The 57,671-nt window shown below is 46.0% G+C and carries 38 protein-coding genes (1 of these 38 running past the window's edge); 17 read left to right on the top strand and 21 right to left on the bottom strand.

The window, feature by feature from the left end; translation table 11 throughout:
* From STSP1_RS00190 to STSP1_RS00160, 7 genes are all read right to left on the bottom strand, one after another.
* Nucleotides 1-373, bottom strand: partial view of a TdeIII family type II restriction endonuclease gene (locus STSP1_RS00190; RefSeq protein ID WP_085754410.1) — the beginning only. The gene continues 410 nt to the left of window position 1, outside the view; only the first 373 of its 783 coding nucleotides appear in the window; the start codon lies at nucleotides 371-373; its stop codon lies off the left edge, out of view.
* Between the two features lie 3 nt (nucleotides 374-376).
* On the bottom strand, nucleotides 377-1,954 hold the full coding sequence (locus STSP1_RS00185) for a DNA methyltransferase (protein ID WP_085754409.1): 1,578 nt from the start codon (nucleotides 1,952-1,954) through the stop codon (nucleotides 377-379).
* A gap of 40 nt (nucleotides 1,955-1,994) precedes the next feature.
* The gene (gene lpxA, locus STSP1_RS00180) at nucleotides 1,995-2,810 is read right to left on the bottom strand and encodes an acyl-ACP--UDP-N-acetylglucosamine O-acyltransferase (RefSeq protein WP_085754408.1); all 816 of its coding nucleotides are present in this window, start codon (nucleotides 2,808-2,810) and stop codon (nucleotides 1,995-1,997) included.
* Between the two features lie 15 nt (nucleotides 2,811-2,825).
* Complete coding sequence (lpxC, locus tag STSP1_RS00175) at nucleotides 2,826-4,130, bottom strand: UDP-3-O-acyl-N-acetylglucosamine deacetylase (RefSeq protein ID WP_085754407.1); 1,305 nt, start codon at nucleotides 4,128-4,130, stop codon at nucleotides 2,826-2,828.
* Nucleotides 4,111-5,142 carry a UDP-3-O-(3-hydroxymyristoyl)glucosamine N-acyltransferase gene (gene lpxD, locus STSP1_RS00170; RefSeq protein ID WP_085754406.1) on the bottom strand — a complete coding sequence of 344 codons (1,032 nt, stop codon included), beginning with the start codon at nucleotides 5,140-5,142 and terminating at the stop codon, nucleotides 4,111-4,113. Before lpxD ends, lpxC begins: the two co-directional genes overlap by 20 nt.
* Nucleotides 5,139-5,726, bottom strand: a complete 588-nt coding sequence (locus STSP1_RS00165; RefSeq protein WP_085754405.1) for an OmpH/Skp family outer membrane protein — start codon at nucleotides 5,724-5,726, stop codon at nucleotides 5,139-5,141. The genes lpxD and STSP1_RS00165 overlap by 4 nt, the downstream gene beginning before the upstream one ends.
* Nucleotides 5,727-5,880: 154 nt before the next feature.
* Nucleotides 5,881-9,345: a mechanosensitive ion channel domain-containing protein gene (locus STSP1_RS00160; protein ID WP_085754404.1), complete on the bottom strand. Its 3,465-nt coding sequence runs from the start codon at nucleotides 9,343-9,345 to the stop codon at nucleotides 5,881-5,883.
* A 358-nt stretch (nucleotides 9,346-9,703) separates the two neighbouring features.
* On the opposite strand from STSP1_RS00160, the gene STSP1_RS00155 reads away from it, so the two are divergent.
* On the top strand, nucleotides 9,704-10,660 hold the full coding sequence (locus STSP1_RS00155) for an AEC family transporter (RefSeq protein ID WP_085754403.1): 957 nt from the start codon (nucleotides 9,704-9,706) through the stop codon (nucleotides 10,658-10,660).
* A gap of 10 nt (nucleotides 10,661-10,670) precedes the next feature.
* Here the strand turns inward: STSP1_RS00155 and STSP1_RS00150 are convergent, their stop codons facing one another.
* Together STSP1_RS00150 and STSP1_RS00145 are read right to left on the bottom strand one after the other, a co-directional pair.
* On the bottom strand, nucleotides 10,671-13,841 hold the full coding sequence (locus tag STSP1_RS00150; RefSeq protein ID WP_085754402.1) for a sacsin N-terminal ATP-binding-like domain-containing protein: 3,171 nt from the start codon (nucleotides 13,839-13,841) through the stop codon (nucleotides 10,671-10,673).
* A 1-nt stretch (nucleotide 13,842) separates the two neighbouring features.
* Nucleotides 13,843-17,391, bottom strand: coding sequence for a helicase-related protein (locus STSP1_RS00145; protein WP_226997488.1), 3,549 nt, complete (start codon nucleotides 17,389-17,391; stop codon nucleotides 13,843-13,845).
* A 184-nt stretch (nucleotides 17,392-17,575) separates the two neighbouring features.
* Here STSP1_RS00145 and tsaA point away from each other — a divergent pair, with 184 nt between their 5' ends.
* The gene (tsaA, locus tag STSP1_RS00140; protein ID WP_085754401.1) at nucleotides 17,576-18,052 is read left to right on the top strand and encodes a tRNA (N6-threonylcarbamoyladenosine(37)-N6)-methyltransferase TrmO; all 477 of its coding nucleotides are present in this window, start codon (nucleotides 17,576-17,578) and stop codon (nucleotides 18,050-18,052) included.
* Nucleotides 18,053-18,155: 103 nt separating this feature from the next.
* Here the strand turns inward: tsaA and STSP1_RS00135 are convergent, their stop codons facing one another.
* The 8 genes from STSP1_RS00135 to STSP1_RS00100 form a co-directional block, all read right to left on the bottom strand.
* Nucleotides 18,156-20,345: a right-handed parallel beta-helix repeat-containing protein gene (locus STSP1_RS00135; RefSeq protein ID WP_161491538.1), complete on the bottom strand. Its 2,190-nt coding sequence runs from the start codon at nucleotides 20,343-20,345 to the stop codon at nucleotides 18,156-18,158.
* Nucleotides 20,346-20,586: 241 nt separating this feature from the next.
* A complete protein-coding gene (locus tag STSP1_RS00130; protein ID WP_085754399.1) occupies nucleotides 20,587-22,611 on the bottom strand; it encodes a hypothetical protein in 2,025 nt (674 codons plus the stop codon).
* A 48-nt stretch (nucleotides 22,612-22,659) separates the two neighbouring features.
* On the bottom strand, nucleotides 22,660-24,714 hold the full coding sequence (locus tag STSP1_RS00125; protein WP_085754398.1) for a hypothetical protein: 2,055 nt from the start codon (nucleotides 24,712-24,714) through the stop codon (nucleotides 22,660-22,662).
* A 342-nt stretch (nucleotides 24,715-25,056) separates the two neighbouring features.
* Complete coding sequence (locus STSP1_RS00120) at nucleotides 25,057-26,142, bottom strand: endo-1,3-alpha-glucanase family glycosylhydrolase (RefSeq protein ID WP_085754397.1); 1,086 nt, start codon at nucleotides 26,140-26,142, stop codon at nucleotides 25,057-25,059.
* Nucleotides 26,143-26,287: 145 nt separating this feature from the next.
* Nucleotides 26,288-28,660 carry a sodium-translocating pyrophosphatase gene (locus tag STSP1_RS00115; protein ID WP_226997487.1) on the bottom strand — a complete coding sequence of 791 codons (2,373 nt, stop codon included), beginning with the start codon at nucleotides 28,658-28,660 and terminating at the stop codon, nucleotides 26,288-26,290.
* 142 nt (nucleotides 28,661-28,802) lie between these two features.
* Complete coding sequence (locus tag STSP1_RS00110; protein ID WP_161491537.1) at nucleotides 28,803-30,692, bottom strand: LamG domain-containing protein; 1,890 nt, start codon at nucleotides 30,690-30,692, stop codon at nucleotides 28,803-28,805.
* Between the two features lie 10 nt (nucleotides 30,693-30,702).
* Nucleotides 30,703-32,280, bottom strand: coding sequence for a sulfatase family protein (locus STSP1_RS00105; protein WP_085754395.1), 1,578 nt, complete (start codon nucleotides 32,278-32,280; stop codon nucleotides 30,703-30,705).
* 337 nt (nucleotides 32,281-32,617) lie between these two features.
* Nucleotides 32,618-34,153 carry a sulfatase-like hydrolase/transferase gene (locus STSP1_RS00100; RefSeq protein ID WP_085754394.1) on the bottom strand — a complete coding sequence of 512 codons (1,536 nt, stop codon included), beginning with the start codon at nucleotides 34,151-34,153 and terminating at the stop codon, nucleotides 32,618-32,620.
* Between the two features lie 234 nt (nucleotides 34,154-34,387).
* Here STSP1_RS00100 and STSP1_RS00095 point away from each other — a divergent pair, with 234 nt between their 5' ends.
* Together STSP1_RS00095 and STSP1_RS00090 are read left to right on the top strand one after the other, a co-directional pair.
* Nucleotides 34,388-35,662, top strand: a complete 1,275-nt coding sequence (locus STSP1_RS00095; protein ID WP_085754393.1) for a uroporphyrinogen decarboxylase family protein — start codon at nucleotides 34,388-34,390, stop codon at nucleotides 35,660-35,662.
* A gap of 35 nt (nucleotides 35,663-35,697) precedes the next feature.
* Nucleotides 35,698-37,230, top strand: a complete 1,533-nt coding sequence (locus STSP1_RS00090) for an SLC5 family protein (protein ID WP_085754392.1) — start codon at nucleotides 35,698-35,700, stop codon at nucleotides 37,228-37,230.
* 207 nt (nucleotides 37,231-37,437) lie between these two features.
* Here STSP1_RS00090 and hemW read toward each other — a convergent pair whose 3' ends face one another.
* Nucleotides 37,438-38,559, bottom strand: a complete 1,122-nt coding sequence (hemW, locus tag STSP1_RS00085) for a radical SAM family heme chaperone HemW (protein ID WP_085754391.1) — start codon at nucleotides 38,557-38,559, stop codon at nucleotides 37,438-37,440.
* 9 nt (nucleotides 38,560-38,568) lie between these two features.
* Nucleotides 38,569-39,903: an exodeoxyribonuclease VII large subunit gene (xseA, locus tag STSP1_RS00080; RefSeq protein WP_085754390.1), complete on the bottom strand. Its 1,335-nt coding sequence runs from the start codon at nucleotides 39,901-39,903 to the stop codon at nucleotides 38,569-38,571.
* 110 nt (nucleotides 39,904-40,013) lie between these two features.
* On the opposite strand from xseA, the gene pdxA reads away from it, so the two are divergent.
* From pdxA to STSP1_RS00015, 13 genes are all read left to right on the top strand, one after another.
* Nucleotides 40,014-41,027, top strand: coding sequence for a 4-hydroxythreonine-4-phosphate dehydrogenase PdxA (pdxA, locus tag STSP1_RS00075; RefSeq protein WP_085754389.1), 1,014 nt, complete (start codon nucleotides 40,014-40,016; stop codon nucleotides 41,025-41,027).
* Between the two features lie 6 nt (nucleotides 41,028-41,033).
* Complete coding sequence (rsmA, locus tag STSP1_RS00070) at nucleotides 41,034-41,924, top strand: 16S rRNA (adenine(1518)-N(6)/adenine(1519)-N(6))-dimethyltransferase RsmA (protein WP_085754388.1); 891 nt, start codon at nucleotides 41,034-41,036, stop codon at nucleotides 41,922-41,924.
* An 11-nt stretch (nucleotides 41,925-41,935) separates the two neighbouring features.
* Nucleotides 41,936-43,558, top strand: a complete 1,623-nt coding sequence (locus tag STSP1_RS00065) for an arylsulfatase (RefSeq protein WP_161491536.1) — start codon at nucleotides 41,936-41,938, stop codon at nucleotides 43,556-43,558.
* A gap of 171 nt (nucleotides 43,559-43,729) precedes the next feature.
* Nucleotides 43,730-44,488, top strand: coding sequence for a 5'/3'-nucleotidase SurE (gene surE / locus STSP1_RS00060; protein WP_085754386.1), 759 nt, complete (start codon nucleotides 43,730-43,732; stop codon nucleotides 44,486-44,488).
* A gap of 169 nt (nucleotides 44,489-44,657) precedes the next feature.
* The gene (locus tag STSP1_RS00055) at nucleotides 44,658-45,305 is read left to right on the top strand and encodes a redox-sensing transcriptional repressor Rex (RefSeq protein ID WP_085754385.1); all 648 of its coding nucleotides are present in this window, start codon (nucleotides 44,658-44,660) and stop codon (nucleotides 45,303-45,305) included.
* Between the two features lie 105 nt (nucleotides 45,306-45,410).
* Nucleotides 45,411-47,267 carry an NADH-ubiquinone oxidoreductase-F iron-sulfur binding region domain-containing protein gene (locus STSP1_RS00050; RefSeq protein WP_085754384.1) on the top strand — a complete coding sequence of 619 codons (1,857 nt, stop codon included), beginning with the start codon at nucleotides 45,411-45,413 and terminating at the stop codon, nucleotides 47,265-47,267.
* Between the two features lie 5 nt (nucleotides 47,268-47,272).
* Nucleotides 47,273-49,048: an NADH-dependent [FeFe] hydrogenase, group A6 gene (locus STSP1_RS00045; RefSeq protein WP_085754383.1), complete on the top strand. Its 1,776-nt coding sequence runs from the start codon at nucleotides 47,273-47,275 to the stop codon at nucleotides 49,046-49,048.
* A gap of 59 nt (nucleotides 49,049-49,107) precedes the next feature.
* Nucleotides 49,108-50,601 (top strand): [FeFe] hydrogenase H-cluster radical SAM maturase HydG, encoded by a 1,494-nt coding sequence (gene hydG / locus STSP1_RS00040; protein ID WP_085754382.1) that lies wholly within the window; start codon nucleotides 49,108-49,110, stop codon nucleotides 50,599-50,601.
* A 42-nt stretch (nucleotides 50,602-50,643) separates the two neighbouring features.
* Nucleotides 50,644-51,129 (top strand): NADH-quinone oxidoreductase subunit NuoE family protein, encoded by a 486-nt coding sequence (locus tag STSP1_RS00035; RefSeq protein ID WP_085754381.1) that lies wholly within the window; start codon nucleotides 50,644-50,646, stop codon nucleotides 51,127-51,129.
* Nucleotides 51,130-51,366: 237 nt separating this feature from the next.
* The gene (gene ilvE, locus STSP1_RS00030) at nucleotides 51,367-52,224 is read left to right on the top strand and encodes a branched-chain-amino-acid transaminase (protein WP_085754380.1); all 858 of its coding nucleotides are present in this window, start codon (nucleotides 51,367-51,369) and stop codon (nucleotides 52,222-52,224) included.
* A gap of 73 nt (nucleotides 52,225-52,297) precedes the next feature.
* Nucleotides 52,298-52,873 (top strand): helix-turn-helix domain-containing protein, encoded by a 576-nt coding sequence (locus STSP1_RS00025; RefSeq protein ID WP_085754379.1) that lies wholly within the window; start codon nucleotides 52,298-52,300, stop codon nucleotides 52,871-52,873.
* 11 nt (nucleotides 52,874-52,884) lie between these two features.
* The gene (locus STSP1_RS00020; protein ID WP_085754378.1) at nucleotides 52,885-54,531 is read left to right on the top strand and encodes an AMP-binding protein; all 1,647 of its coding nucleotides are present in this window, start codon (nucleotides 52,885-52,887) and stop codon (nucleotides 54,529-54,531) included.
* 241 nt (nucleotides 54,532-54,772) lie between these two features.
* Nucleotides 54,773-55,414 carry a hypothetical protein gene (locus STSP1_RS00015; RefSeq protein WP_085754377.1) on the top strand — a complete coding sequence of 214 codons (642 nt, stop codon included), beginning with the start codon at nucleotides 54,773-54,775 and terminating at the stop codon, nucleotides 55,412-55,414.
* 4 nt (nucleotides 55,415-55,418) lie between these two features.
* Here the strand turns inward: STSP1_RS00015 and STSP1_RS00010 are convergent, their stop codons facing one another.
* The gene (locus STSP1_RS00010) at nucleotides 55,419-56,141 is read right to left on the bottom strand and encodes a CatA-like O-acetyltransferase (protein WP_123806937.1); all 723 of its coding nucleotides are present in this window, start codon (nucleotides 56,139-56,141) and stop codon (nucleotides 55,419-55,421) included.
* 15 nt (nucleotides 56,142-56,156) lie between these two features.
* The gene (gene dnaA / locus STSP1_RS00005) at nucleotides 56,157-57,560 is read right to left on the bottom strand and encodes a chromosomal replication initiator protein DnaA (protein WP_161491535.1); all 1,404 of its coding nucleotides are present in this window, start codon (nucleotides 57,558-57,560) and stop codon (nucleotides 56,157-56,159) included.
* Between the last annotated feature and the right edge of the window lie 111 nt (nucleotides 57,561-57,671).

Here is a 57,671-nt window from a genome sequence, read left to right as displayed (position 1 = left end):
CTGAGGCGGATAATACTTCCGAAATTTCATTTTCAATATTTGCGTCTCTGCTGCCGTTTCTTAGTTCATTTACTATAGAAGAAATCCTGTCTTTCTGCTCAGAAGCCAAAACCCCGCCAACTCCATATTTCTTGTAGGCCTCTTGCGATCTCTCAGAAGCAATTATAACAGAAACATCTTCGTAGATACTCATACCTAAAGTTGTGGCGATTGAGTGGATAAACGAATACGCTGCAATCTTCTCATTATCCTGAATAAGCCTTGCAAGAAAGGGCATTGAAACGGTTTCTCTGCCGTATCTGGAAAGTTTATTCTCTATTTTTTCCGAAAGCAGCTGTTTAATCTGCTCAACTTGATTATAAGAAAGCGCCAAACCCTATTTCTCCTTCATATGAAATATCGTTTCAGAATAAGCTGACCTGTCTTTTTCAACCCTGCTTAAAACTGGTCTTTTGAATTCTCTAACAATCCTCATCCCCGCCCTTTCGGCAATAGATCTGTACAGCCCATCCTTATCATTGGCTACTAAAAAAATATTGTAGTCTTCTTTAAGCACAGGCTTGGAATTCAGCAGAACTTCAGAAATCCCTTCTATATAAGAATCTCTGGCTTCTTTGCCACGCCCCTTGTATAAAGGGCCGATCTCCAAATCATCATTTCTTTCAAAACCGAAAAGATCGTATGCGTAGGCGTGCTGCTCATGATAATCAATCAGGCCTACGTACGGTGGACTTGAAAAAATTCCTGCAACGCCTTCTTCCTGAATGGATGCGGCTAATTTCGGAGCTTTGTCTTTCAAGTTTGAAACTATATCTATATTTCGGCTGTCGCCCACTAAACATCTCTGATAGGTGTCAGTTCTAAGGTTGGAAAATTTTTCCAGCCTGTCTATTGTGTCCTGCACGTATCTCTGCCACCAGCCCAGTATAGAAAACAGGGGCTTGCAAATCTTCCCGTGCTTCCTGCAGTAGTAAGTTTGAGTTATCGGGTCTTTGAGCGTGGCGAGGTCTGCGTGGGTTGTGGCCCTGCAGGAACGCATTGTTCTGCTGAGCACAAGCCCCAAAACTTTCTTGGTTTTGATATTTTCAATTCCCTTAACCTGCTCGAATACAAAATCCAACTCATTTCTTACAGGCTGGAGAAACCATTTTTCAAGGAAGGTATCTTCTTTAGGCTGCCTGAGCTGCAGATTATATTCATCAACAAGCTTGCTGTAAGTTTTCAGGAATTCTTCAGCCTTCTGCTTAGAATATTGTTTTTCATTTATTTCCCCTTTTCTGACTTTGAAACGAAACTGAGGGGACGGGAAATACTTATTATTAAACTCTTTGAGCTTTTCTAAAAGGTGCTGTTCGAAGGCTGCATTATTATTCTGCCTCTGAAACTCACTCAAATTTTTAGAGATTTTGGCCGCTTCAGCTTTTATATCCTCTAAATCAAAATGGCTGACCTTAACGTTGCTTATATAGGCATTGAACGCAGAAACATCAATCCCTATTGCGTTGATTCCAAGCTCATTTGCCTGCACAAGTGTTGTACCGCTCCCGCAGAACGGGTCTAAAACTATATCTCCGGGCTTGAAGTATGCCTCTTTCTTGAATTCATCAGTATGCTCATCCAAGAAATACTCCACTAACTGAGGTATAAACTTGCCCTTATACGGATGAAGCCGGTGTACATGCTTTGTTCTTTCAGATTCTTTGCAGTCTGAGAAAGAAAGATGCCAGTTTAAGTCCTGTCCGAGTTTCTGTTTCCAGCGATCTTCAGTTGTTGAAAAATGCTTTCTATAATAGGCCTGAAGCTCCAATTTATCAACAAGCACTCTGCCGTTATCGCCTCTCTTGGGTATCCTGCCGTACTGCACCAGATAAGAGATATTGGAAGGCGTAACATCTCTGCCCAAATGTTTTGACGCCCAAACACTTGCCTGTTTTATAGTTAATAGATTATCCATTGCCCCAGCGTTCCAATTCGCCTCTTTAATGCTGTTATTCTCAGTCTTGTCTTTTTGTTTCGAGGTATCTTCCGAAGCGGTGTTCGCTTGCGCGGCTGATGAATTCGATTATTTCTCTTTGCACGTCTTTAAGCGACTCATCGCCCACCATCTCGCGCACCTTTTCGAGAATCGGGCCGCCCTCTCTGTAAACCTTTTTGAAGATATCGGTTACAGATTTCTGCTCTTCCTGGCTGAGGCCTGCCCTTGCCATTCCGCGTCGATTCACAGTACGCACAACGCACGGATAATGTCCGCTTGCGGTCATAAACGGCGGGATATCGTGATTGATTCCTGTAAGTCCTGTGGCATATGCCCAGCGGCCTATCGTGCAGAACTGATGCACAGTTACGATACCGCTGAACCAGACGCCCCGCTGGAGCCAGCAGTGGCCTGAAATCTGCGAGTAGTTGCTCGTAACGATATCATCTTCAATAACGCAATCGTGGCCGATATGAACGCCAATCATAAGGAAATTCCGGCTGCCCACCTCAGTGCTAGAGCCTTCAAACATACCCGGGTGAATCGTAACCTGCTCTCTGATTATGTTGGAGTCTCCAATAACCAGCCGGCCGTATTTGTAATCGCTTGGCTTTCCGAAAATCTGCGGCCCGCAGCCTATGACCGCCTGCGGATAAACCACATTATCCTTGCCCATCACCACATTCTTTTCAACTATAACATTAGCTGAAAGCTTTGTATTGTCTCCAATTTCTGCGCCGCTTCCCACGAAACAGTTTGGCCCAATCACCACACCATCACCTATTTTGGCACCATCTTGAACTATTGCTGTTGGATGAATATTCGCATTATCCATAAACTCTGGTCCCCATTAAACATCGTCATCAATCAGCATAAATTTCAGCACGGCTTCAGCGGCAACTTTCCCATCCACCTTTGCCTGACATCTACACTGAGCGCTTCTTCTACGTACCTTCTCTGTTTCCGCAAGCAGCACGAGCTGGTCTCCCGGCACAACAGAACGCCTAATTTTTACATCATTCATTGTCATAAGCACTGCGAGCTTACCTGTATTTTCAAGTTTCTGAGCAAACAGAAGACCTGACACCTGAGCGAGAGCCTCCACAATGAGCACCCCTGGCATTATCGGGTTTGAGGGGAAATGCCCCTGGAAGAACAACTCGTTGAATGTTACGTTTTTAACCCCCACAATCTTTGAATCGTGCTCAATATCGACAATCTTGTCAACCAGCAGGAACGGGTATCTGTGGGGCAGGATCCGCTGGATGTTCCTGATATCGAGCAATGCATCTGTTCCGCGTTTTTTCTTTCTCTGCTGCTTTCGGGAGAGCTCGGAAATCTTGGCAGCGAGCTTTCTGTTGAGTTCGTGCCCGCTTCTCGAAGCCACAATCTTGCCCTTTATCCGAACGCCGGCAAGGACAAGGTCTCCGATAATATCCAGCACCTTATGCCTTACACACTCATCTTCGAAACGGAATTCATTGCTGATAGGGCCGTCCTCGCCGATCACAAGCACATCTTCAGGGGAGAGATGGCTGCCTATCCCATTTTTCTGAAATTCAACAGCCTCTTTCTCGAGCAGGAATGTTCTTGCAGGAGCTATTTCTCTCTGAAAGCTTTCCGGAGTAACCTCGAATGAAAACAGCTGCTTGCCTATAGCATCCACCTGATTGTAGTTCAAATCGAAGCTTACGGTATATTTCCCCTCCGCTCCAGGGAGTGCATAGATTGAGGCATCGTCTTCAACTATACCTATAGGCTCAGTTACCACGAATTCGTTCACATCTTTAGCAAGCTGCTTTATCCCTGCATTCTTCAGTGCCTCCATATAGCATGCAGCGCTGCCGTCGAGCCCGGGCAGTTCAGGCCCTGCAACCTCTATCACAAGATTATCGATTCCGAGTGCATAAACGGCCGCAAGGCAGTGCTCTGTTGTGCTGATTGTAACCTCGCCTTTGCCCAGAGCTGTTCTTCTGCTTGTTTCAATCAGAGAGCTGACGTGGGCTGGTATTTTCGTTGGCGAGGGGTTGTCTGTACGCACGAACACAATTCCCGTATCCGCCTCTGCCGGGATAAATTTCACTTCAACTGCGCTTCCGCTGAAGAGGCCTTTGCCGGAAAGTGAAGCCTCGTTTTTAATCGTTTTCTGTTTCATTGTTCAACCTTTTTTCCAGTGCTTTCAGCCTCTGCACAATCTCAGGAAGCTTGCCCACTAAAACCTGACTTTTAAGATACTTCGCTCTATCTATACCGTTAGGACCTGCAATTACCCTGCCTGATTCTAAGTTCTTAAGGGCAGTAGAAGTAGCACAGATTGTAACTTTATCGCCTAATTCAATGTTGTCTATTGCTCCGGAATTGCCTGCTAAAATGCAGCCGTCCCCCGTAACAGTGCTTCCGCCTATTCCAGACTGCCCCGCTATAAGGCAGCATTTGCCGACTTTTACATTATGCGCAATCTGGCAGAGGTTGTCTATCTTCGTGCCTGCTCCGATAACTGTATCTCCGAATTTCGCCCTGTCCACGCAGGAATTTGCCCCGATATCAACGAAATCTTCTATTACCACTCCGCCGTTATGGGGGATGAGCTTTGGCATCTGGTTTACCGGACGATACCCGTATCCTGTCGCTCCAATTACAGTTCCAGCGTGAATCAAGCAATTTCTGCCGATTCTTGTTCGGGGATACAAAACGCAGTTGGAATCAATAACGGTATTTTCGCCAATCTCACATGGCCCCTGAATCTTAACGCCGGCTTTAACTACCGCACCATCAGCGATCTTAACATCGCCCCGCACCAGCACAAAATCCCCTATATACGCCTTAGAGCTGATTTTGGCATTCTCATCAACCGCTGCGGTGGGCTCTATTTTCGGCTCAAAGGCCGGCTCTAAAGCAAACATCTCGAGAACCTTTATCAAGGCTTCGTTGACATCTTTGACTGCAAACTGGAGCTTGTCCGGAATATCTTTCCGCATTTCAGGAACAATAACACCGCCTGCAGAACTGCCTGCAAGGCGCTTAAGGTGTTTGCCGTCGGCGAAAGTAAGCTTGTTTTCGTCAGCTAGGTCTATGCTGGTAATGCCGGTGAATTCCTTGTCAGGGCTGCCTGAAAACTGGGCGTCTAAGGCCTGGGCTATTCGGCCGGCTGTAAATTTTTTACTCATTTGCTGCGTTGATCAAGCCTTTCAATTATCTCATCTGTAATATCTATGTGAGGCGCATAATAAATCACTTTATGGGTTTTTATTATGCCCGAAAGCTCCTGAGAATCTCTTGAGGGTAGTTTGAGCTGGTCGCGGTCTATGAGGATTTCAATATTTTTCTCTTTGCACACCTCTTTTGAAACGGCCACTATCTCAAGATAGAGCTGTTCCATAATCTCGCGGTTTTCTTTCACAAGCGATTCCTGAAGGTGCTTTTTTCTTGCCTCTGCAACGGCTGTTTTCTCCATAACCTTCTGCTTGAGGTCTTCGTATTCTTCCGAATCGGGCTTGCGGGTTTTCATATCCGCCCTGAGAGAATCTATCTCAGCCTTGTACTGCTCAAGCTCAGAAAGGGCATTTTCCTTTTCCTTCTGGAGGCCTGAATCGAGCTGATTGGCATATTCGCTGCTGTCTATCACCTCCGGAATGCTTACTACAGCCGTTCCTGATGGAGCTGAATTGTCTAGACCGTCAACTCTGCTCGCAGAGAGAGAAATAACTGCTGCTGATACCGCTAAAATGCTCAAAAATAATCTTTTACTCATTTGTAATAATCTCCATTTTAATCTAAATTCGCATATTCGGGCTTAGTATAATGATTAAGGGCAAAAAAGCAAAACCGAACAATTAAACCAATCCGCTTTTTACCTCGCAGATCTAACGCATACATCAAGATTTTATTCTCTAATAAGCTTAGTCTCAATCAGCTTCGCTGCTCTTTCTTTCACTGCCTTTGATATCAAGCGGAATAGGTAAATCTGATGAACGGAAATGCAAATCTGTCTGGGGGAACGCTATTTCAATCTTTTCTTCTCTGAATCTCTTGTCAATCCTGCTGTTTATCTGATGCCATACATCAAGATACTGGGCTATTGAGCTGATATATACCCTGAGCTCAAGGTCTAGACTGCTGGAGCCAAAGCCCTTGAATATCACCCTCGGAGCAGGTTTAGTATCTATAACATCCGGATGGCGTTTTGCAATATCGAGAAGGGTTTTCTCGGCCTTCTGAACATCGGAGCCGTATGCCACACCCACGGGGAACTCTATCCGCAGTGTGGTGTCAGAAAGACTCCAGTTTACCAGTCTTCCAGTGATGAATTCCTTATTGGGCACAACGAGCTCTTTCTCATCCCACTTTCGGATTGTAGTAGCGCGTATCTTAATCTTCGAAACTCGCCCACTAACATCTCCAATTGTTATAGTATCACCAACCCTGATAGGCTGTTCGAAAAGTATTATTAGGCCTGATATGAAGTTTGCGAATATCTCCTGCAGGCCGAAACCGAGACCTACCATCACAGCAGCCACAAGCCACTGCACCGTTGACCAGCGAATCCCCAGCACAAAGCACGTATATACAATGCCTATGATAAAGAGCAGATACCTGCAGAGCGTTGTTATCGCAAAGCTTGCAGCGGAATTTATAGGCAGCTTTTGGAGCACCATAATCTCCAAGAGCCCGGGTACGTTCCTCGTTAGAACGAGTGTTATTATGAAAATTACAATCGCTTTGAATAAGCTTCCCAAGCTGATTATGATAATCTCGCCCTGAGCATCTGTAGTTTGAGAGAGCTGGATATTTTCGAGAGCCTCAAGGGCCGGAAGCGTGCTTTTCCATATCCACCATACACCGAGAACTACCAAAAGCGTGGATACAAATTTGATTACACTCCTTGCCTGATCGGAGATGGTGGAGATAGTATTGCCGGCCTGCTGCGCCATATTTACAGACTGAGTCTGCTCTGTATCACTTTGAGCCTCCTCGATTGTCTGCTCCTTGAGCCTGTCTAACTGCTGGATTGCAAGGCGTCTTCTGGTTACAAGCAGGCTTCTTTTCAGAAGAGCCGTGAGGAAGAAAACAGTAACAAGAAGTGCAAAGGTGTACATAAGCTCCTGATGGAGATGCATTGCTGCATAGCCGTAGCCGATGATGGAGAGTATGCAGAATGAAAAAGGAACGAGTATTGCAATCGTGAATAAGAGATATTTGAGCTTATCAAGCCAGCTTCCTTCGTGTTTTTCAAGCCAGCTTCGAATAATCGTACCCTTCGGGTTCAAAACTGTTATTAGAAATACAATTACCGACGCCTGCTGGATAAGAAATATAATCCGCCGGCAGGCATCCTGACCAGCCTTTGTATCCTCACCGAGCTGGAAAGAATAATACAGGAAGGCAGCGGGAATCAGTATAGAAAAGAACCACACTAAATTAGCGCTGAAAGTCTGCAGAGCTTCTTCATTCATCCCGAAATGTGAACCGAGGCCGCAGGGTTTTGTGAAAAACCGCATTATTCCAAAGGCAAATGCCAAATACGAAGCATGGAAAAGCCCTTCAGCAAAATATGCGAAATACTCATAGTTTGCAGAATTCTCAAGCAGACGCCAGCCGAGGAAAACCATTGCCAAAGGAATCGCTGATGCGCAAAAAAGCATAACTGCAACCTCACGGAGCGTATAAACAAAGCGGTCTTCCGTGATTTTCTGCACCTTCTGCGAATCGGCCTTCGCTGTTTTTATAAGCTTAGGCCTTGAGAATATCAGCAAGAGGAAAGCAATGCCGGCGATTATGTAGTAATGGGGACGTTTCATAAAATCGCTGACAATAACACCGAGCATCCTTGCAGGATTGTTGTTTTGAGCGAATGCCTTTACACCTGAAATAATCTTGGCTATTTCGCTTTTCTGCACAGGCGAGGAGCTCTTCACCCACAAAATGCTTTTATTGATATAGCTGCGGTATTTTTCTACCGTTTTGACCAGCGAGCGTTCGCTCATATCAAGCTGGGCAAGGGCAGTGATGTGATCCATATAGTAATCTGCGATTTTTCGAACGATTTTCCGTCTGTCTCTGAGCAGGTTTTCGGCCTCCTCCTTTACCGAAGCGTAGTTGGGCATATCCTCGCTTACGCTGTTTTCTTCGAGCAGTCTTTCTGCATGGGCCTCAGTTTCCGCAAGATCTGCCCACCTCCTGTCGTACTGACTCCATTTGAGCTGAATAGTGGAGGTTTTGGCCACCCTCTCGCTTATCTGCCTCTTATGCTGGCGAACATCCTTGAGGTTGTTCTTCTTGGCCATGAGCAAAACGCCCATTGCGCTTGTGATTTTGCCCGCCTTGTCTATCTGCTCCTGAAGGCTGCTGAAATCCTGAGAGAGGTTTTCCACCTCAAGCTGAATCTCCTTTAAGTAGCTGTTTGTCTGTTCGATATCCTTTACAAGCTCAGACTGCTGTTTGGCAAGCTCCACATTCTCATTTGCGAGCTCCTGCACGAGCGGATGAGATCTCTGAGACTGCTGAACAGCCTTTTTGGCCTCTTGCTTGGCACGCTCAGCCTCCTTCTTCCTCGCCTGGCTCAGGGCATCCTGCCAAAACTTCACCTGCTTTTCGTATTTGCTCAATTTTGCGGCAGCAAGATCTCTACGCAAGGCGAGAATCTCGCTGGTGGCCTCGTATGCCTTGAGCTCCTCTGCAAGAGAATCAAGCTTTGCTCCCTGGGCCTTTAGCTTGGCCTTCAGGAGCATTCGATTGGCCTCTATGAGCTTGTCCTGCTCAGATTCAGCAGGAAGCTGACTGAGCTTTTCATTCAGCTCTGCTATAGATTCCTGAATCTGTTTTCTCTGCTCGGGTATCTGGGTTCGCCTTTCCGCACGTCTTTTAGGTTCGTTTTCAAGCTTGGTGCTGGTTTCCCTTGCACTTTCAAGGTTCATATTCGCTTCTGTGAGTCGGGTTTCCAGTTCAGAGGCGCTTTTATCCTCAGCGGAAAGCTCTGCAGATTCTTCTTTAAGTTTTTCCAGCTCCTTCTTTACCTTCTCAAGCTCTGCAGCGGCATTCTTCTGCATATTCGAGAAGGATTCCTTCTCAGCCTGATACTGCTTGAAGAGCTCTGCCTGCTCAAGAATGCTGTCGTAAATCTCAAGATATTTACTCTTCTCCTCCTCCTCCATTTCCTTATTCTCAGAAATCCGCTGTCTGGCCTGCTCAATCTGCTTTACATCAACGCTCCAAGCCTCCTCAGGCTCGGCCTTAACCTCTTCAGGCGGTGCCTCGGCCTGAGTCTCTTTGGCTGGGCTCTTTTCTTCAGCAAAAGACGCCCCCTGAATAAGCAGAAATGCAGCGATGAGGAGCTTAATAAAAATAGAATTATTGTAGGCTGTTTTATGCATCTATACCCTCTGCAATCCTTAAAGATAAAATTTTACCTGCCGCAGTATTTTAACAGATTGTAAACAAAACTTCTACATTGAATTGAAAAGATGCTGCCCTGCTTATGCGAGTTTTTTGATAAGACATTTATCTTACCAGCCGCCAATCGCTGCTAATTATTCACTGATATTTTCAGGATTTAGACGTTTAGGACTAAGGAGGGCAAATCAGACGCAGAATGCGGGAACGGGAATCTGCGATGAATGTTGCAGGCAAAAGCCGGCGATCGCTTTCTGAGGCAGATATTCTGAAAACAAATTGACAGCGTTAAGAGTTGATAGATAATCCGGCTGGTCAAATTGTTTACAGGAGCAATAATTGCAGATTTTCATAACAACATTTGAAGCAGTGGCCGCATTGCTCTTAATCGGGCTTACGGGCTTTTTTCTGATAATTCGAAAAGTGATTCCGGAGAAGGCAATCAGCGTTCTTGCAACGATCGCTGTGGACGTGGCGCTGCCTGCGCTTGTATTCTCGAAGATAATCACCTCCTTTAATCCGGAGGATATGCCGGACTGGTGGACAAGGCCTCTATGGTGGGCTGGCTTTATGATTGCGGGGATAATTGCAGCATTCCTGCTTTCGTTTGCCGCTAAGAAAAGCTTCAGGGAGGAATTCCGCTCGGGGCTGGTGTTCAATAATGCCGTTTTCTTTCCGCTTGCGATTATTACGGGCGTTTTTTCGGATGAAAATCCGCTGGTTACAGAGCTTTTCCTTTTTACTCTGCTGTTCCCGCCGTTCTATTTTGCGGCTGTGAATCTCTTTTTTCACGGCAGCAGAAACGCCAAAATCCCGCTCTCCAAGATATTCAACCCCGTGCTCATCGCAACCCTAATCGCCCTTACGCTCGTGCTTACCGGGCTGGCGGAGTTTGTGCCGCAGTTTGCTGTGCACGCCCTCAAGCTCACAGGCCGAACCGCAGCACCGCTGCTTATGATGATCCTCGGCGGGAGCATCTATATCGATTTCAGGGATAAGGGCGAATTCAAACTCGCAGAATCGGTGAAGTTTACCATTGCCAAAAACATCATTTTCCCGCTTATCGCCCTTGCGGCCGTTTTCTTCCTGAATATCCCGAAGCCGGTGGGGTTTATGATTGTGCTTCAGGCTGCTGTGCCGCCGATAACTTCGCTTTCTGTTATGACTGAACGCTGCGGCGGCGAGAGACACATTACAAATCAGTTTATCTTCACAAGCTTTATGGCCTCTATAATAACCATCCCAGCATTCATTATGCTATACGACCTGCTAATCGGCCTCAACGGAATGGAGTAAATGAAAACAATTAAGATTCCTGGCTAAGCACAGCCTTGATATCTATCAAATGCTGCTGAGTAAATCGTATAGTCGGGACGGTATCACTTTCGCTAAGAGTTATAGAAACTTCTAAATCGTTATCATCTAACGATAAAAGTTTATCTCTGAGCTCTTTCAATTCGCCGTTCCTGCCCTTTTTTATAAACTCTTTATATTTGGCAGCGCAAACAGGGCAAAGGGCAAGATATGGGGCTTCATGCTCTTTTTTGATTATATCGTTATCAAATGCTTCAACTGCTTCAAAATAATAATCATTATATTTTTTCTTCGGCATTTCCTCTTTGCATATTTGACACACTAAAAAATCATCAATGTTTGTATACTGATCTGATAAATACGATTTAGGGTCAGAAGAAGACCTTGAAATCCTCTGGCTTATCTCAACCATTTTGTATTCCTTCACTGGAGCTGAATTATAATCATCTATGATTTTATTCATACGCCTTTCGCAATTGTAGGCTTTTCTTTCAGGGAATTCAACAGTGCCTGATGAATGGGAGGTAATAGAGCTGACTTGAGTATTACCACTGGGTATTAACTTTTTTAATTGAGATAATGAAATGCCATATTTATCTTTTAAGATTTTTTCAAACTCTTCTTCTTTGCGTTTTTCCTGATGGCGTTTTTTTTCTTCTTCATATAAAGTTTTTCCAAATTCTACGACTTCTAGCCAATTATTTTTGGGATAATCACATAAATCTTCAGGCAACATTTCCTTTGAAGCTTCTCTTGGCAAAACAAAGGTAAAACCATTTTTAGTTTTTTGAGGAACCCAAGAATTATCCGAGGCTGGCTTCAATATAGCAGAAGCTCTGAACTTTTTGACAATCTCGCCATCCACAACTTTAGGCTTATACGATCTTTCAAAATTATATCTTCCGTCTGGTCTTGACCATTCATAAAGAGCCTCACTGGACAAATTAGAAATAAACCTCCATAACAATTTCGCCAATGCCAAACTTTTTACAGATTCGAATATATATTCAGTCATAGATCTATCTCGTGTTTCAACATAAAAATGTTTATATTCAGAACCTTCGTCCTTAAAGACTTCTAAATCGGTTTTGCAACCAGCTTTGTTTGCAAAAACAAACAGTTCAGATTCACTGCAATTCAATAAATCAGTCATTTCATAAGGCAACTTATGTTTTTTTGCAACTTCATTTCGATACTGCTCAGTATTTGAAAATGAATACTTGTCTGAATATTTTTTTAATAAATTAAAATATTCGCTTAAGCCTGTTTCCGACAAGGGACTATCAATAAAAATCTCTGATGGCTTGCACCATGTGTCTTCATTAACCTTAAATATGTAATACTTACTGAACAAATCTTTAAGATAATTACGATTATACCTGTCTTCTTGTGTCAATTCCATGAAAAGCTTAAGATCCTTCGCGTAATGTTTGTTATCAATAGCTAAATCAGGGCGATCGTATTTATCTTCAAGAATATTTTTTACAAGCTCTTCAAAAACAAATTCCTGCACACCAAAATTACGCAGTAAAATTTCATTCGCTTCCCTTTTGGCGGGATTTTCATCATTTATTACTTCATCATTTATGAAATAACGCCCCTCATTCAATTCATAATCCGTGTTTTTAAAATAGCACACACTACCAGATTTGTATTCCCAATCTTGCGTTAGAATAATCGGAATTTCTTGTAACTTCCCATTTATTATTACAGGTTCTTCTTTACTTTTAGTAGCCTTATAGATTAAGTCGTATAATTTAAGATGGTCAGCTGGAACCTTTTTTTCCATAATCTCAATAAGCTTGGGCAATTTTTCGGGATTGAAAGCTATAATTAACAAATTAGCAGGAGTAAAAGATGAAACGTCTAACATACTTAAAAAATCGTTAATTTTGGGTGGACTTTTAACCCAGAGAGGTTTTTTACTGCTGCAATCCTGCAGACCAGCTAAATCAGCATCTGAAATCAAGCCACCCATCTCTTCAGAGCCTCGGTAAACATCCCCAGCCTTTGAATACCCACCAGCTCTCATAGGCAGCAATTCTTTTTCATCAAATTCTTCAATCAGCCTTTCTCTAATAGGCTCATAAAAATCTTCTATAGCCATTTTAGAGGAAGGTAAGATCGACAGGAAATCGATATCGAGCATTTTTAATTTTTTAATATCGGCCATTTTTTCAGCAATCAAATCTGCCAAATACTCAACCAATCTTTCATTTTCCTCACAGTCTCGGACGCTGTCCCTTGCTACAGTTGATGCGAATGGGGCATGAATCTGAAATTTCAGCCCGGTTGTTTCCTTAACTGCTGGAAAATATATTGATACTCCTGCGTCTTCATAGGGTACTATCTTGTATCTGGTGGCCTTAACTCCCTTCTTGTTTTCTGTTTCTATTTTTTCGAGTTTATAGGCAACTGCAACAGTGCAGTTTTTTGTTCCCCCCTTCTCATCTTCTACAGGAATGTCTTTTTTCTGGAATCTGAGCCAGTAATCTGTTGATATCTCATCATTTATTTCTCGGGAAAGCCTTAGGATGTTGTCTTTCCCCATTTCACTCTTGAGACTGCCTTCTATGCGTTCTTCTGAATCAATGTAGAAGTTAATGCTTTTGATATTAGTTAAGAACAGAAGCGTATTTTCTTTCAAATCGTACAAGCCTTTTTCTATTTCCTGAAACGCTTTTTCATTAGGTTTATAAGGATTATTGAAAGGGAATTCAAAAACAGTCTCATTGCCGATCCCCTTCCTCTCAAGCACCTGTTCGGGAACTACAAGATCACTAATTTGAAAATTATAATCCTTTGAATAGACGCGAGGAGTATTTGTATAAGAGAATACAGCCTTGAAACCTACCCCAAATTCTCCTATGGCTGTTGCATCAGATGATTTCGTACTTTTTCCTATGCTGGTAATAGATTCTACATCATTATAATCAAACTGCCTTCTCCCGTTATGCCTTACTATAAGTTTATCGGCATATAAGTTGAAATTAATACTTGAAGCCTGAGCGTCTTCTGCGTTCTGCAGTAATTCATATATGAAATGCGCATTATCAGGATAAAGCTCCCTTAAGAGATTTGTGATACCCTCTTCAAAACCATTCTCACGGTTTGCCTCAACCCAATTCTTACGTTTTGCAGTCAAATCTTCAAAAGACTTCATTTCAACACTCCTTCACTCTTAAAATACCGTATGCTACTATATCACTGTTTAAATCGGCTCGTTGAGGGGCTGCCTGTATTTCTTCGATTTTTTGTTTATAATCCATTTCTGCTGATTTCAATTCGCTTGTTCTCATTCGAATTATTTTATCATCATCAGCATTATTGATTATATCCTGATATCTGCTCACTCTCGCTTTGTGGCTTACAGAAAGACTTTTTTCCTTGTATTCAGCATTACTCCTAACATTTTCGATATGCCTATGCCTTGCAAAACTCCAAAGCTTATAATGGCTGCTCTCGATGTCTTCCCATAACGAATAATCTGTGATTTGAGTTTCATAATCAAAATCACAGGCCTGAGCGAGAAGCTCTTCAAGATTTTCTGTTACTTCTTTAGAAGAGGCGATCGGCATAAGTTCGGTTTTTTTGGTAATGCCGGTATAAACCCATTTATAAACTGCGAAAGGATAATCCCCAGAGGTTATCCCGCTCTGGCAAACTTCCAGACAGGCTACAGGCTTATCTGTAATTTCAAGCTTAGCAGCAGCCTGCCTTACCAAAGGATGTTGGGGAGAAATCAAAGTTACATTCCTTTTATCCGCGGCGCATCTGATATCAAATGTAATTTTAAGCATTGGATTGTCGCCGCTAAGCCAATTCTCCCAAGGGCGTTCAACTGTGCTTTTGCCCTTAGGCATCTGCCTATAATCTTCAAGCAGCTTTCTTCTCACATTCTCAGAAAGGCGCAGTGTTTTTTCAATTCCTTCACCGAGTATGAATTCACTGCTTGCCATTTCGCCGGCAGCCTTGCGAATATAATTTGTTACAAGCCTCTGGACGGCTTCGGGAGAAAGCCATAAACTTGTGGCGTGTTTTATTTCATCATCAATTTGTTTCTGAGGCAAGTTTACTCCGAAAAATTCAGCCTGACGGTCTTCAAGCCTTTTCTGTTCCTGTATTTCCCTTATTTTGTTGTCGGCAAGCTGCTGAAGTTTATCATTTCGCTGCTGCTCAGTTAGCTGGTAATCTTCGGCAATTCCCTGAATTTGCTGGCTGATCTCGCCGAGAATCTCTTCACCTGCTCCAAGCGTACTTTCAAAAACTCCTATCCTTTTAAGGCAGCGTTCATATATTGCAGCGTCAACAGTATCTTTTGTTATCATATTGTAGATCAGAACTTTTTCGCTCTGCTGACCATTTCTGTCTATTCGGCCAATCCTCTGCTCTATTTTCATTGGATTCCATGGGAGGTCGTAATTAACCATACAATCACAAAATTGATAATCCAGACCCTCGCAGCCAATTTCGCTGAACAAAAGCACATCCACAGCATCATCGCTTTTTCTGTCCATCTCAAAACATTCTCTAAGCCATATCCTCTCTTCTACAGGGGTATCTCCGTTTACAAGGCCAACTCTAACGCCGTTTTCAATCAGATTTGTGTATAGGTATTTCAAAGTATGGCGGAATGTTGAGAAGACTATAATCCGGTTGTTTTCATCGCTTTGCTTTTCAGATACAATTTTCAAGAGAGATTCCAATTTTGGATCCTTGCTTCCAAGGTTTTCAGCTTTTGATATGATTTTTCTGATGTCTTGAGGAATCTTAGCGATTTTCAAAGCATCCCACTCATTAAGAAAGGCGAGTTCTTCGATTTCGGATAAATTGCGTGTAAGAATATCTTTTAGAAACGGTACAAGCCCGTTGATGCAGCTTGCTGCCTGACGCAGTATTGTGCTCATCATAAACTTGATGTTCTGATTATCATGAATCAAGGATAGAACATCTGCCTGTATCTCAAGAACCTTATCATGCACCTTTTTTTGTTCAGGAGTAAACTCAGCTTCTATAGTTTTAGGCTCCCGGACTGTAAAACTTCCAATATCCCTCCTTCTGGTTCTGTTTATCATATCGGAAAATGTATTCAGCTCTTCAATATCACGTATCAAATCCACCCGCTGCTCTGGAGACAAATTATTTTTAGCCAGCTTTTCCTGAATCTCTAAAAATTCGGGCTTATTTTTAATAACTGAACTGCCCCACTCTGTATGAGCTGCCTGTTCGAGTAAATCTTTAGCCTGAGATTGCCAGTCTTTTTCCTGAGCCCTCAGAATACTAACTGCTTTGTGTATTTTGGGATTCGGGGCAATCATTGATTGATAGGTGTTTTCATCGATCACAAGATCAGGCCTTATAACGTTCAGCAAGGTAAATAAATCGTTGCCGCCTAATTGTATTGGAGTTGCCGTGAGAAATATAACTGCTTCGGCATTATCACAGAAAAACCGTGTTGCCTGATGTGTATAGGTGCTTTGGTTCTTTATTTTGTGGGCCTCATCAACGATCACTAAATCAAACTTTGGCGGCGGATCAAGATCAAGCAGGCCCTGCTTTTTTCTCTTTCTTTTCTTTCCTTCAGAACCATACAACAGCTTTTCATCAAACAGAGAAAAAGGAATGATTGCCTTCTCATACTGCTGGGGCCACTGGCCTTCCAAATTTGTTTCTTTTATGCAATTCCTCATCATGGGCCCATCAAGCGGGGAAAATTTTTCCTCAAATCTCCTCATTTCATTTTCCCACTTTTTTTCAGTTATCAACGGCTTCGGGCATATAATGAGAACAGATTCAATCTTGTTCCTCGCTTGAAGCTCCTTTATAATAAGCCCTGCTTCAATAGTTTTTCCCACTCCAACCCCATCTGCTATAAGCAATCTGGGACGATCTGATCTCATAAGCTTGAGAACCGGGCGGAACTGATAAGGAATAAAATCAATTCGAGCTGAGTTAAGCGAATAAAGCTTTGAAAAGGAAGGATCCCTTATGAGAATGGAGGAGAGATTTGAATTGAATTCTTCAGATGTTAAGAAATTAATCTCCTCTTTTTCAGGCTCTCGAAATAGCTGAGATTCATAAAACCAGCTCTTTTTAGAATCTATAAATATCTGATAGCGGGTTTCTTCTTTTGAATCATCTATTTCTAATATTACGCCTTTTTTTTCGGGAGATGATTTTAGACAAACGAATTCGTTTATTGAAAAATTCGTACTATTCTTGGCTTCAGTTTTATCAACAGGTTCCGCCTTCTCAGCAGCTAAGGATTGTAGCTGAGCCTTGTAATTTTGGATGAATTCTTTTAACTCAGAATTGCTGCTGATAAAAGAAACAAAACGCTGAATAGTATCCAAGTCTCTATAATAATCTTCCAAATCCAATTTCTCTGCGGTTTTATGAGCCCACCGATTACGAATAGACTGCATTTCCTTCAAGTAGTTTCGCTGCTCTTTTGAAAAATTGAATTCTCCTGATAAATCGAACCAGTTTCTGTCAAGTATTCGCAGAAGCGCAGATAAATCTAATCCATCTAAAGAGGTTACTCCTTTTTGATCTACCAACATTTTTTGCGGATATGTTAAAGATGGTCTTACAATTTCTCTCCAGTAATCTTCAGAAATATCGGCTAATTCCTCACTGAGAAATGAGGCTAGCTGCACGGTAGTTTGGGAAAGTATTTCCTGAATCTTCAATTCAATTTCGCTACTATTCACGTTTAATCTCCACTAACAAAATAAGATTATTTCTTTTATTTTAATATAATAACATTCTGTATATTTTTTGCAAAACATTAATAATGTCTAAAATTCATGCTATGCTTGACTGTAAAGATAAGGGTGGTAGCATAACAAACACTTCCCCATAATTTATTTTTGAGTCTTTTAGAAGGCAGGTTTTATGGAAGAGATACGATACAGACCGATTGGGAGGATACATACCGAATTTAAAGACGGGACAGGGGTTCCGCGTCAGGCGGCGGGGGCATCTGAGCTCGCCGGCAGGATTGAGATATTTGATGAATATTTGCCCGGGCTGGAGGATTTGGAGGGGTTCAGCCATATTGTTGTGGTTTTTCATCTGCACAGAGTAAGCCAGCCGAGCCTGAAGGCTCATCCCCCTTGGGACGGCCGGCGGCATGGGGTATTCGCTACGAGAAGCCCATACCGGCCGAATCCAATCGGCGTATCGGTGGTTCGGCTTATCAGCATGGAAGGAGGAGAGCTGCACATCGCGGGCATCGATATGGCAGAGGCCAGCCCAGTGCTCGATATAAAGCCGTATGTGCCGGAATTGAATCCACAGGGAGATATCAGGCTCGGCTGGCTTGAGGGGAAGGTGAACGGGATGAACAAAAGCAAATCCGGAGACCGCTGAACACATCACAAGCATTAAAGCAGGGAGCTCTCCCGCTTGTTCCGGAAGGCCGGAAAATCAGCAAGGGCAGCACAAATCGGCTGCCCTTTTTCAGTTAACAAAATCAATCTTGCGGGGGATGTGTCTGTATTCCGTAGCCTTTGAATCCCTGAAGCCACTGCTCTGCCATCTTCACAATATCTTCATAATCAATGATGCCGTCTTTGTTGATATCGGGGCTTCTGATATCCTCGCCGAAGCCGCCCTTTTCGAGGATGTGCCAAGGCATACTCTTGCTTGCCTGATTTGTGTTTCCGTAGGCTCCCATATTGAGCCTGAAACCGTTCGGCATAGGCTCCTCTTTGAAAGGCATAAACGGATTGCCAGAATCAATGCTCGGACTGTGGACATCATCTTTCACCCATTGCCCAGGGCTTACGTTCCCGCTTGCGCTTACCACTCTGCCTGGAACGTACCTTCCAGTTTTAGATTTTAGATGGTAGTCAACAATCGGGAGAACAGGATCTGCAAACAGCGGCTCCTTATCGATATTGCCCGGGCATTCAACGAGGCTGAGCTGCTGGTAGTAATCGTCTGTGGTGTCTCCTGCTAGAGGCTCGAGCCCGTCGTCCGGCCCGTAATTATCAAGAACAGCCTCAGATGTTGGATAGCCCCCCTGCACATTGGAGTATGTTACGGGGAACTTATGGGGAGATTTATAAATCACAATCTGCGTGGGACTGTTGTACCATACAATGGAGCTGCTTACCTTTATATCAGCAGCTCGGGCGTGTATTCCTGCGCCGGGATAAATCGGCATAGGATTAACGAGCCTGTTGTTTGCAACTGTACAATTCTCCACCCTGATTGAGGTGCGGGGAAAAACGGGGGCCTCAAGAGCAGAAACCTCGCTCGCCAGCCTCCTATGAGCAAAGATTCCCGCTCCGCAGTTTGCGAGATTGTTGGAAACAACGCAGTTTTTGAGCATCATTTCCGAACCGGTTCCGCAGTAAACGCCGCCGCCTAACAAATTGCCGTCTGCGCTGTTGCTGCTGAAGGTTGAACCGTAGATCTTTGCCCTGCTTCTCCGGCAGTAGAGCCCTGCTCCTTTGCTGTTGTAGTATGCGGAATTTCTCACAACTCTGCAGTTGGTTATATTTAGAGAGGAATGCCTTATAAACCCAATGCCTGCTCCAAAACCGCCTGATTCGCAAGGGCCGAATCCCCCTGCATTGCAGTCGTGAACTCTGCTGAATGAGATGTCCGGATGGGCGCCAACACAGCCAATTCCGGCTCCCATTTCTGTGCGACAGTCAGTGATAATGCAGTTTTTGATTGTGGGGCTTGCAAACTCGCAGTAAATCCCCGCTCCGATCGGATGCTCAGGCGATAAATTCCAACGCATATCATCTTCTGGGATTTCAGAGCCGCTCACGAAACCGTTTTCAATCGTAAGATTTCTTATAACGGTATCACGCCTCTCGCCCTGATGAACATAGAAACCTCGTGAGATAATCTTTTGCGGCGGGTCTTCCACTGCAGGCATAATCACAGAGCAGTCTATAACGGTTGCTCTCGGTCCTTTTGCCCCGCGCACTGTTATTGCCTTCCCGAGCAGATCGATGTTTACATTTCCCTGGCCTGAGTATGTTCCCGGGGCAATTTGAACAGTCTGTCCGTCCTGAGCAGCATCTACCGCCTGCTGAATGGTTGGGTAGTCTTCAGGCACGTTTATAACATCAGGCTCATCATGCTCTACTTTTAGGGCTACCGAAAGATTATCTATAAACGCATCACGTCCACGAAGGCTGATGTAGCACGTGCCTTCATCTGAGTAAAGCTCGAGTTTCTGGTGGCCGGACTTAAGAGCTGCAGGCTTTGTCCATTGATGACCGTCTGAAGAAACCGAATAGCAGAAATAGCCCCTGCGGCTTACCTGCGAATCATCGTTATTATCTTCCATCTTCAGATCGAACTCAATATAGCCCTTTACCGCATCAGCATTCTGCGCGGAAACCAGAGGGAAACAGTAATTCAGATGCGCAAGCTTACCCTTGAAATCGTTAAACAGCACTCCCCTTTGATTCACCGAATCAGTGTGATAGATGCTGGTGTAAACAAGATAAGGCTCTGCCGGCGGGAATGCAGCCTCAGGCCAGAAAACTGAATGGTCGTAGCTGTCATCAACTGCCTTGTCTGTTTCGAAATTATCGGTATAGGTGTATTCCCATGGATCGTTATTTTCAACAGATAAGCCGGGCGAGACAAGAGCTACTGAAACAGCAATAACTAATAATAATTTCAAATAATTCATTTTAAAACTCCTATGAAAAACAACATAATTAATGAACAACATAACGGGCTGCTTGAAGTGTATCGGCGGGTGGAGCTAATCTAATCAGCTCGCTGACTCCATCATACAAAATCTGATGGCGGAAAGTCAAATTAAATTTCTTCAAACCGCAAAAAATGCGGTATTCTCAATTATTGATTTAGCATTTTAAGCAATTTTTACAGTGAAACGCACAAGATCAAGCCTGTTTATAACCATATTTTTAAGGCGCATAATTGCAAGGCGGATTCGGATCAGTGCATGTAAGCCAGTCTGAGGCGAGCAGGCTGTAATCGCTTAAATCTGTTATGCAGTCCTGATTGATATCGCCCGGGGGATATGGATGGTCGAGATCGCCGCAGAAGAAAGGCGGAGATTCAACAGTTATCTGATAATTGCCGGTTCTCTGGCCGTGCGGGTTGTCATGCTCCACCTTGAGGATATACTCTCCCGCCGTGAGGTTGTATGAAACGGAATCACTTCCGCTAACTTCAAATGATCCGGGAGAATCATATGTCTTTTTGCTGAAGAGCCTGAACCATAAACTCCCTGAGATGTATTCGGTGCCTGTGATTGTGTACGTCCCGTCGGAAGGAGCTGTGAAGGAATAATAATCGAGATCGTAGTTTAAGTTGGTGGAATAATCGATGGAAGCGTTAAAGGTTGAGCCATCGTTCACCAGATGCATTGCCTGAGTCCAAGAGCTGGGCTGATTGTCTGTAAAAGAGCCGGCCTCTTCTATCGTGAACTCGTAGTAACTGCCCTGATTTCTAACAAGCGAGTGATTAGGTGATATTCTAAAGGTGTATGTTTTATCCTCTGGCGCTGCAAAATATTTGTCGACATAGCTTTCTATCAACGGGCTTTGATAGATATCTTCATACATGGCGTATTTTATCTTGCTGTCTTCCGAGCCGAACGGCTGATAAAGTCGGATTTTATAGATCTTTCCCTCCTGAGCGTTGAATGTAAAGTAGTCTGCTGCAGCGCCGTCTGAAGCGAATACAACAGTACCTGCTTTAGTTGTGTTTGCGCTTGTGATGGGAGTGGGGGCGAGGGGGTCGTTAGAGTAGTTATCGCCTATCTGACCCAAATCCTCAATGCTGAAATAATATTCACCATCACCGATAGATGAGTTTTCAGTATAGATCTTGATGTAAACAGGCCCAGGCTCTTCAACACTGAATTCGAATGAAGAATTGGGATCGAGCTCGAAGTAGGGAAAAGAGCTTTTGTGGAAACTTTCGAGAACGTCGTAGTATCCTGAGTTGTACATCTTCAGGCGTTTAAGCGATGTTGAATCCGCATGATAATTGAAACGATACAGCCGGGTTCCCGGGCAGTCGAAGACGAATATATCCTCATCATTATCAAGAGAAGTCAGATAATCGAGCGAACCTGAAACGGTAGAAGAATCGGTGTTGATGGTGGTTGCAAAGTCGAAGCGGTCTGAGTGGTCGTCTGAAATATATCCGAGATCTTCTATTACAAGCTGATAGTAGTTTCCCAGCTTCCAGTGCGAACGGTTTTGCGATTCAATACGGATTCGGCAGTCAGCGCCTGATTCTGAGAGGTATGTAACTTCGTCTTTATTGCTTTGAAGCTCCTTGCCGTTTTCATCCAGCACATCTATCCGCACATTAGTTGAATCTATGCCGGTACAGTAAATACGGTATTTTTGGTGGGAAACTGCATCGAAGGTAAAGCAGTCTTTGTCGGGGTTTGCAATATCGGCATTATCGATTACGCCTTCAACCACAGTAATCGCGCCTGTTAAGGTAATGCTGTAGGGGCTGGAGCAAATATCAGGATATGAGTCCAGAGCAAAGGACTGTTCGAGCATAGCGGTGATTTCATAGCTGCCTGCGCCGTCATAAGCCTTGATGAAGATTGGTGCTGCGGTTTCACAGTAAATATAAAACGTGCAGCTGGTATTGAAAATAGATTCATCTGAAGTAATTTCGCAGATCATCGAATTGTACTTATTAGCAGAGAAAATCTGAAATTCTTTGTAGTTCGATTCGGGATTGATGCAGGTTACCGCATATATTGATTGCGGGGATGGTATAAATTTCAGCCAGTCAACATCTCCGCCGGCATCAAGGACTCCCTCAACAAAACTTTCGTCCGCATTGAAGAGATGAGCGTTTTGCCAGTTGTTTCCAAAATCCGGCGTCTCTGCCATTGAAACGCAGCAGCAAAGAGCCAGTACGGCGATTGATAATATATTAAAACGTAAAGCAGTCATTTTATTTTCTCCTGATTACATTTTTGAGCTTTCAGTTTTGTTATAATGTTATGGATTCGTGTCATTAAGCCAGCCTTCAGCTATTGCAGCAACGTCTTGGAAATCAACATAGCAGTCTTCGTTTGTATCGCCTGGAGGCGGAGCATAACCATCCCCGCAGCGGGGTAACGGATCTTTTATGCTTACGAAATAGTCTCCTGTATAATTATTCTCAGTGCTGACCACTATCCTGCCGAGGCCTGCTGTAGGGAAGTTATGCGTTTTAGTAACCGTTTCGCCTCGGCTGACATCAAATTTAGATATTGCAGGGTGATATTCGGTGTCCCAGTAGTAAACCTTGAAAAAGACCTTCCTGTAAATCTTGTTGTAGAAATTGAAGGTATATTCGCCGGAAACAGGGATATCGAAGAGCAGGAGGTCAGAATCGTCTCCCCTGTCGCTGTAGTAATCTATGGAGCCTCCATACCAAGTCCCGTCTGTGGGCAGGCGGAAAGTATCGGAAGAGTCGAAATTGCTAGGGCGGTCATCGGGGAAAGAACCCAGGTCCCGCACGGTAAACTCGTAGTAACCACCGAGATGTAAGCCTTTATTTTCCACGCATATATACCACTTATCTTGCTGTGATGTATCAACGAAGGTTAAGACTGCCTGATCCTCGTGGTAATCAATGATCGTTGAACCGGCGGGGTCTGTGAGCTGCACTCCGAAATTTATATTTGCATTGTCAGACTTTGACACCCGCACCTCGTATTTATGCCAGTCCTGCGTGTCGAAGTAAAAATAATCCTTATCGGGATGAGTAACATAATTCGGATCGGTGTATTCCCCGAGAACAGCACCGATAATCCTTGTGTTGTCTGTTGGGATCTGCTGGGCTTGTTCCATAGTATTGGGATACAAATCTTCCGAAAACTCACTAATCAGCTCTGCCGCCACAGTATAGGACGTATCGAAATGGCGTCCTGCCATACGGATATACAGCCTGCCGGAGTCTTCTATCATATAATCTCGGCTGAAAAGGTAGGAATAAATCGCGTTGTATTCGGAGGTTGAGTAAAGTTCAATAAGAGACTCGGGATGACCGGACTCGGGGGTTCGGGCATAATAGATCTTGCAGTCTTTGTATCTGGAATAGTCATATCCGTCTATTGTAATTCGGTAGAGTGAGTTTTCATTTACATCAGCATAGAACCAATCTATATCTCCGCCGTAATTAGCGCCGAAAACAGTTCCCTTTACAGGGCCATCGCCGGGGATGATCTGATGGGCAGAATCTTTGGAATTGGAAAAGTCGTCGTAGAGAGGACCTTCAGCAGAAACCTTGAGGCAATAGTAATTCCCAACGCTTATGTCTTCGCTGTCGCCGTAAGGGGAATGCCCGCATTTTATTATAAAATCCCCGCCGTCATTCGATACCAGCGTTATTCCCTCATCTTCATTTACTGAACTAACCAGAGAGCTGCAGCTGGAATTAAGAACAGTGGCTCTTAACTGCGAAGAGTCCAGATAATCGAAGCTGATATAATAACGGTAGTTTTCCAGTGCATCAAAGGTGTAGTAGTCGGGAGCTGCGGAGAAATTTGGCTCGGAAGTATCTATAACCGCTTCTGTTTCAATATAGCCGCTTGAAAGATCCAGTTGGGTTGGGGATGAGCAGCTGTTTGAAAACGAATCAACAGGAACTGTTTTGACTGTCTGCACTTCAATATGATACAAACCCGATGCGCTGTAATCGCTGAAAACCTTGAAGTACACAGGATAGCCGTATTCGCAATAGAAAGTGGAATATTCAGTTTCAGCGTTTGAATCGAGCTTTTTTATGTTTCGTAGCTCATAGTCGGAATTTTCCATTAAGACTTTCAAATTTTTCCTGTCCGACAACCCGTTATTAAAGAACACACGATACACCGTTTCGGGCTCTGGGGTGAGGGCAAAGAAATCAATATCGGCTCCCGTTTGAAGCTCTCCTTCTATTGGATCATTATCCGGCGTGATTGAAAAGGCAGATCCTATATCATCGCCGAAATCCGGGGTCTCCGCACACAATGGCAAAACAGCAAAAGCAGACAAAAACAGAACAACAATAAATATGGCCTTAAACATACAATCACTCCTAAAAATATGTTTTCTCTAAAATTTTACCACTGCCCTCACTTCAAAAAGGCAGCAAACATATTTATAAAACCTGATGCGTTTTAAGCCCGGAAAGCTGAAGCGATGCTTAGATGTAAACAACCAAAAGTTTTACGTAAAATTATGTCAAAGGCCTAAAAGATAATATTATACTGCAACTTAGCTTAATATAATATAAACAAACTAATTACCTAAGTTTAAGTTATACCTTTTCAGCACTAAAGTCAAGAATAAATTCGAAAAAAAACAAAAATTTTGCGAAAGTTATCACAAAGCTAATGCTTAGGGCATTGATTCTCTCTGCTGAGTTTGCTAATCGCTCAAAACCGGTGATGTTTTTTCTTTTAGAATATCAAGATACAGCTTGCCGTATCCGCTGTAGGCCAGTCCCTTGGTGTAACGCCCTTCTCCATCGTCCTTCTTTGTGGGCTCAGCTGGAGAGACCGGTTCTATCTGCGTATCTTCGTGCCACTCATTCCATGATGTTATCATAATCATATCGCTGCCTTCAAGCTTCAATGCTCTCTCAAGCAACGCTGAGAATAGACTGCCGAATTCGCCTTTCTCGCCTTGTAGTTTTCTTGAGCTGGGCGTATGCCCTTTTCTAACAGCAGTGTCATTAAACCCCGGTGATACAGCGGGGATAAAATCTTTGCCAAGGTTTTCTGCTAATTGCTTCCATTTCTTATTGTTAGCCTGCCAGTGGTTCAGGTGTGAGGGCTGCACATATTTTCTTCGCCCCAGATTTCCATAAACATCATAATTGGTAACAGCATCAAGCATTGAAATACGCTTTTTTTCATAATCTCTGTTGGGAGCTGCCCAAACCTCATCCCCCGCCAAGTACACCTCATAACCATTAGCGGCAGCCCTGCTGCGTATGTTTTTTATATACCGGGCAAGCTGCTTTGTGCTTTTGGATCTTGTAATGTATATAAAAACCGCAGGCTTGCCGTCTATATGCAGATAGCCTTCTTTATTGAAATAATTCTGGCAGAGATAATCCATCTGCGAAGAAATATTTTCGCTGCTTATTGAAGGCTCAAGGAAAACGGCCAGCTCAGTATTGCCTCTGTTCGAGTTGTTAAACATTTTCTCTCTTAGAATGCTGTCACTGCCTTTGCCCCAGAAACTGACAACGAAAAAATCAATCCCTGCATATTCAGCCCATTTGTAATGCTGGCTGATCACTTCATTGTTTTGCTGATTGTACCAGCCGAGAACGGGTGTTTGCTTTGGAGATAAATGGTATCTGAGAACGGTATCTGCTCCGCCATGGAAATTATTATCGCCATGCCAGGCGTAATAATATGCCCCAACTTTGATTTCTTTTGCACCGACCGCAAATGCAGCGGATATAAAAACAAGGCAGGCAGCAAGATTACAAATTTTCATCATTTTCTCATTCCTTAAAGTTAAACCTGAACCCAAATATATCAAATCACTGAAATCCTGCAAATCTGAAAAATAAAACAAGATTCGAAAAAAGGCAGCAGCCTCGCGGGCCGCTGCCTTGTACAGTTAATATGATTTTATACTTGGCCTAGTAGTTCAAATTCAGTAAATCGGAAATCTGCGGGCCGAATTTGATAACAACGCCACTGAAAACAACAGAAACCATTGTCATAAGCTTGATGAGAATGTTCAGAGATGGTCCTGACGTGTCCTTGAACGGGTCGCCTACGGTATCACCCACAACGCCTGCGTGGTGTGCTTCTGAATTCTTTCCGCCGTAGTGTCCTTTTTCGATATACTTCTTGGCGTTATCCCAAGCCCCGCCTGCGTTGTTGAGGGTGATAGCGAGGGAAAATCCAGCAACAAGGCCGCCTGCGAGCAGGCCGAGAACACCAGCAACACCGAGAATCAGACCTGTAAGCACAGGCACGATAATCGCAATCGCTGAGGGAAGGATCATTTCCTTCTGAGCGCCCTTGGTTGAAATCGCAACGCAAGTTGCGTAATCAGGCTTCTGAGAGCCGTCAAGAATTCCGGGCATCTCCTTGAACTGCCTTCTCACTTCGTTCACCATATCGCCGGCAGCCCTTCCAACAGCCTTCATTGTCATAGCGCTGAATACGAAGGCCATCATTGAGCCGATAAAGAGCCCGCATATCATTTTCGGATTCATAATGGTGAGGTTGTATGCCTCAACGAATTTCGCCACAGGAGCGGTTTTTACAGATTCGGCTGTAAACACAAACTCGCCCACTCTGTATATACCTTCTGCCGATTCATTGGCGAGCTTACCTATCCACACGCGTACCTCTTCGAGATATGCAGCGAGAAGAGCCATAGCTGTAAGAGCGGCTGAGCCGATAGCAAAGCCCTTGCCTGTGGCAGCTGTAGTATTTCCGAGGGCATCAAGAGCATCTGTTCTGTTTCGAACTTCTTCGCCGAGCCCTGCCATCTCAGCATTACCACCTGCATTATCTGCGATTGGTCCGTATGCGTCTGATGCAAGAGTTATTCCGAGAGTCGAAAGCATACCCACAGCGGAAAAGCCGATTCCGTAGAGTCCCATAGCGGGATTGTTGAATCCGCCGCTGAAACCGTAAGCAAGCAGAATACCTATTACGATTGTTGCTACCGTGAATCCGGTGGAATACATACCGGCTGAAATACCTTCTATAATTGTTGTAGCAGGCCCCATCTGGGTTTGTTCGGCAATGCTTTTAGTAGGTGCAAATTCATCTGAGGTGTAGTATTCTGTGATTTGGCCGATGATCACGCCCACAATCAGTCCTGTTATTACAGCAGCGAAGATTCCCCAAGTGATGTAGCCTGTGAAAACGAGGATCATCAGAGCAATAACAATCATTACAGAGCTTGCAAGCGTACCTGTGAGAAGTGAGCGGAGGAGGTTTTTCTGGGAAGCCCCTTCCTTACACTTAACCATAAACATCCCGATTACAGATAGGATGATACCAATACCAGCAACGAGCATCGGAGCTACAACCACCTTGAACGGCTCGAGGCCGTGAGGCAGGTTGATTCCAAGGGCAGCACCGAGAGCGGCAGTAGCGAGTATTGAACCGCAATAGCTTTCGTACAGGTCTGCACCCATTCCGGCAACGTCGCCAACGTTATCTCCAACGTTATCTGCGATAGTAGCAGGATTTCTCGGATCGTCTTCGGGGATGCCCGCTTCAACCTTGCCAACGAGGTCTGCACCAACGTCAGCAGCTTTTGTGTAGATACCGCCGCCAACACGTGCGAACAGAGCCTGTGTTGAAGCACCCATACCGAATGTAATCATTGTTGTGGTGATCACAATGAGCTTGTGGTCGGGGTTCATACCTGCCGGCACGAGAAAGCCCCATCCTTCTCTCATATGTTCTGCGGTATAAACCAGCTTATCCAGAAGCAGATACCAAAGAGAGATATCCAATAGGCCAAAGCCCACTACAACAAGCCCCATTACGCCGCCGCTTCTAAAAGCTACGGTAAGACCCCTGTTGAGGCCTTCTCTTGCACCGTTGGCTGTTCGAGCTGATGCGTATGTAGCAGTTTTCATTCCAAGATAACCGCACAGACCGCTGAAGAAGCCGCCTGTCAAGAAAGCAAGCGGAACAAACGGGTTCTGAGCACCCACCATCGCAAGGCCTACAAATATGAGCAGCAGCACAATGAATACCACCGTTACAACCCCATACTGCCTTCTGAGATATGCATAAGCACCTTTGCGAACGTCTTCGGCAATTTCCTTCATCTTGTCTGTTCCCTCGGAGGCCTCCATCATCTTCTTGTAGAAGAATCTGGCAAATCCAAGAGCAACAAGAGAGGCGATAACACAAAAGATAGGCTCTGCCCAGCCTGTTGACACGTCTGCTTCACCGCCGTTTGAGCCCCCTGCCGCTAATGCGAGCGAAGGAAAAGCCGCAATGGCAGGCAACATAAATTTCTTAATACCTGTCATGTCCACGATTACTCCTTTTTCTTTAATAGAGTTTTACTAATATTTAAGTTAATAAAAAAACAAGACTGCGCACACTGCGCAAAAAAACCTGTATAATTGTAAAGATATGATTTGATAAATCAACAATTCGAGTGAGTAAAATTCAAAAGCCAAAATGTTGAAGGCAGTTTGTATCCTGAGGGTCTTTGCAAAACAGCCAGTTCTCTGCTAAAACGGCCAAATCCGCAATGTCGGTGTGAGAATCCTCATTAAAATCAGCCGGGGAAAGGGATTCAGTAAGCCAGTTTTCAGAAAACATCGCATAATCAAAGAGATTTACCCTGCAGTCGGGCAGATTAAATCTGCCTGAGATATCTGCCTCGCCGTTTAAGCCAGCAAAGACAAACTCGCTGCACTCGATCTGCGAAACAATTTCCTGACCAGACAGTGCATAATTAAAAATCTGGAGCTTATCGATGCAGCCGACGAAATTTTCCCTCTTCCCCGAGCCTCCAGAACCGATTAAAGGCTCATACCACTCACTGCTGAGGGCTGCCGGCGGGATTTCAGCGGAGGCATCAAGGCTGCCGTTGACATAAATGCGCATCTGCCCTTGAACCGCATCATACACAGCAGCAATATGATGCCATTGCGAATAGCTTAGCGGCGTGCTGCCCTGAAGGGTAAAGGTGTTTCCGGAAGAGCTTTTCGCACTGAAACAAACCTTCCCATTTCCTTCCGAGACTGTAAGGGGCATAATCCATACACATACTGTTGCCTCTTTGATTCCCGATATCTCGCTCGCACCTGCAGGCTGGGGCTGGATTTCAAAAACTGAATCCTCGCCCGGCATAAAGCCGACACCCTTCCCGTTTTCCGGAGCGTTGCAGTGAGTTTGGAAAGAACTGCCGAATTCAAGCCTTGCTGCCCAGTCATTTAATCCCGCTGAATCCACGGCAGCCTCATCAGGCTGCTGCTGAAATCTGTAATCCGCTGCAAGCTTCTTCTCGCTTTCACTGACTACATCTACATCAATAACCTCAGAGCCAGTTTTCCCGTAAATATCCGCAGGCACTCCCGAAGGGCCATCAGAAACCTCTATCTGGATCTGATAGTTGCCAGTCTCAGAGAAAACTGCTTCAGTACTTTGCTGAGATGGGGCAGTGAAGCTAACGCTGCCCGGGCCGGAGAGTTTGCTCCAAAGGAAGCTCTTCTGGAAGGAAGTACCCTGCGTTAAATCCCCGCAGCCCCCTATAAACGGTCTTCCATCGTCTTCAAAACTGCAAGCAAAGGGCTTGGACTCACCGAGGTATGCAATCTGGGAATCACTCGCATAAACCAGAGGCGGGTAGTTCCAGCAGCGGCTCATATCAGAAAGCTGGATTATTTCGCTCTCTGGAAGGCTCCTTGAATAAATCCTCACCTCATCTATACAGCCGTCGAAGCGTCTTTCGCCATCACCCCAGCCCGGGGCAGAATCCCTGCCTATCATAACTCCCGAGAGAGTGCAGAAAGAATGCGAATCGAGATTAACCGCCTTGGCGAGCTGGCCTCCCTGAGGCTTAACATACAGCACGGCACTTTGCGGCGCGATAACAACGGCAGTAAAAACCCACTGATTAAGCGGAATCTCAAGGCCGCTGTCGAAGCTGTATTTGCTGTCGTTCCAGTAATATGCAAGCTGGTTTTGTTTTTTGTAGAAAGCAAGGCCGCACTTGCCTGAGGCCTTGTGAGTGTTGATTATTGAAACCCACCAGTTTGGGATTGAGTGAGTTTTTATCCATGCGCAAAAGGTTGCGTTCTGAGTGTTCATACTGAACGAGGGCGCATTGATATAATCATCGAATCCATCCAGCTCGATCCCGCCCGATATGTAACCCCCACAATCTTCGGGGTTTCCTTTTGTTATTCCGGCGGCATTATTCCCCGAATAATCTCTGACTTCCCCCGAGGCGAAATTTTCAAACATCCACGCACCGGAAAGTCCGTCTGATATATCTGCGTTCAATCCTGCGGCAGCGAAAAGAACAAATATACTGATTAAAAATCTCACATCTGCCTCCTTAAAGCAAAACATTTTCCCAGTAGGCAAGATAATTTTCCCAGCCTTTCTGGAAATTTCCCTGTTTGAAAGGCGTTGTATCAATTCCTCTGCTTTCAAGGGTGCTGTAGAAATTATTTGTTCCCCAGTTAAGACCAACATTCAGGTCGTCCGGCGGATATTCACCCATATCCCCCGTTTCGACAATCCAGCGGTCTAACCTGCGGGATAGATGCTCTCTTATGGGCTGGTGGTTTGGAGACTGGGCTAAATTATTCAGCTCCCAAGGGTCTGCCTGAAGGTCGTAGAGCTCTTCTGCCGGCCGGCTTGCACCGCCTACCGTTTCCATAAATTTAAGCTGGGCAGGCTCAAGTGAACCTTGATAATACTTTGCAAACTGAACCGCATTAACTGGATACTCGTTTGCAATGTACCTGTTGAACATAGGCTCGCCCGGGTTGTTCGTGTACGGCCTTTCAGGATAAAAATTGCGAATATACTTGTATCTTTTCGTGATAACTGCTCTTATCCGATCGAAGCTTGCCCCGCATTTGTCCCTCGCTGCAAAGGCATAGTTCCTGCCGGAGGTTTGGCCGGTGAGGCCGAGGGAGAGATTTGCAGAATCGAAAACAAGCCTTCTGCCCTCTGAGGAGAACGGGATGCCGTGGAAATGATCCGGGATATCCAGACCCGCCCATTTCATCGCAGTTGGTGCGAAATCGAGCGTGCTGATAAGATCACCGCTAACGCTGCCTGCGGGAATCTCTCCCGGCCAGCGAATAATGAGCGGAATCCTAAGGCCGCCTTCATAGAGCCACTGCTTATCCCATATCTGCGGTCGGCCGTGGTCTGAGAAGAAAAAGACTATCGTATTATCCGAAAGCCCCTCTGATTCGATTCTTGAGAGCACCGAGCCCACCTGAGAATCCAATGCCTGCACTTTCTCAAGGTAGTTGGCCCAGTCTTTTCTGGTTAGCAGGTGTTCGGGATTTGAGGGAGGAAGCTCAATCTCAGAAGGCGAAACGGGATTGTCCGAGTCCTGAACAAGGCCGGCAGACCTATGGGTAAGCGAGAAGCTCACCTGAGCAAAGAACGGCTGGCCTTCCGCCCTTCCGGACCAATCCGTGCCGTCGAAGCTTTCATGCAGTCCGGGGCTCTGCCAGTTCCAGTCGCCTTTGCCCCAATTGGAGGTGTTGTCCCAGCGTCCGCAACTTGTGTAGTAGCCGGCATCGCGAAAGTAGTTTGTTATAACTCGAGCTGGGGAAGGCAGGGCATATCCGTCATCTCTGTGGCTTCGGTGGTCCTGGGCATCGAGGGTTGTCTGATACATACTGGTGAACAATCCGCTGCGGTTTGCCGAGCAGACCGGAGCCGTACAGTAAGCTCTGTCGTACCGCCTGCCCTGCTGGGCGAGGGCATCAATGTTTGGGGTGTGCACGATCGGATCGCCGAAGCAGGCGAGATCCGGCGACATATCTTCGCATATAAGCCATATTATATTCGGCCTGCTGTTTGATGAGCCGGCCGAAGAAGGCCGTATAAAAGCGCCTGCGCTTAACATAGAAGCGTTTTTAAGAAATTTTCGCCTCGAGAGATTCATATTGAAAGCCCCTTAGTAATTATTTCTTTCTGCATTTTACAGCAATTCAAAATGCAATACAAGCCCAAACATTTCGCCCCAAAATGATGCGGCAGGACTATCTCCTCGGGCTTTGTGATAGAAAAATTCACCAAGGAGTGAACACAGCCAAAAAAAGACACTCAAGTACAGCCGCAAGGGAAATAAAAGATGGGCGAACACATAGGTTCGCCCTGATTTGGCAAAGCCTTCAAATAATATCCATCGAATCCCTTGAGCCTTTCATCATGGGCTTAGCGGCAAAAATTAACATTAAATCTGCGGATAATATCAGGTTCGTTGCCTATGAACGCCCTCCCTATTCAGGGGCAGCGCCGTTTAATATCTCTTCAAGTTTGGCAGAAAGCTCTTTTGTTTTATCCGGCATCTTATCAGCAAGATTGTTTTTCTCTGCCATATCTTTTTTCAGGTCGTATAGCTGGGGTTTTCTCCTTGCACCGGTATCGATTCCCGTCTGCCAAGCGGTTTTAGGCTTTTTATTTGCCGGCATAAACTTCCAGCGTCCGCCGACAACTGCCAGCCCGCCAATCGAATCAACAGCGAGATATTTCCTGGCCCTTTCCGTTTTTCCGAGAAGAGCGGGCAGAACATTCATGCTGTCCGGAGCAGTCTTTGGCATTTTCTGATTATTCATCGCAGCGAATGAGGCAAACAGGTCTGTCTGGCTGATCAGCGCATCGGATGTTTTGCCCGCAGGAGCCTTGCCCGGCCATCTCACTATGAACGGAACGAGCGTACCGGCCTGATATCTGCTGTATTTTGCTCCGCTGTATGGCCCCCATGGCTCATGGTCTCCGAGTTTTTCCTCTGCCTGATCGTGATAGCCGTCGTCGAGCACCGGCCCGTTATCACTGGAGAACATCACAATCGTATCGTCTTTAAGCCCCATTTCCTCAAGCTCGTCGAGCAGCATCCCTACAGTCCAGTCTAACTGAAGAATGGCATCACCCCTCGGCCCCATTCCGCTTTTCCCGCGGAACTTCTCGTTTGGAAGCCTTGGAACGTGAACATCGTGCGTACAGAAATAAAGGAAGAATGGTTTTTTCCTGTTTCTGTGCATAAAATTGCACGCCTTGTCAACCAGCTTAGCAGCCATAGTCCTGTCGTTCCAGACGGCGCTCGCACCGCCCTTCATATACCCAATACGGCCAACACCGTTGATAATTGCATTGTTATGGCCGTGGGAATGCTTCATATCCAGCAGTTCGGGATTCTTTTTGCCCGTAGGAAGGCCTTCAAACGGCTTTTTAAAGCTCACATAGAGCGGGTCGTCTTCATCAAGGTTTGCCACTTCGTGATTTTCCACATAAACGCAGGGAACCCTGTCTCCGGTGGCGGGTATAATGAAGCTGTAGTCAAAGCCTACCTCTAACGGACCAGGGGCAATCTTCTGGTTCCAGTCTATCTTTGAATCGCCTAAGCCTAAGTGCCATTTGCCCACAACTGCTGTTTTGTAGCCCGCATTACGCATAGATTCCGGCCATGTATGTCTGCCGGCTTCAATAATCATATTCGCATCACCAGCTGCAATCCCTGTATCTTCCCTTCTCCAAGGGTATTCTCCTGTGAGGAGGGCGTATCTTGATGGGGTGCAGGTGGCAGAGGCAGTGTGCGTGTTTGTAAATCGAATGCCCTGTTTGGCGAGCCTGTCGATATTCGGCGTTTCGATTTCAGTTGCTCCGTAGCAGCTCACATCGCCGTAACCGAGGTCGTCTGTGTAGATAATTACAACATTCGGCTTTCTTTGCTCTTCAGCAAGTACATTTCCGCCCAGAGCAAACCCCGCAGACATCACTCCTGCAGCCTTAAGAAAATTCCTTCTTGAATAATTCATTTACTTCTCCGAGTTAAAAAATAATGAGACTGTTTCTATTTTATTATGTATTCAAGCAGTAATAATTTACCAGAAAATTTCAAATAGAGGTAAAATTAATGGCCGAAATATGAATTTTTGCACAAATTTGCGGAATTATTATACAATATTGAGTTAAATATTTTTTATTTTTTGTTCTAATAACGCTTTTAGTAATTTATAAAATATTGCTCAACTTAAGGACAGGATTAAAAAATGAATTCAAGAGAAAGACTTCAAACAGTATTAGAGCACAAACAGCCGGACAGGCTCTGCGTTGATATCGGCGCTGGCGGTCAGACTGGTATAGGTATATGTGCTCTGGACAAGCTTAGAAAAGCGGTAACAGGTGATGAAGACTATACCTGCAAGATCTGTGAGACATTCCAGATGCTCGGCGAGGTTGACGATGATCTCAAAAGAAAGCTTCAGCTTGATGTTGCAGGGATTTATCCGCTGTATGATATGTTTGGGCTTGAAACGGGCAAGTTCAAGAAATTCAAGATGCCTGTTGACGGAACAGAGTGCCTTGTGCCTGAGGGTTTTAACTACACAGTTAACGAAAACGGCGATGTGTATATGTATCCCGAAGGAGATACATCCGTCCCGCCTTCGGCAGTTATGCCTTCAACGAGCTATTTCTTCGATTCTATAGACCGGCAGAAGCCAGTCGAGGAAGATAAGCTGAACTACCTGGACAACTGCGAGGAATTCGGGCTGCTCAGTGAAAAAGAGCTGAATTATTTCAAGCAGCAGGTAAGCTGGTACTACAATAACACAGAATTCGGGATTTATGTAACCCTGCCGGCAATGGCTTTCGGTGATATAGCGCTTGTGCCAGGACCTTTCCTGAAAGATCCCAAGGGGATACGTGGCGTCGAGGAGTGGTATATATCCACAGCTATCCGCAAGGATTATATTATGAAGGTTTTCGAGAAGCAGTGTGAGATTGCTCTTGAGAATATCGAGCTTTTGGCTGATACGCTGGGAGATATGCCGCAGGTTGTGTTTGTAACCGGAACAGATTTCGGCGCCCAGCGGGGCCCGTTTATATCTCCGGAAACCTACAGAGAGATGTATAAGCCTTTCCAGAAGGCAATAAACGACAAAATCCACAAGCTCACCAACTGGAAAGTGTTTATGCACTGCTGCGGTTCTATCGCCCCGCTGATTCCCGATATGATCGACGCGGGCTTTGACGTGCTCAATCCTGTTCAGTGCTCTGCTGAGAATATGGATCCTCAGATGCTCAAAGACGAATTCGGCGAGCAGCTTGTATTCTGGGGCGGAGGAGTTGACACACAGAAAACACTGCCCTTCGGCACCCCTGAAGAGGTGTACAAAGAAGTGCGAGAGAGGATTGATATATTCAATGAGGGCGGAGGCTACGTATTCAACAGCATACACAACATCCAGAGCAACGTGCCTCTGGAGAATTTGATCTCTATGATCAAAGCGGTTGATGATGCACGCGGACTTAAAACAATATAATAAAATTTGGTAATTAACAGTTTTTAGGTGTTGAAATGGAACTAAGCTTATTTGATGTACTCGTATTCGTAGGATTCTTTGCTGTTGTTATAGGCGTAAGCCTTTTCAAGAGCCGAAAAGAGACAAGCAGCGAGGATTATTTCCTCGCAGGCAGAGGGCTGAAATGGTGGCTGATTGGTGTGTCGATCGTGGCAGCCAACATCTCTACCGAGCAGTTTGTGGGAATGGCAGGCCAAGGCGCCGGAGACGTGGGCCTGGCTGTTTCGAACTGGCAGCTCCTTGGAAGTATTGGTATTGTAGTGATAGCGTTCACTCTGATACCTCGATTTCTCAAGGCCGGCATTTACACTATGCCTGAATACCTCGAATACCGCTACAACTCCGCAGCAAGAGGTATAATGGCGCTTCTTACAGTAGTGGTTTATGTGGCGGTTCTGCTAACGGCAGTGCTTTACTCCGGCGGTATAACGCTGCGTACGATATTCGGGCTCAAGCTCGAATACGGCGTATGGCTTATCGGCCTTCTCGCTGCGGGCTACACGGTCTGGGGCGGCCTCAAGGCTGTAGCATGGGCAGATTTGTTTCAGGGCGGAGCTCTGATTGTAGGCGGGCTGGTTATTTTCTTCTTAGGTCTGCATGCCTGCGGGGGCTGGGAACAGTTTACAGAGGTAAACGAAGACAAGCTTCATATGATTCTCCCCGAAAGCCACGAGAAACTGCCTTGGACAGGGCTTGCCTCTGGTATGTGGATTGTTCTTATTTACTATACGGGGCTCAATCAGTTTATCGTGCAGAGAAATCTCGCTGCTAAGACCCTGCGGGACGGGCAGCTCGGCGTGATATTTGCAGGTGCTTTATGGCTGATTGTTCCTTTTGCTATTGTAATTCCCGGAATTATGTCTAACCAGCTCTACGGCGATCAGATGAGCACGCCTGACGAGGCCTTCCCAATACTGATCCGCAATCTCGTTCCTGCGGGGCTGAGAGGATTTATGTTTGCGGCGATATCCGGAGCTGTGATAAGTTCTCTTGGCTCTATGCTGAACTCCGCTTCGACAATCTTCACAATGGATGTTTATAAAAGGATGTTCGGCGGTAAAGCCGGTCAGAAAGGGCTTCTGCTTCTCGGCCGCTCTATGACTATGATTTTCGTGATAGTAGGCTGTTTGCTTGCCCCGATGCTCGATAATCCAAAGTTCGGCGGGGTTTTCCAGTATATACAGCAATTTCAGGGTTATATCTGGCCTGGCGTAGTTGCGGCGTTCCTTTTCGGTATGCTCGTCCCGCAGGCACCGGCTGCTTCAGGTGTTGTGGCTCTTGTTTCAGGCCCGATTTTCTACGCAATTTTCCAGATGTTTGCGAAAACTCAGCACTTCTTGGTGGATGTGGCGATAAGCTTCAATCTGGTTATCTGTATTATGGGGCTTATGACATTCCTCAGGCCGCTTGAAACGCCGAGAAAGCTGCCTGTGCGGGAGGATATAGACCTCGAAACCAAAACTGATGTTAAGATTTACGGAATTCTTGTAATAGCTGCTGTGATTGCTTTTATCGTGATTTTCAGGTAAAAAGATAAATTCTGCAAAAAGCTTAAAAGTATGGATTGACATAAACAGCAATAAACGTTAAAGTAGAAAGCTGAAAAATGAAACCTCCGGATGATTTACGCCGGAAAAACAGACTAAAAACATAACCCCTCTAATTCTAACCATATTTACCGTTAAGTCAGGCCTCACGGCCTGACTTTTATTTTTTAAGATGTTTATTCAAGCAAGCTAATCCAAAACAAAATCTCTGCTTACAGTATCTGCCACAGAAAATCCTTCCGGAGTGAGGCGGAAGCCTGAGAGTGTTTTTTCAAGTAAACCTTCGTTGATGTTTTTTTCAATCTCAGAAGAGAATAGTTTTTCGAAATCGAAACCTGTCTTATCGCTGAATTCGGGGCTAAGAATTCCCCTGTTTGTTCTGAGCATCAGAACTGCTGTCTGCCATGCATATTCTTTCTCTGTCAGCACTTGGCACTCTCTTTCCGGATTCCCACCGGCAGCAATATACCCTTCAACATCAGCTGGATTGCTGAATCTTTTGCCCTCACAGAAGCTTCCGGCGGATGCCCCTAAGCCCAGATACTGCTCTGAACGCCAGTAGTTCCAGTTGTGCAGGCATTCAAAATCAGGCAGGGAAAAATTTGAGATCTCGTACTGATATAACCCTGCTTCTTCGAGCCGGTGAATCAAATGCTCGTACATTTTTCTATCGAGCTGCTGGTCGGGAAGTTTCAGCTTGCCATTCTTCACTGCTTCAGCGAGGGGTGTGCCCTGCTCTACAGACAGGCTGTATGCGGAAATATGGCTGGGCTCGAAGCTCAGAGCAATATCCAAATCTTTTGCAAAATCTTCGAGAGTTTGAGAGGGAAGCCCGAAGATCAAATCAATATTGAGATTTTCTATTACAGATTCGCCTGCTGCATCAAGGGCGTTGAGATTTTCGGCTCGCGAGCCTTTCCTGCCCAAAACCTCAAGCGATTTCTCTGAAAAGCTCTGCACGCCCACAGAAAGCCTGTCCACAGCGAAGAGCTCCGCTGTAATAAGTTTATCTCTGGTGAGATGGCGGGGATTCATCTCAACTGTAAACTCAATGGGCGAGAATTTCTCTGCAAACATACTCAGCAAAGCGCTGAGATTCTTATCGGAAAGAATTGAAGGGCTCCCGCCGCCGATGTAAATTGTTTCAAGCGAATCTTCATCAATATCAAAGCTGTCAAGCTCGTTTTGCAAAGCGTTCAGGTAGTCTTGGTGTACATTCTCATCCGTTTCGGGAATTGAGTAAAACCCGCAGCAGCCGCACTTGTAATCACAGAACGGGATGTGAACGTAGAGACTCGCTGTTTCAATCATTATAAACCCCTAATCGACTATACTTTCTATGGTTTTTCTGTCCGCAAATTCGGTGATTAGCCTCTGGCCTTTGTTCAAATCATCTGGCTGTTTTACAATAAAGTTATCTTCTGCATTTTTTGTGAGAGTGAAGCCTCGCTGCAGAACAGAGCGGGGATTGAGGACTGTAAGCTTGCTTTCAAGTTTATCGAGATCATTTACAGAGCTGTTCAGCCGGCCTGTAAAGGCTCGTTCCAGATGGCTCTGGTTTTTCTCTATCCTGCTCTGGGCTGTCTTCATGAGGCTGTAGAGCGAGCTTCCGGCAAGCTGATTCTGGAGCTGCGAAAGTTCGGATTTCCTGCTTAGAAGCGTTTCAGACAAGGCCTGCCTGAGTTTCCCAGTGAGTTCATCGAGCTGCTGTGATTTATAGTTTATTGCATATCTTGGATTCTTGAATACAGCCGAGGCCTGAATTGTTTCAAGCTGCTGGGAGGCCAGAGCTGCCCTTTTTCGGAGGTCCTGCTTGAGCCTGTTTTCAAGCTCATCAAATTTTGCCTCGAGCTCTGATTTGTCAGGTACGGCTATAAAGCCCGCTTTCGTAGGCGTTGAAGCCACGGCATCTGCGGCCATATCGCTAACTGTTGTGTCAATTTCATGGCCGACAGCGCTTATCACAGGCAGATTAGAAGCCGCAATCGCCCTTGCCACGGCCTCCTCGTTAAAGCACCATAAATCCTCGAGGCTCCCGCCTCCCCTGCCGAGGATAATCAGGTCCAATGAAAATCTTTCCCGCAGAGCATTCACCCTTGCAATGCCAGCGGCGATTTCCTTCTCAGCCCCCTTCCCCTGCACCGGTACGGGATAGAGATAGAGCTTTGCGCAGGGGAAACGTGAATGTATGCTCTCTGAAATATCCTTCACTGCCGCTCCGCTGGAGCTTGTGATAACCGCAATATTGAACGGGTATTTCGGCAGCGCCTTTTTTCGAGAGTCTTCAAAAAGCCCCTCTTCCTTGAGCTTTCTGCAAAGCTGTTCGAACTTGATCTGGAGACTGCCAACCCCTGCCGGGCTTATGTGCTGGCTTATAAACTGATATTTCCCGTAAGGCGAATAGACATCTATATGTCCTGAACAGATCACAGAGAGCCCGTTTTCAAGTTCAAAACCGAGCTTTGAAACGTTAGATTTCCACATAATGCAGGGAAGCTGGCTGTTTTTGTCTTTGAGGGAGAAATAGATATGCCCGCTTGAAGGCCGCTTGAGGTTGCTAACCTCCCCAATAACGGACATATACGCAGGAAGGCTTGATTCAAGCGCAACCTTAATCATATTGTTTATCTGAGTAACGGTGTATTGATTTTTCATATATAGAAATTATAGCTGTGATAAAATCATTTACAAGAAAAGGAAATGAGTTGAACTGTCAGATATAAAGCGTAAGATTAAAATTTTATTCGTTTAATGCAGGTAATGATATGCTGTTCTCCAATAAAAGAATAGCCATAACAATGGGCGATCTAAACGGAATCGGCCCTGAGATAATTGTAAAGGCGCTTTACGATTCCGTGATAAGGCTTCAGGGCAGATTCTATATTTACGGCAGTGATAAATATTTAACCAAAGCTGCCCGCGAGCTGGGTATAGAGAGGTTCTGGTCTGTCTGCTCGCCGGGTAATTTCCCGGAAAAGGAGAATCAGGTTACCGTTTTTGATTACGGCTTCTCTATTGGCGGAGGAATTCGCGAGCCTAACGAAGATTCCGGAAGGGCCTCGCTTTTATTTTGCAGTGATGCGATTTCTGATGTTTTTGCGAAAAAGCTTGATGCCCTTGTAACCGCCCCGATACACAAACAGAGCTGGAAAATGGCCGGCGCAAAATGGCCCGGGCATACCGAGCTGTTGACCCATAAAACCGGCTGCAAAGATTCGGCGATGATGTTTGTATCCAGCGAGCTGAAAGTGGCTCTTGCAACTATCCACTGCGCTTTATCAGAAGTGCCCGCCAGGCTGAGCATAAAGAAGATTACAAACACGCTCGAACTGCTCAATCAGACGCTTGTAAAATATTTCGGCATAGAGCGGCCGAGGATAGCAGTTGCAGGGCTCAATCCGCACGCCGGCGAAAGCGGGAGATTCGGGAAAGAAGAGAGCAGAATCATAAGGCCGGCTGTTGTGGCGAGCAGGGAAAACGGGATTGATGCTGACGGCCCGAGCCCGGGAGACACACTTTTCACCAAAGAAAGCAGAGACAAATACGACGGATTTCTTGCAATGTACCACGATCAGGGGCTTATACCCGTGAAGACACTCTCAATGAACGATGCGACAAACGTTACTATAGGGCTGCCTGTAATCAGAACCTCACCCGCCCACGGAACAGCATTCGACATTGCAGGGAAGGGAAAAGCCGATGAGGCGAGCATGAAAATGGCGATCCGCGTTGCTGCGATGATGGTTGACCGAAAACGCAAATTCCAGTCTGAAAAGTAGTTCACCGTGCAGAGTAAGCAGCAGATTCAAAGCATACTTGCCCAGTGCGGGGCAAGGCCGGACAAAAAACTCGGCCAGAATTTTCTCTTTGATACGAACCTGATTAACTTTCTGGTTTCTCAGGCGCAAATCACAAAATCTGATGCGGTGATAGAGGTTGGTCCGGGAACGGGAAGCCTCACCGAAGCTTTGGCTGAGGCCGCAGGCGGAGTTGTGGCGGTGGAATACGATAAAATGCTTGGCAAGTGCGTCAGCGAGCGGTTCAAAGATTACGAAAACGTCAAGATAATCTGTGCAGATGCCCTTCAAACAAAGAACCAGCTCAACCTTGATTTGATTGCTGAAGCGGAAAAACTCCAGAGCTCTCTTAATGGAAGGCTTATTCTCGCAGCAAACCTGCCTTACAACATAGCATCTTCAGTTATGATTAACGCTGTTACAGGACGTCCGTTTGCAGGCCAGATGTATGTAACGATACAGAAAGAGGTTGGCCGGCGGATGACAGCCCCGTGCGGAAGCAAGATCTACGGGCCTTTGAGCATTATAATTCAGGCTCTTGGTGAGGTCGAAATCCTGAAAACTCTCCCTCCGCAGGTTTTCTGGCCTCCGCCCAAGGTGGAGTCTGTGATGGTTAAATTTGAAAAAAATATGTCAAAAACTGCACGCATTAAGGATATATATCTTTTAAAGGAAACTGTGAGTCTGTTTATGGGGCACAGACGTAAAACTCTCAGAGCCTGCTGCCGGCTTGCGGACGGGCAATTATCGCAAGTTGAAAACTGGGAAGATATTTTCCGGAAGGCTGAGATTGATTCAAACTTTAGAGGAGAAAAGCTCAGCCCATCTGAATACGTTGGGCTTTCCAATATATTATTCGATTTATTACAAACTCGATGAAAGGTTCATTAATGACTCTAAACCGAAGAGATTTTCTAAAAGCCCTGCCGCTTGCATACTGCTCAGCGGCCTACGGGGACACACTGAAAAAAACAAAAAAGCCTAACATTCTGGTAGTTTTAGTTGACGATATGGGCTACTCAGACCTCGGCTGCTACGGAAGCGAGATATCAACGCCTAACATTGACAGGCTCGCTGAGGAAGGCGTTCGCTTCAGAAAATTTTACAATACTGCCAGATGCTGCCCGACGCGGGCATCTCTTCTGACAGGGCAATACCAGCACAGCGTGGGCATGGGCTGGATGACAGCCTCTGATCTGGGAACAGATGCCTATCAGGGCGAGCTGAACGATGAGTGCATCACAATAGCTGAAGGGCTCAAACCGGCAGGCTACACTTCTTATATGCTCGGGAAATGGCATGTAACCTTCCATGAAAATATGTCTAAAGACGGGGATAAATCCTCATGGCCTCTCCAGCGCGGCTTTGATCATTTCTACGGCCATCTCACAGGCGGAGGCAGCTACTACAATACACCGACAATGACAAAAGACAACAAGAGAATCGAACTCAAAGACGGTGAATACCTCACAGACAGAGTGGCAGAAGAAGCGGTTGATTATATAGACAATCACTTTGAGGAGAAAGCCGCAGATCCGATGTTTATGTATCTTGCGTTCTATGCACCGCACCGTCCTCTTCAGGTGCCTGATAAATACCTCCAAAAGTATCAGGGCAAGTATATGATTGGATGGGACGAGCTCCGCAAGAGACGCTTCAAGAAGCAGAAAGAGATCGGACTGTTTGATGAGACATACAAGCTCTCTCCAAGAGACCCGAGAGTGCCTGCTTGGAAGGATATTCCGAATAATAAGAAAAAGCTTTGGGATAAGCGAATGGCGGCATATGCCGGCCAGATTGAATGCATGGACTACAATCTCGGTATGGTGCTTAATAAGCTTAAAGAAAAAGGCGAACTGGACAACACGCTCATTATGTTCCTCTCTGATAACGGCGCTTGTGCTGAATCTGCAGGCAAAGGAAATATCGAAACTATAGGCAAGCCCGGCGACAAAGAAAGCTATAAGATAAACTGGGCTAATGCCAGCGACACCCCGTTCAGGAAATACAAAAAGGACACGTACGAAGGCGGAATATGCACGCCTCTTATTGTTCGCTGGCCAGGGAAAGTGAGCGGGAAAGGCGGATATACAGACGAATATGGGCATGTAATCGATATACTCCCCACCTGCCTTGACGTTGGCGAAGCGGTATATCCCAGCAAACACAAGGGCAATCCAATCAACAAACCGGATGGCACAAGCCTTATGCCTGCTTTCAAAGGCGGAAGTATGCCCCGCAGACCGCTCTACTGGGAACACGAGGCCAACAGAGCTGTACGTTACGGGAAATGGAAGCTGGTATCTCCCGGGCAAAACAAAAAGCCCTACGCAGGCCAGTGGTATCTTTACGATATAGAAAAAGACCCATGCGAGCTGAATGACCTCTCGGAGAAATTCCCCAAGCTGAAAAAGAAAATGATAGAGCTCTGGGACTCCTGGGCCAAGAAGAACGGCGTTTATCCGCTGGACAACTCCGGCTGGCGACCAAAGATTAAGAAAAGCGTTAGATGATAATTCAGGGCGGCAATTGAGCCGCCCTTTTTTATGCGACAGCTGAACAGGACTTCCAATACCAAATGGCCTGTTTTAAGTGTCCGTTTTGAACAAAACGGATGGTTTGATATTAAGGGAAAAGTGATTAAACTTTGAAATAAAATTAAGTGCAATACAAGGGTAAACAATATGCGGATTCTACTTACAAACGATGACGGGATCTTCTGCGAATCTCTCCACTGCTTATACAGGCAATTAACCAAACTGGGGGATGTTGAAGTGGCAGCTCCTCTTACCGGTAAATCCGGCGCAAGCCACAGCCTTACATTGAGCCCGATAGTATGTGAGAAGGCTTCAGTTGACGGGCTTTTCAACGGCTGGGCTGTCGAAGGCACGCCGGCAGACTGCGTTAAGCTTGCAGTGCTGGAGCTTTTCGACGGACAGTTCGACCTCATAGTATCGGGAATGAATATCGGCTCGAATGCTGGGGTTGATATGCTCTATTCAGGCACTCTTGCAGCTGCTGTGGAAGGTGCTTTTTACGGAATACCGTCAATCGCAGTTTCAGCACGTATCGGACAGGAATCGATCGAAGAAGCTGCTGAGGAGGGTTTCAGGGCAATCGAAATGATAGCAGAGATTATGCAGCCGGGAGACGTTTACAACATAAACGTGCCCTGCTTGAGAGAATTTAACGAAAAGAAGATTGCTTTTGTTCCTCAAGCGGAGCAGGTTTATAAAGAGAAATACTTCAAGGGCATAAACGAAGAGGGCAAGAAAACATACCAGATTATGAGCGAAGAAGACGCCCTTGCTGAAGAAGAAACCGACAGAGAAGCAATAATGAACGGATATACAACAATCACACCCGTAAAATACTTTATGACCGACAGAGAAAAACTTGAACAGCTCAGAGCAAAGTTCACTGCCGGCGAATACACCAGCTGAAGCCCCCTGAAACTCAATTACTATGCAAAAAAGTTATAAAAATTTTTTATTTTGTGAAAAATTGAACAACAAAAGCTTGACTTTTGCATTATAATGTTTTTAATAAACATATAAAAGAGTATTAGGTGTTGATTTATTCGAGGAAAGAAATTTCCGGGAGTAAGCCTTTATGGCAACTAACAAAAACTGCATTGTAAGGATTTCACGTTATAAAAACGCTTTAACAAGACTGAAATCGCTCGGTTTTGTTAAAGTATTTTCGAGCAATCTTGCAGATGCTACAGGAACCTCCTCTGCACAGGTTCGAAAAGATTTCTCACTGTTCGGCATCACCGGCAACAAGCGCGGCGGGTACAACATAGACGATTTGGTCGAACAGATGAACACAATCTTCGGCAAGCACGAGGTTCACAAGGTTATTATAGTGGGCTTTGGGAATATAGGCAAGGCCTTAATGAGCTATAAGGGCTTTGAGAAGGAATCAATCAAGATAGATGCGGCTTTCGATATAGACAGCTCAAAGGTGAATGAGAAGGCAGAGATCCCTGTTTACCCCTTTGAGAAACTTGAAGAATATATACAAGAAAACCGCATAAAGCTGGGTGTTATTTCGGTGCCTGATGTGGCGGCTCAGCAGGTTTTTGAAGTAATGAAGAGAGCTGGGATAAAGGGCGTATTGAACTTTGCCCCTATAAATTTGGGCAGCAGCGACGAGGTGGTTATAAACAATATCAACCTCGAGATGGAGCTTGAAAACCTCATCTACTATGTGATAGCAGCTGAGAAAAATAAGGCTCAAAATAATAATGATATTTGAAACTGCGGTTAAACGCAGTTTTTTTGGCGTATTAAAACAAGTAATTAGTGAATCTTTTGAAAGGATAGGATAAAGGTGTCAGATCCAATCCAAGCTATTCAGGAAATGCGCAGCGGCGCTGATGAAAGTTATCAGCACGAGCGCGAAGGGATAAAGCACGAGATATTCGTTGGTATGGCAACCTGCGAGATCGCTGCGGGTTCTCGAGAAGCAATGAAGGTGTTCAACGATGCAATAGAATCCGGCGAACTCAAGGATGCCAGGGTTTCACGCAAGGGCTGTGCGGGCAGGTGTAATGTAGAGCCTACCGTAGAAATAGTTACCGGCGGGAAATCGTACAGGTATATAAAAGTAACGCCGGAAAAGGCGTCTGAGATAGTTCAAAAGCATCTTATAGGCGGAGAGGTGATCACAGAATGGCTTCAGGGCGAATACGGAAGCGAGAAGCCCGAAAGCGACAACCTTCATAACCGCTCTTACGGGAGGTTCGGTGATTTGCCGGTTTTCGGGAAGCAGCTTAGAATTGCCCTTCGAAACTGCGGAATCATTGATCCGGAAAATATCGACGAATACATCCATCACCGCGGATATGAGGCACTTGCAGAGGTGCTGAAAAATTTCAAGCCCGCAGATGTTATAGAAAAGGTTAAAGAATCCGGTCTTCGCGGAAGAGGCGGCGCAGGTTTCCCCACAGGTCTTAAATGGGACATCACCGCCAAATTCCAGGACGAGGAGATGTACGTTATATGCAACGCCGATGAAGGCGACCCTGGGGCATTTATGGATCGGAGCACGATTGAAGGCGATCCGCATTCAGTGCTTGAGGGTATGCTTATAGGCGCTTACGCAATCGGGGCAAGCAACGGAATCATCTATATCCGTGCTGAATACCCGCTTGCCATCAAGAGGCTTGAAATCGCCATTGGGCAGGCAAAGGAAAGAGGGCTTCTCGGGAAAAATATTCTCGGGTCTGGATTCTCTTTCGATATCGAGCTCAGGCTTGGCGCTGGAGCGTTTGTTTGCGGCGAGGAAACCGCCCTTATCCATTCGATAGAAGGACGCAGGGGTATGCCCAAGCCGCGGCCTCCATATCCTTCTGAGAGCGGCGTATTCGGCAAGCCTACGCTTATCAACAATGTTGAGACTTGGTCTAACATTCCTGCGGTACTGCTGGACGGTACAGAGTGGTTCTCCACAGTGGGAACGGAGAAGAGCAAAGGCACGAAAGTATTCGCTCTTGCAGGAAGAGTTTACAATACGGGGCTCGTGGAAGTTCCGATGGGAACTACGCTCAGAGAGATGGTTTACGATATCGGCGGCGGAATTCCGGACGACAAAGAATTCAAAGCCGTTCAGACCGGCGGTCCTTCAGGCGGCTGCCTGCCTGAAAGCTATCTGGATACAAAAATCGATTACGACTCACTCGCTGCAGCGGGTTCTATTATGGGCTCCGGCGGTATGATTGTAATGGATGAGACATCCTGCATGGTGGATGTGGCGAAATTCTTCCTCGAATTCACTCAGGATGAATCCTGCGGGAAGTGCACACCCTGCCGTGAAGGAACAAAGAGGATGCTTGAGATTCTCACCCGCATCACTGAAGGCAAAGGCCGGGCGGGAGATATTGAAAAGCTCGAAAGGCTCGGGACTATGATCCAGAAGGCCTCGCTTTGCGGGCTCGGGCAGTCTGCCCCGAATCCCGTGCTCAGCACAATCAAAAACTTCAGAGATGAATATGTTGAGCATATTGAAGAGAAGAAATGCCGTGCAGGCGTCTGCAGCGCACTGCTCGGATACAGCATCAACGACAACTGCGTAGGCTGCGGGGCATGCAAGAAGGCCTGCCCGGTTGATGCAATCTCGGGCGAGAAAAAGGGCAAGCACGTTATCGATCAGGATAAGTGCATAAAGTGCGGACAATGTTACGAAGTTTGTAAATTCGGTGCAGTTGACAGAGGATAAGACAAATGGACTTAATAACCATACATATAGACGATATAGAATATAAAGTGGAACCCGGCCAGACGATTATGCAGGCCGCAGACAAGCTCGGCTACAAGATACCGAGGCTTTGCTATCATCCCAAGCTCTCAATCGAAGGGGCCTGCAGGGTTTGTATTGTGCAGGTGGAAGGGGCAAGAAATTTCTCTGCCTCCTGCGCTACGCCTGTTAGAGACGGGATGAAGATCTATACCAACACCCCGGAAGTAAGGCGGGCAAGGCGTGATATCGTAGAATTGATTCTCGATAATCACCCGCAGGACTGCCATACCTGTGAGAGAGACGGCATATGCGAGCTCCAGAGGCTCTCTTCTTCTGTTGGTATTCAGAAAAGGCATTTCGAGGGCGAGAGGAAAGAATACAACGAGGACTACTCTTCGATTTCAGTAGTGCGGAATCCGAACAAATGCATTCTCTGCGGCAGATGCGTGAGGATGTGTTCTGAGATACAGGAAGTAACGAATCTCGGCCTTGCAAACAGGGGCTTTAAGACAGTGGTAATGCCGGCATTTGATATGCCGATGAGCGAGAGCGTTTGCGCAGCCTGCGGGCAGTGCGTGAATATCTGCCCCACCGCTGCATTCCTCGAGAACAACAGCTGTCAGGACGTGTTTGATCTTCTGGGCGATAAGAGCAAGGTTAAAACAGTTAACGTAGCTCCTTCAGTGAGAGCATCTATCGGCGAGGCTTTCGGGCTTGAGCCGGGGAGGGATATGGAAGGCCAGATATTTGCAGCCCTCCGCAAGCTCGGCTTTGACTACGTTTTCGATACAAACTTCGCAGCAGACCTTACGATTATGGAAGAGGCCAGCGAGCTTGTTCACCGAATCAAGAACGGCGGAACGCTCCCGATGCTCACCTCCTGTTCAAGCGGCTGGATGAAATTCGTAGAGCAGTTCTATCCTGAGCTTCTTGAGCATCTGTCAACCTGCAAATCTCCGATGAGTATGGCAGGGGCAGTGATAAAATCATACTTCGCAGAGAGCTTAGGCGTTAAGCAGGACGATATTGTGAATGTAGGCATAATGCCCTGCACAGCGAAGAAGTTTGAGGCTTCAAGGCCGGAGCTCGATGTTGACGGGATCAAATCTACTGATGAAGTGTTAACTACAAGAGAGCTCGCTTGGATGATCAAAAGCGCAGGGATAAACTTCGTTGATATGGAGCCTGAGAAGCCGGACAATCCGCTCAGCGTTTATTCAGGCGCAGGCGTTATTTTCGGAGCAACAGGCGGCGTGATGGAAGCTGCAATCAGAACAGCTCATTATATGATCACAGGCGAAGAGCTGGGCGAGGTGAATGTAGAAGCGGTCAGAGGTATGAAGGGCATCAAGAAGGGATCAGTTATGATCGGCGATATGGAAGTACGCGTGGCAGCAGCCCACGGGCTGGGAAATGCCGAGAAGCTTCTCAAGGAAGCCAAGGAACATCCCGACAGATACCACTTCATCGAAATAATGGCCTGCCCGGGCGGCTGTATCGGCGGAGGGGGACAGCCCTATCCGCTAACAAACAGCATCCCGCTGGACGAGGAATGCCTCGCCAAGAGGGCCTCCGCCCTTTACAGCAGCGATGACACAAACGAGATCAGGGTTAGCCATGAGAACCCCGATATCAAGAAGCTCTATGAGGAATACCTCGGCGAACCCCTCGGTGAGATTTCACATAAATACCTTCACACCCATTACAAACCGAAGGAGCCCAAGGGAGTTATTCCAACTGAGCTGCTCTCAAAATGTTAGGGAAATAAGACTTAGAGCAGGCCGGAAACTCGCCGGCCTGCATAGAAAGAGGTTTCAAAATGGACACAAAAAGCTGGATAGAAAACAGAATCAAGCAGGATGAGATTGATAAGTACCTCGAGAATGGGGAAGACTTTATCAACACCGAAGAGATTGAATCTGTACTCGCCGGCGCTGAGGGAAAAGAGCCGGAGCCGGCAAGGGTGCGTGAGATAATCGCCAAGAGCCTTAACGTGGAGAATCTCACCCCGCAGGAAACTGCCGAGCTTCTCAACGTTACAGACCCTGATATGCTTGCTGAGATGCAGGAAGCGGCTCTGAAGGTCAAGAAAAAGGTTTACGACAACCGGATTGTTACCTTTGCCCCGCTTTATATGTCTAATCTCTGCGTGAACAACTGCTCCTACTGCGGTTTCAGGACTGAAAACGAGCAGTCCTCCCGCCGAGCCCTTTCAATGGAAGAGGTGAAAAAGGAAGCGGAAGTTCTGGCTGGGAAGATCGGTCATAAACGGCTTATCGTTGTTTACGGCGAGCACCCAAGCACAGACGTGGATTATGTGGCTGATACGATCAACACCGTTTACAGCGCAAAGATGCCCACGAAAAAGGGCTACGGCTCAATCAGGCGTGTCAACGTGAATATGGCTCCTATTCAGATTGATGAACTCAAATATCTCAGAGACGTTGGGATAGGCACATATCAGGTGTTTCAGGAGACATACCACAAACCTACTTACGCCAAGGTTCACCCCGCCAACACGATCAAAGGCAACTACCGCTGGAGGCTGTACTGTATGCACAGGGCTCTGGAGGCAGGAGTTGATGATGTGGGAATCGGGGCTCTTTTCGGCCTGTACGACGACTGGAAATTTGAAGTGATGGGTCTTTTGTATCATTCAATAGAGCTGGAAGATAAATTCGGGATTGGGCCTCATACAATTTCATTCCCTCGAATTGAACCGGCAGTGAACACACCTTACGTATCGCAGTGCAAAGGCGTGAGCAACGATGATTTCGAGAGGCTGGTAACAGTAGTCCGGCTTGCGGTCCCGCATACAGGGCTTATCATTACTTGCAGGGAAGATGCAGAGTTTAAGGATAAATGCCTCAGCTACGGCTGCACCCAGACAGACGCCTCATCCCAGATCGGAATCGGCGGGTATGCAGAGCTTGCAGAATCGGCGCAGGAAGAAATCCGGCAGCAGTTTGTTCTCGGGGATACCAGAAGCCTTGATACGATGATAGGCGACTACGCCGAGAAGGGAATGATCACCTCATTCTGCACAGCAGGCTATCGCTGCGGACGTACGGGCAAGTGCATTATGAACCTGCTTAAGTCAGGCGAAGAGGGCAAATTCTGCAAGCTTAATGCAGTGATCACCTTCCGCGAATGGCTTGATGATTTTGCCGGCGAAAGGACTAAGCAGCTCGGCGAAAAGGTTATCCAGAAAGAGATCCGGGAGATCAAAGAACAAAGCCCTGAAAAGGTTTATCAGCAGTTTATGAGCAATTATGAACGAACGCTGAACGGTGAAAGAGATATTTATTTTTAGTAATTAGTGTTTAAATAATAAAGAAATAGGAGATAATATTATATGCCCGACTATACAGAACTCAAGCAGTATATAGACAGCCTGAGAGATAAGCCGCACTTCGAGTCATACCTGATTGCAGTGCTTCACAAGGCTCAGAAGCTCTACGGATATCTAACCCTGGATGCAATGAACATCATCTCAGAGCAGATGAACATCCCAACGGCTCATATATGGGGCGTTGCTACATTCTACAGCTTCTTCAACCTCTCAGAAAAAGGCAAGCACAATGTAGCGGTATGCATGGGAACGGCCTGTTATGTTAAGGGAGCAAATGTTGTGCTCGATACGCTCAAGAAAGAACTGGGCGTGGAAGTGGGCGGAACAACGGAAGATATGCTCTTTACTCTTCAGGAGGCCCGCTGTGTTGGTGCTTGCGGGCTTGCTCCAGTGATGATGATTGATGACGAAATCTACGGTGACCTCACACCAGATAAGACCGTAGAGATAATCAAATCATACAGAGAAAATGCAAAAGCTGCGGGATAATATTCTCCCTGGTTTGGCGAATAATTTAAGGGGGCTAAATGCCCCCTTTTCTATTCTCCAGCAGCGGAGAATCGGCGATTTTACTGCAAAATCGCTATGAAATAGATTGACAAAAAAGCACTGGAAGTTATTCTTAAAACTTCGTTTACAACGGCTGATATGCGGGTTTGATTTTCATTGATTTCAGTCCGCCGGCGTATATCCCTACTAAGCACTTTTCAAAGACCGGAGATTTTTATGGTTCAAAAGATTTGGCTCAACGGCTCGCTTGTTGACCAAGAGAATGCCAAGGTGTCTGTATTAGACCACGGCCTTCTTTACGGAGATGGAGTATTTGAAGGTATTCGTGTTTACAGCGGAAAAATATTCCGCGAAAAGCAGCACATAGACAGGCTCTACAGCTGTGCAAAGTATATCAGGCTCAATATCAAAATGAGCAAAGAGGAAATGATAGACGCAATGCACAGGACCGTTGAAGCCAACGAAGTTACCGACGGGTATATCCGCCTCGTAGTCTCCAGAGGTGCTGGAACTCTTGGCCTTAATCCGTTTCACTGCCCTGAGCCGACGGTGTTTATCATTGCCGCAAACATACAGCTATACCCCGAAGAGCTGTATGAAAACGGGCTTTCTGTAGTAAGCTCTTCATATATGAGAAACCCTACTCAATGCGTACCTCCGCAGGTTAAGAGCCTCAATTATCTCAATAACATACTCGCCAAAATCGAAGCGATAGACAATGATGTGCTTGAAGCGATAATGTACAACAGCCAGGGGTACGTAGCCGAAGCCACGGGTGATAATGTTTTTATCGTGAAAGACAACATAGTCTGCACTCCTCCGGTTCAGGCAGGCTCGCTTAACGGTATTACCCGGCAGGTTGTCCTCGAGCTCGCAGAGCAGGCCGAATACAAAACAGTTGAGAAAAATCTCACAAGGTTCGATCTCTACTCATCAGATGAGATGTTCCTCACGGGAACTGCTGCTGAGGTGATCGGTGTTGTGAAGATTGACGGACGGATAATCGGAGACGGGAGCCCGGGGCCTATCACAAAAGACCTTAGAAAAAGGTTCTACACCTGCGTAAATGAGTAAGATTCGTCAGGCTCTGGGGCTGTTTTCGGCTTCTGCGCCTGTTAGTTGGCAACAAGCAATTATTGGGTTTATCATGGCTGATAACAATAAACTTGCGGAAAGACTTAAGCATCAAAGAGAGCAGAAAGATTTAGGCATAGACCAGCTCTCAAAACAAAGCGGTATCAGCGCCGAACAAATCAGGAAACTTGAAGAGGGCTCTCGTGCCCCATCCCTCGCTCCGCTTATCAAAATAGCACGCGGGCTGGGAGTTCGCCTCGGAACTCTGCTTGATGACGACCCGGGGCTGAGCCCTGCAGTAGTAAGGGGAGAGGAATCTGAGAAGGTTGTGCGTTTCAGCGGAAACTCTAAGGCAGCAGGGGAAAGCGAGCTGGACTTCACAAGCCTTGCCTCTGAAAAAAAAGACCGCCATATGGAGCCGTTCATCATCAGCGTGAAATATTCAGGCAGCGTTGACCGAAGCCTTTCCTCGCATGAGGGAGAGGAGTTTATATACGTGCTGGAGGGGAATATAGAGATCGATTACGGCAAGCATAAATACAGCCTTTCTCAGTCGGACAGTATATACTATGATTCGATAGTACCCCACAACGTGCACGCTATGGGCAAAGATGCCAAAATACTTGCAGTGGTTTACACACCTTTTTAAGGCCTTAATTTATGACAAACCAGCTTTTTACCCGAAATACGCTGGGCGGATTTCTCACAGACCTGTCCCGCAGAAGCCCCGATAAAGACTTCATCATATACCCCGACAGAAATCTGAGATGGACATACAGGGAGTTTGATGAAAGGGTAAACAGGCTCGCCGCAGGCCTCTTAAACACAGGGATAGTCCAAGGGGATCACGTGGGAGTATGGGCGAGGAATGTGCCGGACTGGCTGACATTTCTATTCGCTTCTGCAAAGATTGGTGCCGTGCTGGTAACGGTGAATACGCTTTACAAGAAATTCGAGCTGGATTACGTTTTGAAGCAGTCTGACATGAAGGCCCTTGCAATAGTTGACGGCTGCAAAGACGTTGATTATGTGCAGACTGTTTACGAGCTCGTGCCCGAGCTGAAAACGCAGAAAAGAGGCGAACTCAAAAGCGAGAAATACCCTGAGCTCAGAAACGTTATCTACATCGGGCAGGAAAAACACAGGGGGATGTATAACACCAGCGAGCTTATGATTCTCGGCGAGCATACAAGCTGGGAGAAGGTTTATCAGAATGCATCAAATCTTGATTCTGATGAGGTGGTCAATATACAGTACACCTCCGGCACAACCGGCTTTCCCAAGGGCGTTATGCTCACTCACTCGAACATACTCAACAACGGCTACTACATCGGTGGAAGGCAGAAACTCACCAGCGCCGACAGGGTATGCCTGCCGGTGCCTCTTTTCCACTGCTTCGGGCTTGTTCTCGGTGTTATGGCAACGCTCACTCACGGGGGCACGCTCGTAATACTCGAGCAGTTTGACCCTCTGCTCGCCCTTGCAGCAGTTCAGAAGGAAAAATGCACGGCCATTTACGGCGTGCCTACAATGTTCATCTCAGAGCTTAACCACCCAATGTTCGATATGTTTGATCTTTTCAGCCTTCGTACGGGGATTATGGCAGGCTCGCCCTGCCCTATCGAAACAATGAAGAGCGTTATGAACAAGATGCACTGCGATGAGATAACTATCGCTTACGGGCTCACTGAGGCCTCTCCCGTGTTTACGCAGACCAGCACGGACGATCCGATTGAGAGAAGAGTTGAGACTGTGGGAACGAAACTCCCGCATATCGAGGTGAAGATTATAGACCCCGACACAGGCGAGAAGCTCGGACCGGGAGAACAGGGCGAAATCTGCTGCAGAGGATACAATGTAATGAAGGGCTACTACAAAATGCCCGAAGCCACCGCTCGAACAATAGACAAAGACGGCTGGCTGCACAGCGGCGATCTGGCAGAGGCTGATGAACAGGGCTACTACAAAATAACCGGCCGCATAAAGGATATGATCATCCGCGGCGGCGAGAATATCTACCCCAGGGAGATTGAAGAATTCCTTTACACAATGCCTGAGATACGGAATGTGCAGGTAGTGGGCGTACCGGATGAGAAGTACGGCGAGGAAGTTGGGGCATTTATTATCCTCGAAGAAGGCTCGGATGCAAAGGCTGAGGACATCAGGGACTTTGCGAGAGCCAAAATCGCAAGATACAAATCTCCAAAACATATCTTTATCGTTGATGAATTTCCCATGACAGCAAGCGGAAAGATCCAGAAGTACAAGCTAAGGGCAAGGGCGGAGCAATTATCCAAAGCAAAGTGAACCAGCCGATCCTCAAGCCGGCAGCTGTTTACTTTTCAAAGGTTTAACCGCTATGCGAGGAATCGTGAATAAACAATATTCACCAAGCATTCCCGCAAAAAAACAGAGGAAATGACGAGGATATTACGCACACTTAACCCCCTTGCAGTGTTTGCAATTGCCGGCCGAATACTTATATTTCAGCTTACCAATATTACCATAAGAAAATTTTCAAGTTTTTAATCTATGATTTAGCCTTAAAATGAACAATTACAAAGACGAATATACTGCCGCAGGAATCGAATTTTTAACATTAGCCGGCATATCAATGATAGCTCCTTTATGCGTGTACCTCGATATCACCGTTCTGGACAGACGCCTCTCGGAGGTTTCTGCAACGGAAATAATGCAGCTTGTGATTCTCTTTATATGCGGGCTGGCCTGCACGAGGAATGCGTTTCGGTTTGCCAACTGCCGCGGGATGTACACGCTCATAGCAGGCTTTTTCTTCTGTATGCTGATTCGTGAGATGGATGCCTTTTTCGATCAGATAAGCCACGGCTTTTGGGTATGGCCTGCCCTTGCGGCAGCAGGATTTTCAATATGGCTCTCGGCAGCTAAATACAGAGACAGCCTTCTGCTGCCTTTCAGGGAGTTTTTAAAGAGCAAAGCATTTGTACATATGGCCTACGGAATGGTGATAGTTCTGTTTTTCAGCAGGGTATTCGGCAGCGGCCGGCTTATATGGAACTCAATAAGCGGAAGTATAGACAGCTCGCTTTATAAAGGTGTAATACAGGAAGGGCTGGAGCTGTTGGGATACGTTTTCATTCTTAATGCAGTGCTCAAGCTCTATGGATACTGTCGAGACTTCAATCTCAAAAGCAGGAGCTGTGAAGACTGAGATTTCAGCTTTCCAGAAATGCTTCAATCACCTCATTCAGGATAAACGGATCGCCCGTGGCGTGGTCTATCCTTGAATACAGCGGTACATAGAGCCTTTCGCCCTGCTGGTATCTCTGGCCGAAATAGAATATAGGCCTGCCGGTATCTCTTTGATTGAGGTGCACGCCGAAAGAGGTGAAGCGCATATAGCTTAGGTTGCCGATGAACCACATATTCTTCCATATCTCGTTGGGCACTGGCTTATAATCGGAGGGGTTATTGCGGATTTTCTCAAGCCCCGTGCAATACTTCTCTGCAAACTCGGGAAAATCCAGCCTCGCGGGACTGTCTATTATGATTTCCATAAACCGCTTGTCTCCTCCAACAGCAACGGGGAAGAAGAGCGGGAGGTTATCAAAGCAGTACCAGCTTCCTTCAATGTACCTGTAGCGAAGGAACTCAATGCCGGAGGCAGCAAGGAGCAGCTTATACACAAGAAATGCGGTAAACGTTGAGTTAATCCCTGCAAAATCTCGGTCATACCTTTCACGAAGACCTGTAATATCAAGCTGGAGGGTCATATGCAGGTTCGGATCTGCAATTTCGCTTTTATCATGGAAATATTCGAGGGCAAATTTGGGGTAGTCTTTGAATCTTGCGAGATCAACCTTACTGCCCTCGAACATCTCGAGCAGGTCTTCAAGCGAATACCCGCCCTTTACTTCAAAACTTTTCGTATCGCTCATATCATCCAATGCTGTTTACTGCTGAATATTTAACGAATCTGACACCTGCTTTATCACCGAGCCGATCTTCTCGCTTCTTTTCACGCCCCTGTGCTTCCAGTCAACAGTGGCGTTTGCATCGATAAGCTTTTTAACCTTTCTGCAGGCCTGTATTACGGTGCTGTGATTCTTCCCGCCGAAACACCCGCCGATCTCAGGGAATGAAAGGTCTGTGTTTTCGCGGAGGAGATGCATTGCCACTGAGCGGGCAAGGCTCACTGTTTTGGCTTTTGCCTTGGAGCGAAGCTGACTTGAAGACACGCTGAAAAACGAGGCAGTAGTATCGATTATGCCTTCAGCATCCGGCGCAGAGCTCACCCTGCTTACCATATCCGAAATCAGATACTGAGCTGAGCTGAGAGTTATCTTCTTCTCGAGAAGCAGATGCTGGGCGGAGAGCTTCTTTACAGCGCCCTCCAGCTCCCTCACGCTTGCGGATACATTCTGAGCAACGTATTCAACCACATCCTGCGAGATGCTGAGCCCCATCCTTGAGGCTTTTATCTCTACGATCTTCTTCCTCGTTTCGAATTCTGGCATCTCCATTTTTATCACCATACCCGAAACAAACCTGCTTACAAGGCTCTCTGTGAACTGCTCAATCATCGTTGGGTGAGAATCAGAGGCGAGGATTATCTTCTTGTCTGCATGGTCTATGGAGTTGAAGGTATTGAGGAACTCTTCCTGCGTACCCTTCTTGCTTGCGAGGAAATGCACATCATCAATCGCCAAAACATCCACTCCTCTGAAGCGCTTTCTGAAGCTGTTCATATCCTTTCGGAGCGTGCTGTTTACAAACTGATTTGTAAAATCTTCTGCTGATATATATTTGCACTTCAATGAGGGATTGTTTCTCATTGTCTCGTTTACTATCGCCTTGAGCAGGTGGGTTTTTCCGAGGCCGTAGCTTCCGAAGAAAAACAGCGGGTTGTACAGCTCGCTTCCCGAGCTCACGCACGCCTTTGCCGCCCTGTGAGCCATTTTGTTCTTCCTGCCAACAATGAAATCATCAAGATTGTATCTGCCAGTTCCGGCGGGCAGGTCTTCCACCACAACAGGCCTTGCTTTGGGATATTTGAGCGGCTTGCTCGCATTTGCAGGCTTAATGCGCCTTTCGGAGTTTTTCTGAGCCTGCTTGTTTACAACAAAAGAAATACCAACTTCACTGCCCGATACGCTGCTGCCAGCTTCCTCTAAGAGAGCAAGATAGTTCCTCCTTAACATACCTTCCATAAAGGAATTGGGGACCAACACCTGAAGCTTGTCTTTCTCAAAGGACATATCGAGCTGTGAAAACCACAAATCGTATTTTTCCCGTCCAATCTTATCAAGCAAATACTCCTTTGCCTTGGATTCGGGGCTGTCCTTTAGTTTAGTCAAATCGATATCCTTCTTCTTCAGTAAAAATGATTCAAGCACTTCCACAACAGTGCGAAATGATATTCCTAACAAAGGTCTAATCAACAGCATTTCGGGCAGTTTCTTTTCCAC

The sequence above is a fragment of the Sedimentisphaera salicampi genome (genome assembly GCF_002117005.1).
Classification (GTDB): domain Bacteria; phylum Planctomycetota; class Phycisphaerae; order Sedimentisphaerales; family Sedimentisphaeraceae; genus Sedimentisphaera; species Sedimentisphaera salicampi.
The sequence above is the reverse complement of the archived record's forward strand: the minus strand, read 5'-3'. Positions and strand labels throughout refer to the sequence as shown.

Bases quoted from the DNA above. Each gene is read 5' to 3' on its own strand.
- STSP1_RS00185 (WP_085754409.1), bottom strand. From the start codon at position 1,954: ATGGATAATCTATTAACTATAAAACAGGCAAGTGTTTGGGCGTCAAAA.
- lpxA (WP_085754408.1), bottom strand. From the start codon at position 2,810: ATGGATAATGCGAATATTCATCCAACAGCAATAGTTCAAGATGGTGCC.
- lpxC (WP_085754407.1), bottom strand. From the start codon at position 4,130: ATGAAACAGAAAACGATTAAAAACGAGGCTTCACTTTCCGGCAAAGGC.
- lpxD (WP_085754406.1), bottom strand. From the start codon at position 5,142: ATGAGTAAAAAATTTACAGCCGGCCGAATAGCCCAGGCCTTAGACGCC.
- STSP1_RS00165 (WP_085754405.1), bottom strand. From the start codon at position 5,726: ATGAGTAAAAGATTATTTTTGAGCATTTTAGCGGTATCAGCAGCAGTT.
- STSP1_RS00160 (WP_085754404.1), bottom strand. From the start codon at position 9,345: ATGCATAAAACAGCCTACAATAATTCTATTTTTATTAAGCTCCTCATC.
- STSP1_RS00150 (WP_085754402.1), bottom strand. From the start codon at position 13,841: ATGAAGTCTTTTGAAGATTTGACTGCAAAACGTAAGAATTGGGTTGAG.
- tsaA (WP_085754401.1), top strand. From the start codon at position 17,576: ATGGAAGAGATACGATACAGACCGATTGGGAGGATACATACCGAATTT.
- STSP1_RS00135 (WP_161491538.1), bottom strand. From the start codon at position 20,345: ATGAATTATTTGAAATTATTATTAGTTATTGCTGTTTCAGTAGCTCTT.
- STSP1_RS00130 (WP_085754399.1), bottom strand. From the start codon at position 22,611: ATGACTGCTTTACGTTTTAATATATTATCAATCGCCGTACTGGCTCTT.
- STSP1_RS00125 (WP_085754398.1), bottom strand. From the start codon at position 24,714: ATGTTTAAGGCCATATTTATTGTTGTTCTGTTTTTGTCTGCTTTTGCT.
- STSP1_RS00120 (WP_085754397.1), bottom strand. From the start codon at position 26,142: ATGATGAAAATTTGTAATCTTGCTGCCTGCCTTGTTTTTATATCCGCT.
- STSP1_RS00115 (WP_226997487.1), bottom strand. From the start codon at position 28,660: ATGACAGGTATTAAGAAATTTATGTTGCCTGCCATTGCGGCTTTTCCT.
- STSP1_RS00105 (WP_085754395.1), bottom strand. From the start codon at position 32,280: ATGAATCTCTCGAGGCGAAAATTTCTTAAAAACGCTTCTATGTTAAGC.
- STSP1_RS00100 (WP_085754394.1), bottom strand. From the start codon at position 34,153: ATGAATTATTCAAGAAGGAATTTTCTTAAGGCTGCAGGAGTGATGTCT.
- STSP1_RS00095 (WP_085754393.1), top strand. From the start codon at position 34,388: ATGAATTCAAGAGAAAGACTTCAAACAGTATTAGAGCACAAACAGCCG.
- STSP1_RS00090 (WP_085754392.1), top strand. From the start codon at position 35,698: ATGGAACTAAGCTTATTTGATGTACTCGTATTCGTAGGATTCTTTGCT.
- hemW (WP_085754391.1), bottom strand. From the start codon at position 38,559: ATGATTGAAACAGCGAGTCTCTACGTTCACATCCCGTTCTGTGATTAC.
- xseA (WP_085754390.1), bottom strand. From the start codon at position 39,903: ATGAAAAATCAATACACCGTTACTCAGATAAACAATATGATTAAGGTT.
- pdxA (WP_085754389.1), top strand. From the start codon at position 40,014: ATGCTGTTCTCCAATAAAAGAATAGCCATAACAATGGGCGATCTAAAC.
- STSP1_RS00065 (WP_161491536.1), top strand. From the start codon at position 41,936: ATGACTCTAAACCGAAGAGATTTTCTAAAAGCCCTGCCGCTTGCATAC.
- surE (WP_085754386.1), top strand. From the start codon at position 43,730: ATGCGGATTCTACTTACAAACGATGACGGGATCTTCTGCGAATCTCTC.
- STSP1_RS00055 (WP_085754385.1), top strand. From the start codon at position 44,658: ATGGCAACTAACAAAAACTGCATTGTAAGGATTTCACGTTATAAAAAC.
- STSP1_RS00050 (WP_085754384.1), top strand. From the start codon at position 45,411: ATGCGCAGCGGCGCTGATGAAAGTTATCAGCACGAGCGCGAAGGGATA.
- STSP1_RS00045 (WP_085754383.1), top strand. From the start codon at position 47,273: ATGGACTTAATAACCATACATATAGACGATATAGAATATAAAGTGGAA.
- hydG (WP_085754382.1), top strand. From the start codon at position 49,108: ATGGACACAAAAAGCTGGATAGAAAACAGAATCAAGCAGGATGAGATT.
- STSP1_RS00035 (WP_085754381.1), top strand. From the start codon at position 50,644: ATGCCCGACTATACAGAACTCAAGCAGTATATAGACAGCCTGAGAGAT.
- ilvE (WP_085754380.1), top strand. From the start codon at position 51,367: ATGGTTCAAAAGATTTGGCTCAACGGCTCGCTTGTTGACCAAGAGAAT.
- STSP1_RS00025 (WP_085754379.1), top strand. From the start codon at position 52,298: ATGGCTGATAACAATAAACTTGCGGAAAGACTTAAGCATCAAAGAGAG.
- STSP1_RS00020 (WP_085754378.1), top strand. From the start codon at position 52,885: ATGACAAACCAGCTTTTTACCCGAAATACGCTGGGCGGATTTCTCACA.
- STSP1_RS00015 (WP_085754377.1), top strand. From the start codon at position 54,773: ATGAACAATTACAAAGACGAATATACTGCCGCAGGAATCGAATTTTTA.
- STSP1_RS00010 (WP_123806937.1), bottom strand. From the start codon at position 56,141: ATGAGCGATACGAAAAGTTTTGAAGTAAAGGGCGGGTATTCGCTTGAA.